Source organism: Ralstonia mojiangensis (assembly GCF_023955645.1).
GTDB classification, from domain to species: domain Bacteria; phylum Pseudomonadota; class Gammaproteobacteria; order Burkholderiales; family Burkholderiaceae; genus Ralstonia; species Ralstonia mojiangensis.
The window spans coordinates 230,687-286,427 of record NZ_JAMXHU010000005.1; the positions used below are offsets into that span (position 1 = coordinate 230,687).

A 55,741-nucleotide genomic window follows, 5' to 3' on the forward strand; every position below is an offset into this window, starting at 1 on the left:
CGCATCGCGCAGGAAGCTGAGCGCCTGGTCGTTGAAATGGTTCTCCCAATGGCCCAGCGTGAGCGATGCTTCCAGGCTGTCGCTGAACACGTAGCCGAATCGCAGGGTCTCTTGCAGCTGCTGCGTGCGCTCGAGCATCTGCGGCCCGAGAATCATGCGGGGCTGGCCGTTGGGGCCAAGATCCTGCCGCGCACCCGTGACCGGCACGGGCGTGCCGCCCGCAGTGAACCTCGAGTTGGGCGTGGCGTATTGCATCGGCTGGCTGTCGTTCTCCAGCCGGTCGACCGACAGCGCATACCAGAACTTGCCGATCCGGTCGCCCAGCGACGCGCTCTCGTGATTGCCCGTGACGTTGCGCGAAAAGCCGTATGCATCGTTGTAGTGCTGGCTCATCACCTGCGTCTGCGCCGCGGCCTCGAACTTTTCGGGACGGCGCAACGTCATCGCGATGGTCGTGCCCATCGAGTTGCCGGGCAGCAGCGCCGAGAACGGCCCATACAAAATATCGACGCGCGCCAGGTCATCCGGCCCGACCATCGACCAGCGCGGCGGGTAGCTGTAGCTGGAACCCAGCAGGTTCGAGAGCAAGATGCCGTCGGCATACAGCAGGCCGCGTGCACTTTGAATCTCGTTGAAATCGCGGCCGGCGAAGATGGAGTTGCGGTCGCCAATGAAGCGGCGGCGCACCATCACGTTGGGCTGGTATTTGACCGCGTCTTCGGTGGTGACGACATTGCGGTCGGCCAGTTGATCTGCCGTCACGCTTTGCACGACCGCCGGCGTATTGCGGGCGAACGGCGTGGGGTTGGCGTTGGCCCGCACCACGGTGGGCGCGAGTTCCTGCGTGACAGGCACGGGCACGGGGGCCGCATCTTCAGCAGCAAAAGCGGACAGCGGTGCCGCCGCGCTCAGGGCGAGCGCAGCACGGCACACCAGCGTGCGCTTTGGGGCAGCAGCCCCAGCGCGCTTGTGGAATGACATCGGAAAGGTCTCCGGATTGCGATGGCGTTGGCCGCAACAAGGGCCAGACGCAAAGGCGCCACGGAGTTCACCCCCGCAGGCGCGTCAGATCGACAACGACGGAGACACGGGAGGCGCGCGAGACTCTGCCACGCGCAGCGCGCTGCGCGCGTACACGGGCGCCGGGCTGGCCGGCTGCCGCACGCGATAGACGAAATGGGCGGAAGGAACATCCAGCGCCGGAACCGAGGCCAGCGCCATCCCGGCTGCAAACCCCGGGCAATACAGGCAGTGCGCCACGCTGTGGTGGGCGGCCGAATCGTCGGCGGAGCCATCGCCTTGCAGATCGATGGCAACCTGCACGGTGCTGCCATGCGGTGCCGTTGCGCTGCACAGCTCGACGGCAAGGGTGCCCGTGGCCGCCGCACGGGCGGAAGCGAGCACCGGCGACAGTACGTTCAGTACGATCGCAAGCCAGACGAGGAAGAGCCAGCGGCGATGGAGCATGGGTGGACAACGTCAGAATGTGTGGAGTATAGCGCTGCACACAGTTCCTCGAATTGCCTGCGGCACAGTGCCGCGCAACGGCAAATCGACGGAGATCGACTGGCAATTCGATCGGAATTAGCCTTAATTATTGGATCAACTATAATTTATACCGATTTCCATAATCAGGTCTAAAACAGGGCTTTCCATGGATTCCCGAATCGACTCCGGCGACACCGCCCGCTTCAACTTCCACCGCCAGGACCTTGCCAACACGCTGTGCGACAGCCTGGAAGGCAAGGGTTTGGCCGACGCGCGGTCCGGGCTCTTCCTGGCGGCCCCCCGGCGCACAGGCAAAAGCACGTTCCTGCGCGAAGACCTGGTGCCCGAAGTCGAGCGCCGCAAGTGGATCGCCATCTACGTGGACTTATGGGCCGACCGCGCCCGGGACCCTGGCCTGCTGATCGCAGATGCCATCAAATCGAAGCTGGCGCAGTTCGACGGGCCGATCGCGAAGCTGGCCAAGCAGGCCGGCATGGAAAAGGTCGACGTGCTGCGCACCTTCACCTTCAACCTCGGCAAGATCGGGCTGCCGCCGGGCATCACCCTGGCCGACGCGCTCGATGTGCTCTACAAGGCGGTGCAGCGGCCTGTCGTGCTGATCATCGACGAGGCGCAACATGCGCTGTCCACCGAGGCCGGCACCAACGCCATGTTCGCGCTCAAGGCCGCGCGGGACCAGATGAACCAGGGCGTGGACGAACCCCGGCTCTTCCTCGTCTTTACGGGGTCGAACCGCGACAAGCTCGCCAACCTGCTGCTCAATCGCACGCAGCCGTTTTTCGGCTCGCGCGTGACGAACTTCCCGCTGCTGGGGCGGCCGTATGTATCGGCGTACACGGCGTGGGTCAACCAGCACCTGGCGCCGAATAACCAGTTCAAGGAAGACGACATGTTTGCCGCCTTCCAACTGGTCGGGCACCGGCCGGAGATGCTCAAAGGCATCGTCAGCGAGATCGCCCTGGAGCTGGGTGAAGCCGCCAGCCTGGGCGAGCTGCTCAAGCGCGGCGCACAGGGTTTTCGCGATCGCATCTGGGGCGAGATCGAAAGCGATTACAGCGCGCTGACGGAAATCCAGCGTGCCGTGCTGGCGGTGCTGATCGAGCGCGGGCAAAGCTATTCGCCGTTCTCTGAAGAGTCGATGAAGGCGTATGCGGCCAAGCTTGGCCACAGCGAGTTCTCCACCGCCACGGTGCAAGCCGCGCTTGACGCGCTGCGCGACAAGAACCTGATCTGGAAGGAGTCCCGCGGCGCCTACGCGCTGGAAGACGAAAGCCTGGCGCTGTGGTTTCGCGAGACGCGGGGCGCGCATGCCGTGCCGCCGCGGTTAAGCGAGTAGCGCACCAGATCGTCAAACAGCCGCCACCGGCACCGCCTGCGTGCGGCCGAGCAGGCCCCACACCACGACCGCCGACACCACGGATACGACGGCCAGCGCATGCGCAATCTGCGCAAACGCGGCAACGTAGGCCGAGATGAGCGTCGGCGCCGATCCGGCTGGCAGCAGCGCCAACGCTGCGGGCACGTTGCCCATGGCGGTGCGATGTGCGGCCTCCATCCAGGTCGCGACGTTCGAGCTGCCGGACGCGCCGGCCTGCGAAACGATAAGCGCCGTCAGCACCGCGCCCACCATGGCCAGCGCAATCGCCTCGCCAGCCACGCGCGTGGTGCTGAAGATGCCGGTGGCCATACCCGCGCGCTCCTTGGGCACCACGCTCACCGACAGGCCATCCATCAGCCCCCACGCGAAACCGGTGCCGAAGCCCGTGAGCAGCATCGGCAGAATCCACGCGGCGGCCGGCTGGCCCGGCGCGACATCGCCCAGCCACCAGAAGCCCATCGCCGCCACCAGCAGCCCGCCACACGTCAGCGCCGCAGCGGACCACCGATGCGCGAGTTGCACCGCCAGCAGCGGCACCACCAGCAACGGGAGCGACAAGGCAATCATCGTGATGCCTGCCTCGGTTTCGCCCTGCCCCTCGATGCCGATGAGGCGCGCGGGCAGCAGCACCAGCATCGCCACGTAGCACGCCGTGGCGAGCGGCAAGAACTGCACGCCGACAAAACGACGGAAGCGGAAGAGCGACAGATCCAGCATCGGCCTGACCACGCGCTGCTCGATGGCGACGAACACGGCCAGCCCAAGCGCTGACGCAGTGAACAACGCCAGCACCACGCCGTCGCCCCAGCCGCGCTCGGGCACTTCCATCAGCGCCCACGTGAGCAGGACAAGCGTGGCCGTAAAGCTTGCGGCGCCGGCCCAATCCACGCCGCGCGCATCGGGATCGCGTGTTTCCCGCATGCGCGGTACGCCAAACACAAAAGCCAGCGCGCCCACCGCCGCGCACAGCACGAAGATGGCGCGCCAGCCTTGCGTCTGTACCAGCGCGCCCGCAATCAACGGCCCGAAGGCCAAACCCACGCCAAAGGTCGTCCCCAGCAGGCTGAAGGCGCGAATGCGCGCATGCCCGTCAAACTCCTGTGCCAGCGCAGCCGAGCCCCCCGCCAGCGACATCGCCGCCGCCACGCCCTGCAGCGCGCGCAACCACCCGATGGCGTTCACGCTGGGCGCCAGCGCGACGCCAATCGATGCCAGCACGAACAGCGCGATCCCACTGGCGAACACGCGCTTGCGGCCATACGAATCGGCCATCGCTCCTGCCACCATCAAGCAACTGCCGAAGGCCAGCATGAAGCCATTGACCACCCAGTTGAGCGCCGTGGCACTGCCGCCCAACGCGCGGCCGATGGCCGGCGTGGCCACCGCCGCACCGGTGAAAGACAGCGGCAGGACCAGCCCCGCCATGCAAACCGCCGCCAGCACCAGCCAGCACCCGGCGTGTTGTGGGCGATGCGAAATCGTCGTATTCAAGGGAGCCTCTTATTTTTGTATCGATCGGTATACAAATTAACGAGGCGACACGACCGACGTCAAGGATTAATATATTGACCGGTACAGAAATAGGGATTTCAGGACTTCATCATGGCGACACGAGGACGCCCCCGCACCTTTGATCGCGACGAAGCCTTGCGCCAGGCCATGACCGTGTTCTGGGCGCGCGGCTACGAAGGCACCACGCTCGACGAACTCAAGCTGGCGATGGGCGGCATCACCGCGCCGAGCTTCTACGCGGCATTTGGTTCGAAAGAAGCGCTCTTTCGCGAGGCCGTCGCGCTGTATCGGCAGACGGCCGGCAGCACCACGGCCATCGCCCTGACCGAACCTGCTACCGCGCGCGAATCCATCGACGCGCTTTTGCGCAGCAACGCCCTTGCCTTCAGCCAGCCCGACGCGCCGCGCGGATGCATGGTGGTGCTCGGCGCGCTGCTGTGTTCGGCCCCCAATCGACAAGTGCAGGAGGACTTGCGCGCGATCCGGCTGGAAACCATCGAGGCCATCCGAACGCGCATCCGCCGCGGTATGGATGAAGGCGACGTGCCCGCCACGGCCAACGCCGATGCCCTGGCCGGCTACTACGCGACCGTGCTCAACGGCCTGTCGATCCAGGCGCGCGACGGCGCCTCGCGTGAAGCATTGATCGCGACCGTCGATTGCGCGATGGCCGCGTGGGACGCGATGGTCTGCGCCCGCTAAACTGCACAGACGACCACAACAATATTTCGGGGAGCAGCCAAATGGCACGCAATCGCACCACGTGGCGCGCGCTGGCGGCCGCGTTTTTTCTGCTGACGGGCGCGGGCGCCGCTGTGGCGCAAGACGCAACGCCCGCGCAGGCACAGGCACCAGCTGCGAACTGTCCGCCCCCGGCCTCCAGCTTCATCCCCAAGGACGGCTGGGCCGCCGCCGCGCAACGCGCGACCGACCACGGCCTGCTCTGGCGTATCGAAAAGAACGGTCACACGTCGTGGCTCTACGGGACGATCCATGTCGCACGAGCTGACTGGATGCTGCCCGGCCCGACCGTGCGCAGCGCGCTTCAGCAGGTTGACAGCATCGCGCTCGAACTCGACCTGCTCGACAAGGACGTCGACCGCAAACCGCTCACAGCACAAAACAGCGCAGAAGATCGCCGCCTGATGGCTGGCCGGCGCGGTGAGCGCTTCAACAAGCTGCTCTCGGCCGCGTGCCTGCCCGATACGGCCCTCACACAGATCCGCAAGTTTCAGCCGACCATGCAGTTGGCCTCGCTGGCGGTGCTGGGGGTGCGCACGGACGGGCTCTATCCCGATTTCGGCATCGACCTGTTTCTCACGACCTACGCCAAGAGCGTCCATCTGCCGATCGTGCCGCTCGAAACACTGGTGCAGCAGGTGCACGTGCTCAACGAGATCGTGCCGAAGAACGAGGTTGCACAGCAATTCGATACCGTGCTCGACGCGATTGAATCGGGCGAGGCGCGCACGCAGACGCTCACGCTCGCCAATGCCTGGGCCGACAGCGACATCAGCACGCTGGAGCACTATCCGCAGTGGTGCGATTGCCTGAAGACGGCGACGGATAAACGCGCCTTCCAACGCCTGGTGACGAACCGCAACCGCGCCATGGCTAACAACATTGCGCGCGTGCACAACAGCGGCCAACGCGTGTTTGCTGCCGTGGGCGCGTTGCACATGATCGGGCCCAAGGGGATTCCGGCGCTGCTGGCCGCGCGCGGATACAAGGTGACGCCGGTGTTGCCGGCGGCTGCACCGCGTTAGACCCTCAGCGCTTTTCCGGCGGCGTGGCTCCAACAGCCGCCGCCAGTTCGGCATGCGCGGCCAAGTCTGCGCGACGATGCTTGACCGTCGTGCTGGCCGGGTGCTTGCCCAGGAAATTGCCGTTTCTCCAATCTTTCGACGGGCGGATCGGCCGCGCCGTAAAGCCGCCACCGCAGTTCGGGCACACATTGCCGAACACGCCGTCTGCACAGGTCGCGCAGAACGTGCATTCGAATGAGCAGATGCGCGCGTTCGTCGCGTTGGGCGGCAGCGCCGTGTTGCAGTGTTCGCAAGTTGGGCGGAGTTCGAGCATTGCGTCCTCGGTGTGGTGATTTCAGTCCATTGCAGCCAGAATCCGCTGCGCGCACGCCTCGTCGGTCACAAGACCGGTCAGCCAGCCACCTCGCAATGCCGCCCCGATCGCGCCCGCCTTGGCCACACCGCCAGCAATGGCGATCACGGGGCGAGATGGCATCGGCTTGAGCGGCAAGCTGGTGATGCGGGTCTGCAGCGGCACATCCAGCAAGCGCCCCTGGGCGTCGATTGGCCGGCCGATCAACTCGCCTGCCGCGCCATGGGCGAGCAGATCTTCCACATCCTTCGCACTGATGAAGCCGTCGACCTGCAATGCGCAACCGGGGCCGATCGTGCCGACACCAATGAAGGTGACATCCGCCTGCGCAGCCAGATCGGCCACCACACCGTAGAGCCGGTGCTGGCACCACTGCCGGGTGTCTTCGGCGCTGTCGGCAACGAGCGGCGCAGGGAGCAGGTAATAGCGGCTGCGGGTTTTCTCTGCCGCGGCAAGCGCGACGTCGTAACGGTTGGACGAGCCATCCGCCGCAATCGCCCCGACCATCGAGACGATGCGATGCTGCGGCCGGTCAAGATCGGGAAGTTGGTCGATCGCGGCGCGCAGCGTGCGGCCCGAGCCGACGTTCACCACGCGCGGCGCATCGGGCAGCAGGTGGCGCTCCATGATTTCTGCGGCGGCCACGGCAATCATGCGTTGGGCAGCGTCTGCGTCGTCGGCACTGGCCGGCACTACATGGCAGGTCTCCAGCCGGAAACGGCTGCGCAGGTTCTCCGCCAACTCCAGACACGCTGACACCGGGTGCGTCACGCGCACCTTCACCAGCCCGTGCTCCACCGCATAGGCGATCAGCCGCTGCGCGATCTGGCGCGACACGCCTAACTGCTCGGCGATGTCGTGTTGCGTGTGGTTGCCCACGTAGTAAAGCCACGCCGCACGCGCGGCCTGGTCTCGTTTTTCCTGCTGCTTGGACACGCAGCGCCTCCTCTAGAACCTTGGCGATATGAGACGCATCGTAGCGTGCTTTTGCCCTTTTAACGAGCATTTGCTTGACAAGCGCAACATCGCATCCGATTATTTGCTCACAACACGGACAATTGCTCAAAACCCGAAGCAAGTCCAGGCGGTGCGCCCGCATCGCCACATTCCAAGAAAGGAGACGACTGCATGTTCCGCACGCTTCTGCGCGGGATGGCCCGCCCATCCCAACTACTCAAGCTGACCGCCCTCGCTGCCTTCCCCGCGCTCTGCGCTATCACTGCGCATGCCGCGGCCACCACGCTCACGATTGCCACGATCAACAACCCCGACATGATCGTGCTGCAGAAGCTGTCGAGCCAGTTCGAGCAGGCGCACCCCGACATCAAACTGCGCTGGGTCACGCTGGAAGAAGGTGTGCTGCGCCAGCGCGTGACCACCGACATCGCCACCGGCAGCGGCCAGTTCGACCTGATGACGATTGGCGGCTATGAAGCGCCGCTGTGGGCCAAGAAAGGCTGGCTCGCCCCGCTGGACATGCCCGCCAGCTACGACGCGGCCGACCTGCTGCCGACCGTGCGCGATGGGCTCTCGCTGGGCGGCAAGCTCTTCGCCGTACCGTTCTATGCCGAAAGCTCGATGACGTACTACCGGCGCGATCTGTTCAGCGCGGCGGGCCTGAAGATGCCCGAGCAGCCCACGTATGACGACATTGCCAAGTTCGCCGCCAAGCTGCACGACCCCGCCAAGGGTGTGTACGGTATCTGCCTGCGCGGCCGGGCGGGCTGGGGAGAAAACATGGCGCTGGTGTCGACCATGGTCAACACGTTCGGCGGCCGCTGGTTCGACGAGAAATGGCAACCGACCATCGACACGCCGCAGTGGAAACAGGCGGTCAACACGTATGTCGACCTGCTGAAGAAATACGGCCCGCCCGGCGCAAGCAGCAACGGCTTCAACGAAAACCTCGTGCTGTTCTCGGGCGGCAAGTGCGGCATGTGGATCGACGCGACCGTTGCCGCCGGCATGGTCAGCAGCACGAAGGATTCCAAGGTGGCCGACAAGGTGGGCTTTGCGAATGCGCCCATCGCCAGCACACCGAAGGGCTCGCACTGGCTGTGGATCTGGGCGCTCGCGGTGCCGAAGTCGTCGAAATCGCCGGAGGCTGCCAAGACGTTCGCGGCCTGGGCGACATCGAAGGACTACATCCGCGCCGTGGCCAAGGCCCAGGGCTGGGGCGAGGTGCCGCCAGGCACGCGTGCATCGACGTATGACGACCCGGCCTACCAGAAGGCTGCGCCGTTCTCGAGCTTCGTGCGCCACGCCATCGAGACTGCCAACCCGAACGATCCGTCTGCGCAGAAGGTGCCGTACACCGGCGTGCAGTTCGTGACGATTCCGGAGTTCCAGTCGCTGGGCACGGTGGTTGGCCAGGCGATTGCCGGCGCGCTCACAGGCAAGACGACTGTGGACGACGCGCTCCGTGTTTCGCAATCGCAGGCACTGCGGGCAATGCGCCAAGGCGGCTATCTGAAGTGATGCAGCCGCTGCTGCGCCAGGAGGTGTCATGGAACATGTATTGGAGTCGCGGGTGAACGGCATGGGTGGTACGCCGTCACCGGCCCAGCCACAGCGCGCGCGGCGCTGGCTGCCCACGCTGCTGGTGTCGCCATCGGTGCTGGTGCTGCTGTTGTGGATGACGGTGCCGCTGGCGATGACGCTGTATTTCTCCGTCAGCCGCTACAACCTGCTCAACCCGGATCAGACCGGCCTGGCGGGGCTCGACAACTACCGCTTCCTGGTCGAAGACCCCGCCTTCTGGCCGGCCATCGGCAACACGCTGGTGCTGATCGGCTCGGTGCTGCTGATCAGCGTCGTGGCGGGCACGCTGCTGGCCGTGCTGTTCGACCAGCCGTTTGCGGGGCGCGGTGTGGCGCGCATTCTGGTCATCAGCCCGTTCTTTGTCATGCCGACGGTGGCGGCGCTCATCTGGAAAAACATGATGCTGCACCCCGTGTACGGCTTGGCCGCCTGGGTGGCGCGCCTGTTCGGCGCTGAGCCGGTGGATTGGCTCGCCACGCAGCCAATGCTCTCCGTGATCATCATCGTTGCGTGGCAGTGGACGCCGTTTGCCTTCCTGATCCTGTTGACGGCGCTGCAATCGCTCGACCCCGAGCAGAAGGAAGCCGCACAGCTCGACGGCGCGAGCCCGGTGCGCATCTTCTGGCACATCGTGCTGCCACACTTGAAGCGCGCGATTGCCGTGGTGGTGATGATCGAGACCATCTTCCTGCTCTCGATCTTTGCCGAAATCCACACCACCACCGCGGGCGGCCCCGGTACGGCCACGACCAACCTCGCCTACTTCGTCTATAGCCTCGGCCTGCAGCAGTTCGACATCGGCATTGCGTCGGCGGGCGGCATCGTGGCGGTGGTGCTGGCAAACGTGGTGGCGTTCTTCCTCGTCCGCATGCTGGCCCGCAACCTGAAGGGAGTGCACGAGCAATGAGCGCCCTCACCGCAACCTGGCGCACGCGGCTTGCCGGCGTGCTGGCGTGGGCGATTGCCCTGGTGCTGTTCTTCCCGATCGCGTGGGCAGCGCTCACTGCCTTCAAGACCGAGCAGGAGGCCTATACGCCCACGCTGTGGTTCACGCCCACGCTCGACAGCTTCCGCGAGGTGCTGGAGCGCGCGCATTACCCGAGCTTTCTCGGCAACTCGCTGGCGGTGTCGATCCTCTCCACGCTGCTGGCGCTGGCGATTGCCATTCCGGCGGGCTATGCGATGGCGTTCTTCCCGAACAAGCGCACGCAGCAGGTGTTGCTGTGGATGCTGTCCACCAAGATGATGCCGGCCGTGGGCGTGCTGCTGCCGGTGTACCTGCTGGCAAAGACGGCGGGCCTGCTGGATTCCATCACCGCGCTCGTCATCGTCTACACGCTCGCCAACCTGCCGATTGCCGTGTGGATGGTCTTCACCTACTGCAACGACGTGCCGCGCGAGATTCTGGAAGCCGCACGCATGGACGGCGCCAACCTCTGGCAGGAACTCGTCTACGTATTGCTGCCGACGATGCTGCCGGGGCTGGCCTCCACGGCGCTGCTCCTGCTCATCCTGTCGTGGAACGAAGCCTTCTGGAGCCTGAACCTGACCAGCATCGATGCCGCACCGCTCACCGTGTTCATCGCGTCGTACTCCAACCCCGAGGGGCTGTTCTGGGCGAAGCTGTCGGCGGCTTCAGTACTGGCAATTGCGCCGATCCTCGTGCTCGGTTGGCTGGCACAACGGCAACTGGTGCGTGGCCTGACGTTCGGGGCCGTGAAATGACGCCACATGCCAACGAATATGCCAACGCGCGCGCCCCCGCCTACCTGATCTGCGATTGCGACGGCGTGCTGATCGACAGCGAATCGGTGGCACTGCGCGCGCTGATCCGCACGCTCGGTCCGCACGTGCCGCATCTTTCATCCGCCGCGCTGGAAGACATGCTCGAGCCGCGCCTGGGCATGAACACGATGGCACTGCTGACTGAGCTGCAGAGCAGCATCGGCTTTCATCTGTCCGACGCGCAACTAGCCAAGGTGCTGGCCGACGTCGAACACGACTGCGCCACGCAATCGCAGCCCGTGCCCGGCATTGCCAACCTGCTCGCCACGCTGCCGCAGCCCAAGGCCGTCGCCAGCAACAGCAGCCGCCCGCGCATTGAAGCGAGCCTGCGAAGGGCCGGCCTACTCGACGTATTTGGCCCGCACATCTACAGCGCCTACGAAACACCGCGGCCCAAGCCGGCACCTGACGTGTATCTCGCCGCGTGTGCGGGCCTGGGCGCCGGTCCCGCGCAATGCTTGGTGATTGAAGACAGCGACACCGGCGTGCGTGCCGCCCGAGCCGCCGGCCTGACCGTATTTGGCTTTGCCGGCGTGGCGCATATGCCGGCAGTCGCCACACAGCGCCTGCTGGCTGCCGGCGCACGCCACGTTTTTACCGACATGCGGGCACTGGCCGATGCGCTGACGTCGACGCTCGCCACGCCCGCCTGATCCGCACACAGAACACGCCCAAGGAGACCTCGCCATGGCCAGCCTGACCCTGCGCAATCTGCAGAAGCGTTACGAACAGAACACCGTCCTGCACGACATCAATCTCGACATTGCCGATGGCGAATTCGTTGTCTTTGTCGGCCCTTCGGGCTGTGGCAAATCGACATTGCTGCGCACGATTGCGGGTCTGGAAGGCATCGATGGCGGCGACCTGCTGATCGGTGACACGCGTGTGAACGACGTGGTGCCCGCCAAGCGCGGCATTGCGATGGTGTTCCAGTCGTACGCGCTGTATCCGCACATGAGCGTGTACGACAACATGGCCTTTGGCTTGAAGCTCTCGGGCATGAAGCGCGAGGCTATCGACGCTGCCGTGCGCCGTGCCGCCGAAGTGCTGCACATCGACGCGCTGCTCGATCGCAAGCCGCGCCAACTCTCCGGCGGCCAACGCCAGCGCGTGGCCATCGGTCGCGCCATCACCCGCGAGCCAAAGGTCTTCCTGTTTGACGAGCCGCTCTCCAACCTCGATGCCGCGCTGCGCGTGAAGATGCGCCTGGAGTTTGCCCGCCTGCACGACGCGCTCAAGACCACCATGATCTACGTCACGCACGATCAGGTGGAAGCCATGACGCTGGCCGACAAGATCGTCGTGCTACGTGACGGACGCATCGAGCAGGTCGGCTCTCCGCAAACGCTGTATCACCACCCGGCCAGCCAGTTTGTGGCGGGCTTCATCGGCTCGCCTAAGATGAACTTCCTGCGTGGCGTCGTTGATCGTGCCGATGCGTCGGGCGTCTCCGTGGCGCTCGCGGGCGGCCAACAGCCGGTGGCCGTATCGCCCGGTGAGCTGCGTGCGGGGGATGCCGTCACGCTCGGCATCCGCCCGGAGCATCTGCATCTGGACGCGGCCGGCACCCTGAAGGGCACCGTCACGCATATCGAGTCCCTGGGCGACGTGGCCTATCTGCATGCCGACTGCGAAGCCGCACCCGACGGCCTGGTGCTGCGCGTGCCGGAATCGACCCGGCTCGCCCACGGCAGCGCCATCACGTTGTCTGCCGACGCCGCGCACTGCCACCTGTTCGACGCCGAAGGCCGTGCGCTGGCGCGCCTGCAGGCGCCCCAGGCCCAACAGGCCGCCTGAGGTTCACACCGCCCAACGTTGCACACGATCATGCCTTCCCCGACCTCCTCCACCTGGCTGCACCTGGGTGCCGGCTCCTTCCATCGCGCGCACCAGGCGTGGTATCTGCATCGCCTTCGCGAGACCGGCGACACATCGTGGCGCCTGGCGCTTGCCAATATCCGCGACGATGCCGGCACGCTGCTGCATGACCTCGCTGCCCAGCACGGCGCTTACACGCTGGAGACCGTCGACACCGCCGGCCATCGCGCGTACACGCGCGTCCAATCCATCGATGCCGTCGTGCCATGGGATGCCGAACTCGCGGCGCTGTGCGGGATCGGGGCGGCGCCCGATACGCGCGTGATCTCCTTTACCGTGACGGAAGGCGGCTACTACCTCGACCAGCAGCACCAACTCGACGCGACGCAGCCAGACATCGCCGCTGACCTGCGCGGCGGTGCCTGCACGCTATACGGCGCGCTGGCCCGTCTGCTGCACCTGCGCTTGCAGCGTGGCGGCGCGCCACTCACGCTGCTCAATTGCGACAACCTGCGCCACAACGGCGAGCGCTTCCGCAGCGGCCTGCGCCAGTTCCTCACGCTGCGCGGCGAACCAGGCGACAGCGGCCTCGTTGCATGGCTCGACGCACATGCCAGCACGCCGAACACGATGGTCGATCGCATCACGCCACGCCCGACCGACACCTTGCGCGAACGCGTGGCCGCACAGACCGGCTGGCAAGACCGCTGCCCCGTGATGGCCGAAACCTTTGCGCAATGGGTGGTGGAAGACGATTTCCGTGCCGGGCGGCCAGCGCTCGAACGTGTGGGCGTCGAGTTCGTCCCTTCTGTGCTGCCGTACGAAGAAGCAAAGATTCGCGTGCTCAACGCCAGCCATAGCTGCATCGCCTGGGCCGGCACGCTGTTGGGGCTGCACACGATTGACGAAAGCGGTGCCGTGCCGTCCATCCACCGCATGGCGTACGACTACGTGACCGACGATGTCATCCCGTGCCTCACTGCCAATCAGCCCTGCCCCATCGACTTGGCCGCCTACCGCGACACCGTGCTCGACCGCTTCGCCAATCCGCACATCCGTGACACCAACCAGCGCGTGGCAGCAGACGGCTTTTCGAAAATCCCGGGGTTCATCACGCCCACACTGGCGGAGTCGTTCGCGCGCGGGCATGTGCCGCTTGCCACGGCGATGCTGCCGGCACTGTTCTTCGTCTTCCTGGAGCGCTGGCATGCGGGCACGCTGCCGTATGCCTATCAGGATGGCCAGTTCGATCCGGTTGCCGCGCAAGCCATGCTTGAGGCCGATGACCCGGTGGCGGTGTACTGCCGGAACGCCGCACTGTGGGGCAATCTCGCGGGCACAGAAGCACTCACGAGCCTTGTTCGCAACGCCATCGAGCGTGTGCGGGCGTGGCTGGCAGTCGAACAAGCCGCAACGGCCGGTTAGTTGCCAACCAACGTATCAGCAGATTCGCGCGACAATCCACGGTTCAAGCAACCGGACCCGGCGGCCCCATGTACCTCGGCATCGATCTCGGAACCTCGGAAGTCAAAGTACTGCTGCTCGATGCAGCGGGCGCCATCGTCGGCACGGCGGGCGAGCCGCTCACCGTATCGCGGCCGCATCCGGGTTGGGCAGAGCAGACGCCGGAAGACTGGTGGCAGGCCACCAGCGCCGCTATCGGCAAGCTGCGCGAGGCCGCACCGGAAGCCTTTGCCGCCACACGCGCGATCGGCCTGTCGGGCCAGATGCACGGCGCGGTGCTGCTCGACGCACGCAACCGCGTGCTGCGCCCCGCCATGCTCTGGAACGACACACGCAGCACCGCCGAGTGCCTTGAGCTCACCCGCCGCGTGCCTAACCTGCACACCGTCGCAGGCAACCTCGCGATGCCCGGTTTTACCGCGCCGAAGCTGCTGTGGAGCGCACGCCATGAGCGCGATGTGTTCAACGCCATTGATTGCGTGATGCTGCCCAAGGATTACCTGCGCCTTCGCCTGACGGGCGAGCGCGCATCCGACCCATCGGACGCCGGCGGCACGCTGTGGCTGGACGTGGCACAGCGCGCGTGGTCCGACGAACTGCTCGCCGCGACGGGCTTGTCACGCCGCCAGATGCCAAGCTTGGTGGAAGGCAGCGCGCCCAGCGGCACGCTGCTGCCCGAGGTGGCCGATGCATGGGGCCTCGCGCATGGCGTCGTCGTTGCCGGCGGCGGCGGCGATGGCGCGGCCAGCGCTGTGGGCATCGGCGCGACCCAGCCGGGCGATGGCTTTCTGTCGCTCGGCACGTCGGGCGTGATCTTTGTGGTCAACGACCGCTTCCGCCCGAATCCGGCTCAAGCCGTGCACGCGTTCTGCCATGCGCTGCCGGGGCGTTGGCACCAGATGAGCGTGATGCTGTCCGCGGCAAGCTGCCTGCGCTGGTTCTGCCGGCTGACGAGCGTGCCGGAAGCCACGCTGCTGCCTGAAATCGCTGCGCTGGCCGCCACGGAACAAACGGAACGCCAGTCAGCGCCGTTCTTCCTGCCCTACCTCTGCGGTGAGCGCACCCCGCACAACGACGCGTTTGCGCAAGGGCATTTCCACAATCTCACACACGCCAGCGACCGTGCCGCGCTCGGTTATGCCGTGATCGAGGGCGTCGCGTTCGGCATGGCGGATGGCCTGGACGCCTTGCGTGCAGCCGGCACGCAGGTGGCCTCGCTCTCGTTTGTGGGCGGCGGCTCGCGCAGTCCATTCTGGGCGCAGTTGCTGGCTGACACGCTCAACACCGAACTGACAACGCATGTCGGCAGCGAAGCCGGTGGCGCGCTCGGTGCCGCGCGCCTGGGCTGGATGGCCGACGGCGGCATCGAAGCAGCCGTCTGCGCCAAGCCGCCCGTACAAGCCACGTATCGGCCCGATGCCGCACGCCACGCGCGCCTTGCTGAACGGCTGTCGACATTCCGTGCGCTGTATCGGCGTGCTTCGCCGCTGCCGGTTACACCTTCCTCCCAAACGACTGACCTGCCCTTGCCCGCATGACCGACTTCCTGCCATTGCCCCGCCTCCTCGTCTTTGGTGAAGCGCTGACCGATTTCCTGCACCAGGGCAACGGCCAATGGCTCGCCCGACCGGGCGGCGCGTGCTGGAATGTGGCGCGCATGGCGGCGCGTCTGGGTGTGCCCACGGGCTATGCGGGCGCCATCAGCAACGACGTGTTCGGCGATGCGCTCTTCGCCGATTCTCAGGCGGCTGGCCTTGACCTGCGCTTTCTGCAGCGGGTCGACCGCTCACCGCTGCTGGCAATGGTCACATCCACCCAGCCCCCGCACTACTTCTTCGTGGGCGATGACAGCGCCGACCTGCATTTCGATGTGCAAGCCCTGCCAGCGGGCTGGCAAACGGCCGTGGAGATCGCCCACTTCGGCTGCATCAGCCTGGCGCGCGAGCCGCTGGGCAGCCGCCTCGTGACGTTGGCTGAAACGCTGGCCGCGCAAGGCACGCGCATCACCTTCGACCCGAACTGGCGCACGGCGATGGACGCACCGCACTACGCGCCGCTGCTGCTGCGCATGGCCGCCATCGCGTCTGTCATCAAGGTGTCCGATGAAGATCTGCGCCAGCTTTTCCCCAGTGATGCCGATCCGCTGAACACGCTGCGCACGCTCGCGCCGCAGGCCGACATCCTGCTCACGCTCGGGGCCGATGGCATGGAATGGTTGCCAGCAGGGCACCGAGGGCAAGACGATGCGCGCGTCGCACATCCGGCCTTTGCCGTGCCGGTGGCGGACACCGTCGGCTGCGGCGATGCCGCCATGGGAAGCTGGCTGGCGAGCCTGCTGCAATCGCCCGACGCGCCCGTGCAAGCGCACTTGCGCCAAGCCGCCGCCGCGGCCGCCCTCACTGCCACACGCGCCGGCGCGTATGCGGGCACGCAGGAGGAAGTCGATGCGCTGCTGCAGGCGCACGCCGCCTCGCACGCCTGAGACCAAGCGGCAGCGCAGCCCCGCATGCCAAAATCTGCCCCGTCGTTTTGATTGCCTCGAGGCCCGCTTTGGAACTGCTTCGCATTGCCGTGCTGTTTGCCGTCACCGCCGTGGCGGAAATCGTTGGTTGCTATCTGCCCTGGCTCGTGCTGCGGCAGGGCAAGCCGGTCTGGCTCTTACTGCCGGCAGCCGCCTCGCTGGCGCTGTTTGCATGGTTACTGACATTGCATCCGACCGCCGCAGGCCGCACCTATGCCGCATACGGCGGCATGTATATCGCCGTGGCGCTGGTGTGGCTGCGCCTGGTGGACGGCGTGACGCTCACGCGCTGGGACATCGGCGGTGCGGCCATCGCGTTGACGGGAATGGCCGTGATCGCCTTGCAACCGCCGGCCAATTGATCGGATTGCACCCGATATTTAGGTTTTCCTGAGCGAAACGGAACCCTAAGCCACCGCCAGGATCGGAGGGAGGATCATTGCTGCGGCCGTCGCGCTGCGCGCCGGTCATCTACCCACCCAACCGTTTTGCCCTGGAGGCCACGATGCCTGCCACCACCCTCAAACACCTTGTCGTGGCCGCGACGCTGATGTCGGCAGCAATGTCCGCTTCGGCCCTGACCACGTCGACCTTCACGTTCACCGATCAGGACCTGCAAGGGATGCTCGCCCACAGTCAGCCCCCGCAGCCGATCCAGGCGGCCAAAGCCGCCGAACCGGCGTCTACGGACACCCTCCGCATCGGGCTGAGCGATCCAGGCACGCAGCTCGTGCTGCCCTGGTTCTTGGCGGATCTGGTGGAGGCCGTCAACCGGCGGGCTACACCGCAGGATTTCGCGAAGAAGCTGCAGGACGGGATTTGATCCACTCTCCCATTCACCGTCCTCACTTTCCGAAAGCAGGCAGCACAGTGCTGTATATTCATACAGTTATTTTTTGTGACGCCATGCCGTGCTTACCGCCTCCTCCACCCCTGACACCGCCAATGCCCCGGCCAGCCCCGGCTACCTGGCCCAACTGAACGACCAGCAGCGCCAAGCGGTCGAGTTCGGTATTTCCGGGGCAGACGCGGCGGAAACCGGCCCGCTCCTCGTGCTGGCCGGCGCCGGGTCGGGCAAGACGCACACGCTGGGCTGGCGCGTGGCGCATCTGGTGGCCAACGGGGCCGATCCGCAGCGCATCCTGCTACTGACGTTTTCCCGCCGGGCGGCGAGCGAGCTGTCCAACCGCGCCGGCCACCTGCTGGCGCGTGCCATGCAGGGCGAGCGATCGAACAACGCCCTTAATTCGGCTGGCACTTCGTACAAAACCACCCTGCCTTGGGCCGGCACCTTCCACGGCATCGGCGCGCGCCTGCTGCGTGAGTACGCCGAGCGCGTCGGCCTCGCGCCCGATTTCACCATCCATGACCGCAGCGACTCGGCCGATCTGCTCAACGTCGTGCGCCATGAGCTGAACCTGTCGACCAAGGAACGCCGCTTCCCCCTCAAGCAGACGTGCATCGCGATCTACTCGCGCGCCATCAACGCCGAGAGCCCGCTGAACGCCGTGCTCAAACACCACTTCCCGTGGTGCGCGATGTGGGAAACGCAACTGCGCACGCTGTTCGATGCATATGTCGAAGCCAAGCAGGCGCAGCACGTGCTCGACTACGACGACCTGCTGCTCTACTGGCACGCGATGGTGTCTGACGCAGAACTGGCGGCCGAAATTGGCGCGCGCTTCGACCACATCCTCGTCGACGAATACCAGGATACGAACCGGCTGCAGTCATCCATCCTGCGCGCACTGCGCCCGGACGGCCGCGGCGTCACCGTGGTGGGCGACGACGCGCAATCGATCTACGCATTTCGCGCGGCGACGGTGCGCAATATCCTCGATTTTCCGCGCCACTTTTCGCGGCCGGCGCACACGGTGCTGCTGGAGCGCAATTACCGTTCGACGCAACCGATTCTGGATGCCTCCAACGGCGTGATGCGCTTCGCAACGGAGCGCTTTGCCAAAACGTTGTGGACGGACCGCGCATCGACGCATCGCCCGCGTTTGATTTCGGTGCGTGACGAAGCCGAGCAGGCGCGTTGCGTGGCCGAGCAGGTGCTGCATCACCGGGAAGGTGGGCTGACGCTGAAATCGCAGGCAGTGCTGTTTCGCACCGCGAGCCACAGCGCGCCGCTGGAGATCGAACTCACGCGCCGCAACATCCCGTTCGTGAAATACGGCGGCCTCAAGTTTCTGGAAGCCGCGCATGTGAAGGATGTGCTTTCGGTACTGCGCTGGGCCGAGAACCCGCGCAACCGCATCGCCGGGTTTCGCGTGATCCAGCTGCTGCCGGGTGCGGGCCCTGCCACGGCGGCGCGCGTGCTCGACGCCATGGCGGAGGCGGCGGACCCGATTGCCGCGCTGCTCGCCTACGAACCACCGGCACGGCTGGCCGGTGACTGGTCCGCGCTGATGGCACTCATGCAAGCCCTGCGCACGCCCAAAGACAGCCTGGAATGGGCTGGCGAACTCGAAGCCGTAGGCGCCTGGTACTCGCCGCACATGGAGCGTCTGCACGACGACGCGGCCGTGCGCCAGGGCGATCTGGACCAGCTCGCCCGCATGGCAGCCACGTACGCCACGCGCGAGCGCTTCCTGACCGAAATGACGCTCGACCCGCCCGAGCTGACCAGCGATGAATCGGGCGACCCGTATCGCGATGAGGACTACCTGATCCTCTCGACAATCCATTCATCGAAAGGCCAGGAATGGAAGGCGGTGTATGTGCTGAACGCCGTGGACGGCTGCATGCCGGCCGATCTGGGCGCCGGTTCGCATGAAGAGCTGGAGGAAGAGCGCCGGCTGCTCTACGTTGCGATGACGCGTGCGCGCGAGCACCTGGATATCCTTGTGCCCCAGCGCTTCTACGTCACGCAGCAAACACCCAATGGCGATCGGCACATCTACGCGTCGCGCACGCGGTTCATTCCGCCTGCGCTGCTGCCGATGTTCGAAGCGTGTGCTTGGCCGGAACCGGAGCCCGGTGCGGACCCCGCGGCCGAAGCGCGTGCCGCCGCCAAGGTAGACCTGAGCCAGAAGATGCGCGGCTACTGGAAAAAGTAGCCAGCGCGGCAGCCAAAGCGCGCAATCAATGCACTTCCATCTCGGGCCGCTTGACGACGTGCGTTGACTCGAAGCGCGAGAGCTGCGCGAAGATCCACGCGGCCGCACAGGTCATGACGCCCACGCAGACAAACGTCTTGTGGAACGCCGCCAGCGTGTCGCGCCCTTCCGGCCCGGCCGTGAAATCGGTAAAGCCCGTGAGCAACGCGCCCGCTGCGGCCACGCCCAGACTCATCGACAGCATCATCACCATCGAGAGCATGCTGTTACCCGCACTGGCCAGCGGGCCGGTCAGATCCTTCAGCGTAAGCGTATTCATGGCCGTGAACTGCATCGAGTTGAACGTGCCGAAGACCGCCAATTGCACGATGCGCAGCCACACCGGCACGTTGGGCGTCATCACGGCAAAGCTGGCCATCATCAGGCCGACCATGACCGTGTTGACGGAGAGCATGCGGCGATAACCATAGCGCTTGATGGCCCAGGTGCCCAACGGCTTGGCGGCCATGCCGGCAGCGGCCACCGGCACCATCATCAGCCCGGCCTGCAGCGGCGTGTAGCCAAGGCTCACCTGCAGGAGCAGCGGAATGAGGAACGGCATCCCGCCGCTGCCGATGCGCGCAAACAGGTTGCCGAGCACACCAATGGAAAAGCTCGGAATGCCGAACAGCGTGCGCGGAAACAGCGGCCCGGCCACGCGCCCCGCGTGCAGCCAGTACGCCGTGAGCGCAGCCAGACCAAAGACCAGCAGCACCAGCACCGTCGCGTGCTGAAAGCCCAGCTCCGACAGCCCATCGAGCGAGAACGACACCGCCGCCATGCCGAAGGCCAGCATCAGATAGCCAGACCAGTCGAAGCGGTTGTCGTCTTCAGCGTGCACATCGGGCATCACCTTGAGCGTGACCAGCGCGCCGATCACGCCCACGGGAATGTTGATCAGGAAGATCCAGTGCCACGACACGGCCTCCACCAGCCAGCCTCCCAGCGTCGGGCCGATCAGTGGGCCAATCAGACCGGGGATGGTGACGAAACTCATGGCCGGCAAGAATTGCTCGCGCGGCACCACGCGCAGCACGGTCAACCGCCCCACGGGCATCAGCAGCGCGCCGCCCACGCCTTGCACCACGCGAGAGGCAATCAGCATGGTCAGGCTGCGGGACTCCGCGCAGAGCAAGGAACCGATGGTGAACAGGAAGATGGCGGCGAAGAACATCTTTCGCGTGCCGAAGCGATCGGCCAGCCAGCCTGAAGCCGGCATCAGCATGGCGGTCGTCAGCGTGTAGGCGATGATGACCGACTGCATCTTCAGCGGGCTTTCCGACAGGCTGCGCGCCATGGCCGGCAGCGCGGTGTTGACGATCGTGGAATCGAGCGTCTGCATGAACAGACCCATCGCCACCAGCCAGAGGAGCGGTTTCAGCGATTTGTCGAGCGAGGCGGAGGGCGTGGTGGGCATGGGGCGGGGGCAGAAGCGGCGGGGGGTGTGCGAGACAGCCGTCATTGTGGCGTGCCTCGCCCGAGCCCGCAAACGCTGTACCCAGCTCCGCAGACGTATCCGCCCTACCGCCAACAAGGGCACTGGGCTCTGCCTATACTGGAGCGTTCATCCCAGTCACCTCGTGCCTTCCTTCTGCCATGACCACCCGTACAGAACGCGACACCTTTGGCCCCATTGAAGTCCCAGCCGACCACCTGTGGGGCGCACAAACGCAGCGCTCGCTGCAGAACTTCGACATTGCCGGCGACCGCATGCCGCGTGAGCTGATCGACGCGCTCGCTCGCATCAAACGTGCCAGCGCCGTCGTCAACCATCGGCTCGGGCTGCTCTCCGCGGACAAGGCCAACGCCATCGTGGGTGCAGCCGATGAAGTCATCGCCGGCAATCACCCGAACGAATTTCCGCTGGTGGTTTGGCAAACGGGCTCGGGCACGCAGACCAACATGAACATGAACGAGGTGCTTGCCAACCGCGCCAGCGAACTGCTCGGCGGCGAGCGTGGCGAAGCGCGCCTCGTGCATCCGAACGATGACGTGAACCGCAGCCAGTCGTCCAACGATGTGTTCCCGACCGCGATGCACGTGGCAGCCGTGACGGCCATCACACGGCACCTGCTGCCCTCGCTGCGCACGCTGCGCGAGACACTCGCCAAGAAAGCCCAAGACTTCAACGACATCATCAAGATCGGCCGCACGCATCTGCAGGACGCGACGCCGCTCACGCTGGGCCAGGAGTTCTCCGGCTACGTTGCGCAGTTGCAGCACAACGAAACGCACCTGAACGCCGCCCTGCCACACCTGTGCGAACTGGCGCTGGGCGGCACGGCCGTCGGCACAGGTTTGAACGCCCCCAGCGGCTACGCCGAACAGGTGGCCGCAGAATTGGCGCAACTGACCGGCCTGCCCTTCATCACCTCGCCGAACAAGTTCGAGACCATGGCATCAGCGGATGGCCTCGTGCATGCGCACGGCGCGCTGAAAACGCTGGCCGCTAGCCTCACCAAGATTGCCAACGACATCCGGTGGCTGGCCAGCGGCCCGCGCAGCGGCCTGGGCGAAATCTCCATCCCCGAGAACGAGCCGGGCTCGTCCATCATGCCGGGCAAGGTCAACCCCACGCAGAGCGAAGCCGTGACGATGCTCTGCGCGCAGGTCTTCGGCAACGACGTTGCAGTGAATGTGGGCGGTGCGTCGGGCAACTTCGAGCTGAACGTGTTCCGCCCGATGATCGCCTACAACTTCCTGCACAGCGTGCGCCTGCTGGCCGACGGCATGCGCAGCTTCAACGATCATTGCGCCGTGGGCATCGAGCCCAATCGTGACCGTATCGCCGAGTTGGTACAGCGCTCGCTGATGCTGGTGACGGCGCTCAACCCGCATATCGGCTACGACAAATCGGCGCAGATTGCCAAGAAGGCGCACAAGGAAGGCACGAGCCTGCGCGAAGCCGCCCTGGCGCTGGGCTATGTCACGCCCGAGCAGTTCGATGCGTGGGTGCGGCCGGAGAACATGGTCGGCCGCTAACGTGATGTGTCGCGGGCCCGCGGCTTGCTACGCGTGGGCTATCCCTCTCCCATTGCCCGTTTCAAGCGCGCCGGCCCGACCGGCGCCCCCTGCGCATGAAACCCGCCCCCATTCCGGATAACGAAGCACAACGTCTGGCCTCCCTTCAGGACATGCTGTTGCTGTCCACGCCGGATGAGGAACTGTTCGACCGCGTCACGCGCACGACCAAGCGGGTGTTTGAAGCCCCCATCGTGCTCGTGTCGCTCATCGACGCCCAGCGCCAGTGGTTCAAATCGTGCATCGGTCTGAGCGTGCGCGAGACCCCGCGCGACATCTCGTTCTGCGGGCATGCCGTGGCCGAAGACCAGATGCTGGTCATTCCCGACACCATGGCCGACCCGCGCTTTGCCGATAACCCGCTCGTTACCGGCGCGCCGCACATCCGCTTCTATGCCGGGCGGCCCCTCAGGAACCTCGCGGGCTACGCCGTCGGCACGCTCTGCGTGATCGACCAGAAGCCGCGCGCGTTCGACCAGGCCGAACAAGAGCTACTGGACGACCTGGCCAGTTGGGTGGAATCGGGTTTTCGCGAACGTGAACTGAGCGAAACGCAGCGCTCCATCCTGACCGAACTGCAGGTGGCGCGCCACGAGAGCCTGACCGACCCGATGCTGAGCATCTGGAACCGGCGCGCTGCGATGGAACTGCTCACGCGCGAATGCGGCCACGCGATGCTGTATGGGCGCCCGCTTTCACTGCTTGTGGTTGACGTCGACCACTTCAAGCGCGTGAACGATACCTACGGCCACCCCGTGGGCGACACGGTATTGGTTGAAATTGCCCGCACGCTGCGCGTGAATTCGCGCCCCGTCGATGCGGTAGGCCGCTACGGCGGCGAGGAATTTCTGGTGGTGCTACCCGATACGACCACCCTGCAGGCCGCCAGCATTGCCGAGCGCTTACGCAGCGCGGTGGAGGCCCTGGAGATTGCCACGCCCGAGGCCGACATTCGCTGCACTATCAGCCTGGGCCTGGCGAGCTGCGAGCCGGGGCGCAACCTGTGCACGCCCACAGACCTCATCATGCGCGCCGATGCCGCGCTGCTCGCTGCCAAACGGCTGGGGCGCAATCGCGTGATATTCGACGGCCAGCCGGTGTAGGTCAGTCCGGCGCAGGCTCGCCGCCGCGGCGGGCAACGCGCACGTCAATGCGTTGCGGTGCCAGTGCCTGCTCGAACACCGCGCGCGCGGCATGCGTCGTACCGGTGCCGCACATGAACGCATCGATGGCGGCAAACCCATGCTCGGGCCACGTGTGAATGGAAAGATGCGATTCCGCAAGTAGCAATACGCCAGTCACGCCGCCCTGCTCGCCAGCGGGCAACCCCGTGCGCACGGAATCGAAACGATGCAGATGTGCATGCAGGATGGTGGCGCCCAGTGCGTTGGCAGCATCGCGCAGCGCGGTTTCCAGTGCAGCGGCATCGCGCAGCAGCGCAGGCGCCACGCCGTACAGATCGAGCAGAAGATGCTCGCCCACGGCAGCGGACGCTTCTTGCGCAGAAAGCGCTGCGTCAGTGCGCGTCACTTGTGGCCCCCGCTGAAACCGCCGCCATAACCGCTGCCGCCCGATGAACCGCCCCAGTAAGACGATCCGCCCGTGCTGCTGCCGTATGACGGCGTGCGCGGCGCGGCAAAGCCGGCCTTCCAGTCCATATAGGTCGCGCCAATCACCACCGCCACGGCATAGAGAACGAACCAGTTCTTCATTCCCCGCCCCCAATCTTGGCAACCAGCCACGCGGGCACCAGCAACAGCAGCGCCGCAAAGAACGTGATACCAAACACCGAGCCTGGCGCCATGAAGAACGGTACGAGGTTCAGCAGACCGAGCAGCACGCAGGCCACCACCGCCACCGTCATGTAGTTCGACGACGATGCCTTGGCCGGCTCCGCCACCACCTTGCCGAACCACGCCTTGATCTGCGCGGCACTCACCGGCGTGCTTTTAGACCACGTCAGTTCATGCGCGTCGCTCTCCGCCGCGAGGCTTTCCTCGCCTGCGGTGTATTCCACAACGCGCGTCTGGTCGCCCGATTGGACACGCCAGTTGAAGGCGCCAGCGGCGTAGGTCACGCGCGAGGTGTAATCCTCGTCGCGGGCGTAGATCTTGCCGTCGAGCACCGCGGTGCGCCCGTCCCGCTGGGTGGGCCAGCGGTCGAGCACGTTGGCGCGGAACCAGCCGTCATCGGTTTCGACCATCCAGCTGAAGCCGCGCTTTGGCGTGTACAGCAGATATTCAAACCATTCGCCGCCGCCATCGACCACCGCGCGGCGCATCACGCCGATCACCTGCCACTGCAGGCCGTCGATGAGCGCCTTGTCGCCCAGCTCCAACGTGGTGACCACCTGCGGCACCGACCGCGCGCGCGCAATGATGTCGCCGCGCGGCGTGGCCGCATCGATGGTCGCACCGCAGCCGGGGCACAGCACGTGGCCCGTCAGGCCGGGGCTGAACGGAATCGACGTGCCGCACTGCGGGCAGTCGAGATTCGTGAGCTTGCCCGGAACGCGGCCGGCGGTTTCCTTGATCTCGGCGTCGGTGCGCAAAAGCTGGCACTTGAGCACGTCGAGCGTGGTGGCTTCGCCCACGTAGAGCGTGGGGGCCGTGCCGTCGGAGTAATCCAGCGTGATGAAAGCGTCTTCGCGGCGGCCGTCGGCCACGCGCGCATGCCAGCCCTCGCCCACGCGGAACGGCAATTCGCCCTGGCCGCCTGTGCAATCGGCCTCGCGCACGTCGGACAGCGTGAATTGCGTGCCCTCGGCGTCGTAAAGCTGGCCGGGGCGCAGCGCCTCGAACGCCACCGCATTGGCCGGCGTGCCGCGGGCGAACGTCATCGTGACTTGCCCGGACGCTTCTGCAAGCCAGCCATCGGTGCCGTCGTCAAACAGCACGTACCACTCGTTCCAGAAACCCGCGTCGTAGCGCAACTGGATGCGCCCGACGACTGTGAACGCCTTGCTCTTGTAGCGCCCGGTGGTGCCGATCTGCACACGCGCGTAGTCCTCCAGCACGGCGGACATCTTGCCGATATCGGAGAGTGTCTCGCCGTCGCGCAGCAGCGTGCTTTTGCAGAAGCTGCACACCGCCATGACGGCAGCCGCAGACTTCAGTTCCACCGGCGCGCCACACGCCGGGCAGTTGGCATGAAACATGGTCAGGTCGTTCGATTGCGCGAAAATTTGCGCAGAAAAACGGGCGGCTTGCGGTGCCGCCCGGTCATCCGATCAGCGGGGCCGAAGCTCAGCCTCCGGTCAATGCCTTGAGCACGGCAGCCTTGCCGGCGTCAAAGTCAGCTTGCGTGATGAGGCCCTTGTCGAGCAGTTCCTTGAGCTTGGCAAGGCGTGCGGTCGGATCGTCCGCTGCCGGAGCGGCAGGTGCCGCAGCCGCGGGTTGAGCCGCCGGAGCAGCCGCCCCGCCAGCGTTGCCTTGCACCGCCGTGCGCAGGCTGTCGGCCATCGCCTGGCCCATCGCCAGCCCGGCCGCCAAACCCGCGCCCGTACCGGCGATGCCGCCCTCGTTGCGCGCGGCCAGCGGCAGCGATTCGGCCGTCTGGTATTGCGTGAAGCGCTGCATGTCGCCGGTCATGTCCATGCTGATGCGGCGGTCCAGCGCGGCCTGCAGCTCGTCCGGCAGCGTGACACTGGAAACCTGGAAGCTGTCGAGCGCCAGGCCGTACTGCGTGAACTGCGGCAGCAGCGCCTCGCGCACCTTGTTCGACATCAGCATCTGGTTGGCGGCCAGGTCCAGGAACGGCACGCCGGATTCGCCAAACGCGGTGGCCATCGCCCCCATGATGACGGGGCCAAGCTGCGCCTCGACTTCATCCACGGTGTAGATGTCGCGCGTGCCGCTCACCTGCTGGTAGAACAGCTTCGGATCGGCCACGTGGTAGGCATACACGCCAAAGGCGCGCAGGCGCACCATGCCGAAATCCTTGTCTCGCACCGTCACCGGCTGCGGCGTGCCCCAGCGGCGGCCGAGCTGCTGGCGCGTGCTGAAGTAATAGACATCGGACTTGAAGGGGGACTCGAACAGCTTGTCCCAGTTCTTCAGGTACGTGAGAACGGGCAGCGTTTGCGTGGTCAGCTTGAAGGTGCCGGCGCTGAACACGTCGGCGATCTGGCCTTCGTTGACGAACATCGCCATCTGCGAGTCGCGCACGACCAGGGTGCCGCCGTTCTGGATTTCCATGTCCTGCATTGGATAGCGCCAGGCAAGCACGCCGTCTTCGCTTTCCGTCCATTGCAGGATGTCGATGAACTGCTTCTTGATGAAACTGGACAGGCTCACAGCAAACTCCTTCGCGATGATTCGCGGGGCAGGAACAATCAGGACAAGGTCAGGACAAGCACGCCGCGTTGATCACGCCCACGGCCAGCGCGCTCACGCCAAACAGCATACCGGCGGCGATGTTGTTGTGCTCGATCTGCAGGCGGTAATCCGGCATCAGCCGCGTGAGCACCAGGAAGACAATCAGCTGCACCACCGACGCCATCACCGCCCAGAACAGGAACGGCACCAGGCCATCGGCATGCGTGATACTCGACGCAATGGTCAGCACGAAGCCAAGCAGCGCACCGGACAGCGACAGCGCTGCCGCAATATTGCCTTCACGGATCAGCTTGAACTCGTCATACGGCGTCAGGCGCAGGTAGACGAAAAAGAAGCCGGAGAACACCATGGCGCCGGCCAGCAGGTGCGAAGCGTAGGCGATCACGGAAGCGGTCATGTCGGGCATGGGAAGGCCGTGCAGTACATAGGTGGCGCCACTATAGCGGCTGATGCGCCGCTTGCGTACCCCCCGATGCGGCCATGCAGCCGCCGGCTCGCCGGGAGGGAAAAAAGGCGGCACAATCGCGCTCGCCTTGGCATCCGCCGTTTGTTAACGTCCCTTCATTTTCCACCTTCGCAGCATGTCGACGCCGCAGCCTGACGCCACATACGAACCCACGCAGCCTGCGGGCCGCGGCAATGCCTTGCTGGTCCTCGCCGTCTTCGTGGTTGCCTCGTGCGGGCTCGCTTACGAATTGATTGCCGGGGCATTGGCCTCGTATCTGCTGGGCGATTCCATCCTGCAGTTCTCTTCCATCATTGGCGCCTATCTCTTTGCCATGGGCATCGGCTCGTGGCTCTCGCGTTACGTGGCCGATGACGCGCTACTCGCCCGCTTTGTCGATCTGGAATTGCTGGTCGGGCTATTCGGCGGCGTATCCGCTGCGGCGCTGTTTGCGTTGTTTGCGCTGGAATCGGCGCCGTTCCGGCTGGTGCTGTACGCGCTGGTCACGGTGATCGGCGTGCTGGTCGGCATGGAGATCCCGCTGGTGATGCGCATGCTGCATCGGCGGCAGGCCAAGTTTTCCGATCTCGTCAGCCGCGTGTTGACGTTCGATTACCTGGGCGCGCTGGCGGTGTCGCTGCTGTTTCCGCTGGTGCTGGCGCCGCGCCTGGGGCTGGTGCGCACCGGCTTCCTGTTCGGCCTGTTCAATACGGCGATTGCGGTCTGGACGCTCTGGCACTTCCGCACCGAGCTGGCGCTCACTGCCCGCATGCGCACGGCGATGGCGTGGCGCGCCGGCGCAGTGGCAGCGGCATTGCTCGCCGGCTTTGGCGCATCGGACAAGCTCACGCATTGGTCGGAGCGCGCGCTTTTTGGCGACGAGATCATCCATGCGATTTCCTCGCCGTATCAGCGGCTGGTGGTGACGCGCTGGAAAGACGACCTGCGCCTGTATATCAACGGCAACCTGCAGTTTTCCTCGCGCGACGAATACCGCTATCACGAGGCGCTGGTGCTGCCTACGCTCGAAGCCGTGCGCGGTGCACGCCGCGTGCTGGTGCTGGGCGGCGGCGACGGCCTCGCGCTGCGCCAGATCCTGAAATACCCGCAGATCGAGCACGTCACGCTGGTCGATCTGGACCCGCGCATGACCAACCTGTTCTCGCACGCCGAGGCACTGGTCGCGCTCAATCAGCATGCGTTCAGCGACCCGCGCGTGACGGTTGTCAACGCCGATGCGGCGCAATGGATGCAGACCGCCACCGACATGTTCGACGTGGCCATCGTGGATTTTCCCGACCCGTCGAACTTCAGCATCGGCAAGCTGTATTCGGTGCCGTTCTATCGGCTGCTGTCGCGCCATGTGGCGGATACGGGCCTGGTCGTCATTCAGGCCACGTCACCGTATTTCGCGCCGCGTTCGTACTGGTGTGTGGATGCGACCTTGAAGGAAGCCGGCTATCGCACGTGGCCCTATCACGCGCTGGTGCCGTCCTTTGGCGAATGGGGCTTCATCCTGGCCGCACCGGGCCGCGCCGATTTCCAGCCGCCCACGTCATACCACGTGCCGACACGCTTCCTGGATGCCGACACCACGCACCAGATGTTCAGCTTCGCGCCCGACATGCCGCGCCCGCAGGTGGAGCCCAACCGGCTGAACAACCAATCGCTGGTGCGGTATTTCGAAGAAGACTGGCACGGCGTGCTGCGCTGATGACCGGCACATCATGAACAGCAGACGCAGCTTTCTGGTGGGCGCAGCAGCGGCCGGCGTGGCCGCGGCGGGTGCGGCTTCGTGGGCGGGCTTTCGGGCCTTTACAGAAATCACGCCTAACGTGCGCATGCCCGGCCAAGCTGCCGGCCACCAATTGCGCGATCTGCGCGCGGTGCCGGCACCATCGGAAACGCGGCGCGTGGGCGTTGCCATTTGCGGCAGCGGCGTCGGCGGGTTGAGCTGCGCATGGCGCCTTGTCAAGAGCGGCCGGCGCGATGTCGTTGTCGTCGAGGGACCGGAGCGCTATGGCAATGCCGCGAGCGGTGCGTTCGGCACGCAGCGCTTCCCGACCGGTGCGCATTATCTGCCGCTGCCGTCGATGGAATCGACGCACGTGCGCGAGATGCTGGCCGACTTTGGCGTGATCGAGCGCAACCCATTTGCGTTGCGTCCGACGTACGACGAACGCGTGCTCGTTCACGCGCCCGATGAACGCCTGTGGCTCGGCAACCGCTGGCAAGACGGCTTCGTGCCGCATGAAGGCATTACCGAAGCGGAACGCGCCGAGCACACCCGCTTCTTCGCCCAGATCGACAGCCTGCGCCAAACCAAGGGCGCCGACGGCCGCCGCATCTTTGCCGTGCCGACGGCGCTCTCGTCCGCAGACCCGGCATGGCGCGCGCTCGATGCGTTCACATTCCGCGACTGGCTGCACCGCGAGGGCTACCGCGCCGCCACGCTGCACTGGTACGCCGATTACTGCTGCCGCGACGATTACGGCGCCACGGCAGATCACGTTTCCGCCTGGGCCGGCATTGCGTACTTCGCCAGCCGCGGCGGCATGGCGAGCAACGCCGAACAAGGCACCGTGCTCACCTGGGCGGAAGGCCTGGACTGGATGGCCGAGCGGCTGTTCAAAGCCGCCGGATTGAACGAACCGGGCCGTTTGCTACCGGGCAGCGCCGCGCGCATCGGCATGACGAACGAGGCCGGCGCACGCGTCTTCGCCGATGTACTGCAGGCAGACGGCAGCGTCGTGCGCCTGCTGGCCGATCACGTGGTCAGCGCGATGCCGCTGCACGTTGCCAAACACATCGTCGAGGGCTTTGATGTGCCCGCCGCCGAGTTGCCCGAAGCCGCGCCATGGCTGCTGGCGAACCTGCTCATTGATGGCTTTCCGCCCGAACACGACGACACGCCGCTGGCGTGGGACAACGTGGTCTATCGCGGCACGGGCCTGGGTTATGTGGTCGCCAATCACCAGGACATTCGCGTCGGGCCGCCCGCGCAGAGCGTGTTCACGGCCTACGTGGCGCTGTCGGACATGTCGCCCAAGGCCGCGCGTGAATGGCTGCTGAAGGCATCGCCGCAAGCGCTGCTCGATCGCGCGCTGGCCGATCTGGATACGGTGTACGGCATTCGCCTGCGCACGCAGATTCGCCGGGCCGACCTGACGCTGCGCGGCCACGCGATGGCGATTCCCACACCGGGCTTTCTGTCCCGACCCGGCATTGCGCGCCTGCGTGAGAGCGCCGGGCCGATCCACTACGCGCATGCGGACCTGTCCGGCTACTCCGTGTTCGAAGAAGCGGCGTGGTGGGGAGATCGGGCGGCGCGGCGCATCCTCGGTGGCTGATTGTTAGCGCCGCCGCAGGGCATCTAGCGCAACCGCTCAATCTCGGCCATCAGTTCCCACGTGGCCGGATCGATATCGCTGCGCTCAAGCGCCAGCGATAGATACGCTCCGATCATGTCGACAAACCCGCGCGCAAATGCGGGGGGATATGCGCTGCCCGTGTACTGCATCAGTTGCTGCCGCAGGAGGCGCGGCCGGTGCTGCCCGAACTCGCGCACGTAGGCCTGCGTTCGGCAGAGGAATGTTCGCGCTTCCAGCGCACCGTCAAGGTAGACGCGGCGTTTGGTGAGGGTCATTGGCGGCTCCCGCATCGCAACGAAACGTGGCACAGCCAAGGTGGAGAAGGAAAAGACGCGGGGCGACGCCCGCTGAACACAACAGTCATGGAGCCTCCTACGGATAGCAAAAGGCCCGACATTTCGCTGCGAACGAGGGTGGCGGGCCCGACGACAGGGTTCGCAGACCGGCCCGTAGGACGCCGGCAGACCTTTCGGTCTCCCTGCCCGGCCCGCCATGGTGCAGGCGTGCGCGAGCGCGGACGTGAAAAAGCCGCGCAAGGCGGCCGTCCGGCCATACGGAAAAGGATAGGCTGCGAAACCCAGCTGCCGTTGGTGCAGCAGCGCCGTGAATTATAGCGGCGGCAACGGCACAGCCCACGTGCCAGTTTGCAGCATTTCGTGATCGCGCCTTACCGCCAAACCCGCCGTCCTGTGTGGGCTTACCAGAGCGTGCGGCCGAAGAACGTCAGCGCGCGGTCCCACGCATGTTCGGCCCACACCGGGTCGTACTGTGTGATGGCGATGCGGTTTTCGCCCACGGCCGTTTCATTGGCGAAGGCGTGGTGCGCGAGATAGCGGTGGAAGTCCACGTCGACGCCGGCATCGACGAGCTTCTTTTCCAGCGCATCGACGCCCTCGATCTTGAAGGCGGTGTCCTGCGTACCCCAGTGGCCCTGCACCGGCACCTTGATCTTCGAGGCGTCGATGTATTCCAGCGGAGGGTAGCCGTACCACACCACGCCGGCATCCGCTTCCGGCACGTTGCTCAGCGTCAGGAGCGTCAGCGCGCCGCCCATGCAGTAACCCGTCACGCCCACGCGGGCGCAGGTCTGCTTGAGGTATTGGACGGCGCCGCGCACGTCCTGCGTGGCCGCGTCGCCAAAATTCAGGTTGGTCATCAGGTGGTGGGCTTCCTCTTCCTCTACCGTCATCTTGCCGCGGTAGAGATCGGGCACCAGCGCCACGTAACCCGCGCGCGCGAGGCGGTCGGCCACGCCGCGAATCTGGTCATTCAGCCCCCACCACTCCTGGATGACGACGATGCCGGGGGCGCCTTCCGCCTTGGCGGGCTTGGCCAGATAGCCCTGGACATCCTGCCCGTCCGGGCGCTTGAACGAGATCATGGATCCTTGGGTTGCGGTCATGCGATGGCTCCTCTGCCTGGAACGAAAGCGCACAGGATAGTCCTGACGGATGAAATTTGCAGCCAGCGCTTCGGCGGCAATGAGCCTTTGTGCGCCGTTGCCCTGCCGATACCCCTCCATCAGAGGTGCCGATACGCAGCCCAAAGTCTCTATCATGGCGGCACGTTCACATCCGATTGCCTCCCATGATCAAAACCCTCGGTCTCATCGCTTACCTGCTCGTATTGCTGATTCACGTCTATATCGTTGTGCTCGAAATGGTGCTCTGGAAGACGCGCGGGCCCAAGGTCTTCGGCATGACGCCCGAGAAAGCCGCTGAAACCGCAGCCATGGCGTCCAACCAGGGCCTGTACAACGGCTTTCTGGTGGCTGCGCTGGTGATTGGGCTGGTGGCGCCAGACCCGACCGTCAACGCGTCGTTCGCGCTGTTCGGGCTGATCTGCGTGGCGGTGGCCGGCATCTGGGGCGCCATTACCGTCAACAAGCGGATTCTTTTCGTGCAGACCGTGCCGGCTGTGGCGGCGTTGGTGCTGGGGTGGTTCGCCTAAAGGCGTGGGGCGTTGAGCGCTGAAGCGACGGCTGCAATGCTTGTCTGCCTCGCCGCTGCGCACTAGCTTGAAAGAAGTCAGGAGCGCATTAGATGCGCTCTCGCCAACCGGGTCCTGCATATGCCGCCTGCAGATTGTCGGACGCTCCGAATACTGGGCCGGGCGCTGCTGCTGGCAACCCTGGTGTGGGGCCCTCCCGTCTCCGCTCAAGTGAGGAACGCCATGACGCTCACCTTGACCTCTCCGGCCTTTGCCGCCGGCGGCGAAATCCCCAGCCGCCTCACATGTGAAGGCGCGGATACATCGCCTCCGCTCGCATGGGCCGGCGCTCCGGCCGGCACACGCAGCCTGGCATTGATTGTCGATGACCCCGACGCCCCCGACCCCGCCGCACCAAAGATGACGTGGGTCCACTGGGTGCTCTACAACATCCCGCCCGCCACGACTTCGCTGTCGGAAGACGCGTCGCGCAAGGGGCTGCCTCCCGGCGCACGCCCCGGCAACAACGACTGGAAGCGCACCGCATACGGCGGCCCCTGCCCGCCCATCGGGCGCCATCGCTACTACCACAAGCTCTACGCGCTGAATGTGGAACTGCCGGAGCTTGGCGCACCTACCAAGGCCGAGCTGGAGCGGGCCATGCGCGGCCATGTGCTGGCTGAAGCCGAACTTGTCGGCACGTATCAGAAGCACGACCACTGAGCCGATTCGTCGGAAGTTGAGGCAGGCTGCCTCTCAAGGCTTGGCAACCGCGCCCTGGCGAAACAGCGCATACGGCACGCCCCGCTCCGGGTGTGCCGTTGTCTGGTTGATGAAGCGTTCGACATCGGGCACGTCATGTAGGGCGGTCATGAACGGCGCCAGCGCATAACTCGGCGCCACGCAGCCCTGCACCAGCATCCACCGCTCCCATATCGTCACCCACAGCGTGGTGTTCTGCTTCCATCCCGGCACATGGATCGACATCCATTGCAGGCGCCGCTTCGCAGTCTCGGCAATCTCATCGTCGTACGCGAAGGAGTTGAACTGGCGGCAGCGCCCTTCCAGCCAACAATGGTTGCCGTGCTCGATGCGGTGGTGCGAATCGCGCTTCCATTCCGCCTCGGTGATGCGCGGGCCGGCCGGCTCAGGGCAGTTGGCTACGCCTGACGATATCTGGAAGAACGGGTCGTGACCGCGGTTCTGCAGGTCGTCTTCAGCGTGGGTGGCCGGCGCAGCCAGCAGCAGCGCCAGAACAAGACAGCGTGCGGAAATCATCACGGTGGCCTCCTCGCCCGCACGGGGGCGTCGGCTTGAGCAATGCAGCGAAGGATAGGCGCAAAGCGGCGGACCATCCAGACGCCCCGGACGACTCCCCAAACTATCTCGACTGCACGTGCGCCGCGAGCATCGAGGCAAACACATCGTGCAGCTCGGTCTTGCCGAAACGCTGCTCCGACACGCCCTTCTCCACGTCGATCTGCCCCGCGTTGACCGCGTCGTACAGTTCGGTGATGAGCTGTACATGGTTCGTGCTCAGACCGGCGCGTTGCAGCATCGGCGCCCAAGCGGTGCGCGGCACGGCGTCGGCAACAATCTCTCGGCCGATAACGGCGCTGAATGTGCGCGCGACGTCGGTCAGGCTCACGCGACGCGGGCCCTCCACGCTGACGATGCGCGGCGTTTTGGCCGATGGCGCCTCCAGCAACAATTCGGCGGCCAGCGCACCAACGTCTTGCGTGGCGACAGTCGCAAACGCGCGGTCCAGCGGCTGGTGCAGGCTCGGCAGCCGTCCCGTTGCCAGCATGACGGGCAGCATCGCCGCCCAGTTCTGCGCGTGCTCTGCTGAACGCAGCAACGTCAGGTGCGTCGCCAGCGGCTTCAGCCGCGCTTCCAGCAGATGAAACAGCCGCGTCAGGCCGGTGCCCCGGTCCAGTTCTGCGCCGTAATCGGACAAGGCCAGGACAGCCGACGGCGGGTTGGCGCGCAGCGCATCGGCGGCCACGTCGATCATGCGCTCCATGGTCGACGCCGGGTCTGCATCACGCACCGGCACCGGACACAGAATCTGCACGCCCGTGGCGCCCTTGATGGCCGATGCGACGGAGGCCGGATCTGTCAGGTCGGCAATCGCAATGTCGCAGCCGAGCTTGGCCAGCGCCTCGCCTTGCCGGGCATGGCGCATCACCGCGCGCACTGGCCGGCCCGCGTTGCGTAGTGCCGTGGCGGTGGCGTGGCCAACTTTGCCCGACGCCCCAAAGATGACAAACATGTTCGCGCCCCTCTCAAGTGGGAGGCACGAGCTTAGAGCGGCCCCGCAAACCCGACTTGCAGGAACGGAGGAATCTGGCAGATTCGGAGGATTGGCTACCCGGCCAGCGTGTCCACAGAAGCAGCCGCAGCCTTGCCCGCGCGCGCGATGTCACGCGGGCCCACACCGAGCAACCGTTGCATCCACTGCGTCATGTGGCTCTGGTGCGCGAAGCCGACCTCGAGCGCGACCTGCGACGCGCTGCAGCGGCCTTCCAACAGCAGCGCTTTCGCGCGTTCCACGCGGCGCTGCACGACATAGCGATGCACCGGAACACCCAGCGTTGCGCGAAACAGCACGTTGAAATGCGGCACGCTCATGCCGGCCTGCGCCGCCAGTTCGGCCAGCGTCAGGCGCTGATGCAGATGGGCTTCAATGTAGTCGATCACGCGTGCCGCCACGCGGGGCGCCAGCGTGCGAGGGCTGTTGACCGCCCCGGCAGCCACATCCCGACTGCTGTTCAGCAGACGAACGACCAGCGCTGTGCACAGGCTTTCCGCATACAACGCATCGGAGGTGTCTTCCGCCTCCAGTTCGGCCCCCAGCGCAGCGGCAAGATGATGGACGCGCGCATCGCGCCATTGCAGTCGCGGCGGCATGTCTACCGGTGCGCCCATCTGTTCGCCGATGCTGCGTACAAACGTGTCGGTGATGGCGATGCGCAGAATCCGGCAGTCGGCATCGTCCGTCCACATGCCAGGCAGGCCGGCGGGAATCACGTTCGCATCGCCGTGGGCCTGGATGCCCGAATAACGGCGGCCGTCGCATACGCAGTTCGTCCGCACGGGTGCGCCGACATGCACGGTGACGCGGTGATGCGCCATGGCGGGCACGCGATACGTGCCGGGGCGGATACCGAGCAGCGTTGCGGCAAAGCCGTCCCAACCGAGCCCCTCGCTGGAGCGCAGGCTGACGGAAGCGGGTTCAAGCAAGGCGGCGGGCGTGAAGGCGTTCATGGCAGGGGCGGAGGTTCGGTGGCGCCTCGACATTCTGCGCCCATACGGCGCCCTATGGAGACACGCCGATGGATCGCGACGCATTCGTCAGCGCGCTAAGAGCGGAGGGCTTTACCGAACTTGTCCTCGTTACGCGAGACGCGGGCGAGCTGGGCACGCACCCGTTCGAAGCGAAAGCGCTCATCCTGGCATGAAAATTCATATCTGCGCAGACGGCGCCGAGCCCGTCCGCCGGCCCGGCGACACATTCCACCTGGCAGCCGACGCACCGCACACCGAGCGCTACGGCCCGCAAGTTGTGCAGCACCTGGTGGCGCGGCGCTAACGCCGGCGGCTCAGGCGCGCGCCGGATACTGCGCGAGCACCTTGTCGCGAATCGACGGTTTGATGTTCGCCAGCGACATGTTGCCTTTGTAATGCGCCACCACGCGCGGGTTCATCATGCGAAACCACAGCGGCGGCACATAGGCGATCAGGATCATTGCGGCATAACCGGCAGGCAGCTGAGGCGAATGCTCAAAATGCCGCAGCGCCTGGAATGACCGCGTTGGGTTGGCGTGGTGATCGGCATGCCGCTGCAATTGATACAGGAACAGGTTCGTCACCACGTGGTTGCTATTCCATGAATGCTGCGGCGTGCATCGCTCGTAGCGGCCGCTGGGCAATTGCTGGCGGCAGAGGCCGTAGTGCTCCAGGTAGTTCACCACCTCCAGCAACGACGCGCCGTAGATGGCCTGGATGATCAGGAACGGCACCGCCTTCAGCCCGACAAACGCGATGCACACGCCCCACAGCACCACCGTCATCGCCCAGGCATTGAGCACATCGTTGCGCCAGGACCAAACCGAGTGGCCATGCTGTTCCAGCCGGCGCTTCTCCAATGCCCACGCCGATTTGACGCTACCTACCACCGTTCGCGGCAAAAATTCCCAGAACGACTCGCCATAGCGCGCACTTGCCGGATCGGCCGGTGTGGCCACGCGCACGTGGTGGCCGCGGTTGTGCTCCACATAGAAGTGCCCGTAGGCCACTGGGGCCAGCGTGATCTTCGCGAGCCACCGCTCGAAACGGTCTGTCTTGTGACCAAGCTCATGCGCGGTGTTGATCGAGATGCCCGTCACCACGCCCACCGAAAACGCGAACGCAATGTAGTCGTACCAGGCCAGGTCATACGTGCGCAGCACCCACATCGCCACCGCAAAACTCACGTAGAGCACGGTGGTCGCCAGGTAGACGATGCGGCGGTAGTAACGCTGTTTTTCCAGCGTCGGGACGACGTCTTCGGGCGGGTTGTCGCGGTCGTCGCCAATCAGGAAATCGAGCAGCGGGATGATCGTGAACACGATGAACGGCCCCGCCCACCAGAGCGGATGCCAGCCCGTCGCAAGCGCCGAAACGGCTGCGATGATGGGTAGCGTGATGGTCAGCGCGCCGAGCATCCAGAGATAGCGCTTGCCGTCGGTCCATTCCACGGACGCGACCATGCCGGGTGTTGCCATTGTCTTCCTCCTGTTTTGCCCCGCTGGGTGGCTTGGCTTGTGTACGCACATGCGTGCGCCGCCGGGGTCGTGCCCGACGCTTGCGTTATAGGCGCAGCAGGAGAAGAGACCAACGCCAGAAACTAGGCGCGAAACTCCAAACAAAGCGGCCGCCGCGCGGCCCTCTGGAGGCGAGAAAAAAGCAGGTGATTGAAACGGACGATTTAAAAACGGTCGTTCGATTTTGGTGCGACGCACCTGAACACAGACTCACAACAACCGTTTATGCCAGCCCCCGAAGGCGCCGGCGGGCAATGCGGATCAGGCGAATGTGGGGAGGAACGTGTTGACCGCTTCGAGCACAGTGGCCTCCTGCTCCCGATGCGGCACGTGCCCGCAACGCTGCACGAGTTTGAGCGTGGCGGGCGCACCGGCCAGCGTGACGATGCGCTCGGGCTGCGCAGTCGAGCCGTATTCGTCTTCGGTGCCGTGCAGCGCCAGCACGGGGCTGCGCACAGCGAGCAGCGCGTCGTCAAGGCACCACTGCGCAAACGCCGGAGACAACCACGTGTTGACCCACGCATCCAGCACCCATTGCGCCTTGCTGCCGTGATAGCGCTCCAGCCGGCCCATCTGACCAGGCTCGGCAAACTGTGCCTGGGCAACGCGGATGCCCTCGCGCGTTTGCTCTTCCACAAACGCCTGCGCCGACTCCGTAATCAACCCCGCGCAGCGGCCCGGATACGCCGCCGCAATCGACACGGCCATCCCACCGCCAACGCTGTGGCCGAAGACGATGAAGCGGTCTACGCCAAGCTGCTCGATCAGCGCGGCAAAGCCACCGTACGCTTCCTGCTGGATGAAGCCCGGATCGAGCTGGCCCGGAAAGGCGTCGGATCGGCCGAAGCCGAGCCGGTCGTAGGCGATGACCGCATGCCCGGTCGACTGCGCCAGCCGCTGCGGAAAATCACGCCACAGCGCTACACAGCCGAGCGAATCGTGCAGTAGCACGATGGGCGGTTTGGCGGCATCGTCTAACGGGCCGCCCCACTGCCTGGCATGGAGACGGCCATCGGGTGTGGTGATCCATGCCTCGGCGCCATCCGCCGAAACCGCAGAAAGCGACTCAGCCATCCCGGTCTCAGAACAGGCGGTCGAGCCAGCCGTGCGGGTCCGGTGCGCGGCCGTTCTGCAGATCGACCAGCGCCGCCTTCAGCTTGGTCGTCAGCTCGCCTGCCTTGCCATCGCCGATGGTGAAGTTGTGCTTGTGGCCCTTGACCTTGCCGATGGGCGTGACAACCGCGGCGGTGCCGCAGGCAAAGGCTTCACGCAGGCGGCCGCTTTGGGCGTCGGCCTGCCATTGGTCGATGGAGTACGGCTCTTCACGCACGGTCAGGCCCATGCCGCGCGCCAGCGTGATCAGCGAATCGCGCGTGATGCCGGGCAGGATCGTGCCGGTCAGCGGCGGCGTCTGCAGCAAACCGTCATCGAAGACGAAGAAGACGTTCATGCCGCCCAGCTCTTCAATCCACTTGCGCTCCACCGCATCGAGGAAGACGACCTGGTCGCAGCCCTCGCGGGTGGCTTCCGCCTGGGCGACCAGGCTGGCGGCGTAGTTGCCACCGCACTTGGCCTCGCCCGTGCCGCCGGGCGCGGCGCGCGTGTAATTGTCCGACACCCAGATCGTGACGCCTGACGATGCGTCGCCCTTGAAGTACGCGCCCACCGGGCAGGCAATCACGCAGAATAGGTATTCGGCCGACGGCTTCACGCCCAGCACCACTTCGGTGGCGATCATGAAGGGGCGCAGGTACAGCGACGAGCCCTGGCCCGACGGAATCCAGTCACGATCGAGCTTGACCAGCTCGCGCACGGCCTGCAGGAAGAGATCTTCCGGCAGCGCGGGCATTGCCAGGCGCTTGGCGGAGTTCTGGAACCGGCGCGCGTTCGCCTCCGGGCGGAACAGCGCACCGCCGCCGTCCGGGAGGCGGTAGGCCTTCATGCCCTCGAAGATTTCTTGTGCGTAGTGCAGCACCAGCGTGGACGGATCGCACTGGATCGGGCCATGCGCGCCGATTTTGGCGTCGTGCCAGCCCTTGCCTTCGGTGTAGCGAATGGTGGCCATGTGATCCGTGAAGACGCGGCCGAAAGCTGGGTTTTCCAGCAGGCGCGCCCGCTCTTCCGCCGGAACAGGGTTCGGGCGCTTCTCGATCGAAATAGCCGATTCGACAACGTTGTTCATACCGTCTCCAAGAGTGCGAGGGGGCACAAAAATGCCCAAACCGCTATTTTGCGCCAACGGCGATGCAATTTGGTTGCGTATTCACGCACATACGGTATTGCAGGCGCCGGAAAAACAAGGCGGTTGGACGGGCGCCCAGGGGCATCAAGCGCCGTAGCTCCATGGCCGAGACGCCGCCTGACTGAGGAGGAATACCGCACCGGAATAGCGCCGTCGCCCGGGCATTCGCGCGCCGGCCGGAACGGGCGCCAGAAGGCTTGATGGGCGGGCATCACCCCTGCGGGACTTGAAACCCTATGGTACGGTTGACGGAATGAATGTCATGACTCGCCATCCCCTGCTGGTACACGGCGGCACAACGGTGCCGCCAGGGAGCGTTGCGCACCATGAGTGATGCGAAACGCGATTCGCGTCGCCAGATCCACGCCGAAAAAATTGCCGCCAGCCGAGCATTGCGCCTGAGCGTGCCGGCGGAGGCTCGGCCCGCGCCAGTGAGCCGGAAAGACTGGCTCCGGCAACGGAAGGAGCAACTGCAGGCCGCCCGCGTTGCCGCCAAACAGCGACGTGATCAACTCAAGGCAGAAATCCTCTCGGCCGCGCAAGAAGTTGCCCGCGAAGAACGGGTAGCCGCACGACTGGAAGCGGAACGCGTCAAGGCAGAAACTAAGTCAGCCAGCGTGCATGCCAAGGAAGACGCACGTGCTGCGGCCAAGTTCGAACGCAGCAAGCCAGGCCGATCAACGTCAAAGCGCAAGACGCTCGGAGCGGGGAAGCGCAAATTAGTCTCTTACGCCGATCTTCTGCGCATGCGCGGATGAGCCCGGCCTACGCTGACCCTGCAATCCTTAGCGCGCCTGCACAGCCTCGGCTTCTACGTTCTTGGCACGAACCGGCATGGGCTTGCCGTCGAGCTTGCGAAAAATCCACGCAGAAAACACGGTCACGACGCCCATGGTGAAGAACGCCAGCCGATAAGCCGGCGCGGCCACACCAAGCTTGACCGAGAAAAGGCTGACAAGCCCGCCCCCGATCGATACGCCCAGGCCGATTGCGAGCATCTGCACCATCGAGAACAAGCTGTTGCCGCTGCCCGCATCCTGATGCGACAAGCCTTTGAGCGTGATGCTGTTCATGGCCGCGAACTGCATCGAATTGGCCCATCCGAACACCGACAGTTGCACGATCGATAGCACCAGCGGCCAGCCCGGCGACATGGCCGCAAACGAGGCAATCGAGACACCGACGACCCACGTGTTGACCTGGAGAAACACGTCGTATCCGAACCGGTTCACAAGCGGGACGACCCAGCGCTTGGCGAGCATGCCGGCAACGGCAATCGGCAATAGCAGCAACCCGGAATAGAACGGCGAATACCCAAGCTGCAACTGGAACAGCAGCGGCAACAGGAATGGCACGGCGCCGGAACCGATGCGGCAGAACAGGTTGCCGATCAGCCCAATGCTGAAGTTCGGCTCGCGAAAGAGCGCAAGCTGGAACAGCGGTGCCACACGCCGCCTTGCGTGCGGAACATAAAGAAGCGCGCTGACGATGCTCACGGCGATTAGCGCCACCCTCCACGGGCTACGCGCACCGTTTTCGAGCGCTAGCGAGAACGCCACCATGCACAACGACAGCAGCCCGCAGCCAAGCCAATCGAATGGCGCCACGGCGCGCACGGCGTCCTGCGGCAGATAGCGCCGTACCGCAAACAGTCCGACGAAACCCACCGGCACGTTGATCAGGAAAATCCAGTGCCACGAGACATCCTGCACAAGCCAACCGCCCAGGGCGGGCCCCAGGAGCGGACCAACCTGCCCCGCCACCGACACGAAGGCCAACGCTGCGATGTACTGCTCGCCCGGAATATTGCGCAGCACCGCCAGCCGGCCGATCGGCAACAGCATCGATCCGCCAATCCCCTGCAGCACGCGTGCGATCACCAGTTGCGGCAGCGTGTGTGCCATCGTGCAGAACACCGAACCGAGAACAAAGATCAGGATCGCGCTGAAATAAACGCGCCGCGTGCCGAACTTGTCTGCCAGCCACCCTGATGCTGGCGTCAGCATGGCCATGGTGAGCGTGTAGGCCACCACCACCGATTTCAGGTCGAGGGGCTTTTCACCCAGGCTGCGCGCCATGGATGGCAGGGCGGTATTGACGATGGTTGTGTCCAGCGCCTGCATGAAGAAGCCGGCAAAGACGATCCACAGCATGGCCTTGTGGGAGGCGTTCTGCGGGGCGGCGGGAGTTGAAGCGGTCTGCATGTGAATCCTGGAATACCTGCCCGGAAAGCGCCGGACATCCACCCGCAATGCTACCGACGGACGGCCAATCGGGAACCCCTCTAGAGACGTTGACTGTTATCGGAAAACCCGATAACAATGCCCGCATGCTCAATCCCGTCTGGATTCAAACCTTCGCCGCGGTGGCCGCCGCCCATAGCTTTACGGAGGCCGGGCGGCAGCTTGACCTGTCGCAATCGTCGGTCAGCGATCACATCCGCCGGCTTGAGCAAAGCGTGAACCGGCGGTTATTTGTGCGCGACACCCATTCGGTGTCGCTTACGCCCGACGGGGAGGCGTTACTCGTTCACGCGAAGCTGATCCTCGAATCCCTGGCGCGCGCCGAGCTGCAGTTCAGTGCGCCCCGGCTGCAGGGCCGCGTTCGGCTGGGCTCTTCGGAAGACTTGGCGCAGGGGCCGCTGCCCAATCTGCTTGCCGCTTTCCGAGCCACGCATCCGGATGTCGAGCTTGAGATCACGATGGGGATGACCAGCAAGCTGTACGAAGGCATCGAAGACGGCTCGCTCGATCTGATTGTCGGCAAACGCCGCGAAGGCGGCCGACGTGGTGTCCCGCTATTCCGAGGGCAGCTCGAATGGCTGGCGCGGCCCGGTACCGTGGTCGACGTGAGTCAGCCGCTGCCGCTCATCCTCGTCAACGAGCCGAGCGTGACCCGCGCCATCGTGCTGGACACGCTGGCCGCGGCGGGTTGGCTGTGGCGCGTGGTCTGCACCAGCAGCAGTCATTCCGGGTGTATTGCCGCGGCGCGCGGCGGGCTGGGGATTACCGTGCGCGCGCAGAACCTCGCGGGCGGCGGGCTGGTACCGCCCGTGAATGGCGATGTTTTGCCGCCGCTGCCGGCAATCGAATTCATCACGTTGTCTGCGCGGCGGCTGAGCAAGCCTGCGGAGACGCTCTTACAGCTCATCCGCAAAAGCGACCTGCGCGCCGGGCGGACGGACTGAACAACGTTTACCGTTACGAGAGCACGGCCTCATCGACTTGCTGGGCAATCTGCGCAACTTCAAGCCGATTGCCGCCCAGCGATTTGGCACGGTAGAGCGCCTTGTCTGCCGAAGCCAGGCCATCCGCCAGCGACGGCAGATCGGCGTTGAACTCTGCCATGCCAATGCTGACTGTCGCCAGAATGCCGGCGCTGTCGCTGCGGCGTTGAACCGCTTCTGCAAAGCACTTGGCCACGGCCTCGCCCCGCGTTCTTGCGTGGCGCGCGTCATCACCCAACAGCAGCGCGGCGAATTCCTCGCCGCCAATGCGCGCAAGCATTACGCCGGGGCCAAGCACACCCTGCGCGATTTCCGCAAACACCTTGAGAACGGTGTCGCCAGCCTGGTGTCCGTAGCGGTCGTTGATGGCCTTGAAGCGGTCCAGATCGAACACGAGCGTAGCGACTGGGCCGTTGCTGCGGACGCCTTCGATCAGACGTGTGCCCTGCTCAAAGAACCAACGGCGATTGCCAAGGCGGGTCAGGTAGTCCGTCTGCGATTCGCTCAGAAGCTGGCCGTGTGCCTCGTCCCGAATGAGCTTCAGCAACGTCATCGGCAAGACCATCGCGTACAAGACGCCCTCGATCATCGTCAACTTGCTGGCCAATGGCTGCATGGCTGGCCCGAATGCCGACACCAGGCCGGGCAGCGCGATCCCGCGGGCAAGGTAGAGCACGGCATGCAACGTCGTCACAACCACCACCAGTTGGCGCGGGCGCAGCGGCTTCATCACCTCGCATCGCCACATTTCGCGGGCCGTCATCGCGCTGATCAACGCAATCGGAATCGCGCTGACGTAGTTCCACAGGAGGTCTTGCCACTGCGCACCCCAGATCGCCCAGACCAGGGCCATGCCGATAAGCACGCCCGCTGCGCCGCCGCGATACTCCCGCCCGTTCAGCGCCGCCACGCCGGACAGCACCAGCAAATAGCCGCACAGCATGATGAGGTTGCAGAGTGCAGCCCCCATCGCGCCAGGCACTGCATGGCGGAACAGCACGGCCGTGCAGCCGAGCGCGAGCGTCGCAAACCCGGCCGCCAGCAGGCGCAACGCCTTGCTGCGGCGGGGGTTGGTCCGATGCTCCCAGAACAGCATTCCAGCGCTGGCGAGCAGGATGCCGACGGCAAGGAGATAAAGGGTAAGAAGATCGACGTACATCCGGATATCAAGACAGGGCGCCGAGCATGGCGGCGCGCGCTCCGGATTTTACGTGGGAATGTCGTCGCGCATCGGGCGCGGCGCCCCCTCCCTACGGGGGTGAATGCGTTATCACTCGCAGCGAAAAACGCTGGAAATGGCGTCAAAAACCCGTGTGCCTGCCGTTGCGTGCGTCCCCGTCAAACACGTACGAGGACGACGCCAACGACCCACCCGGCGCCGCCAGCAATTCGCGGCAAGCCGCCCGGATGCTGCGGGATACCCAACAGCACGCGCTATCTGCTCGCGTTCAGCCTCGAGACAAGCAGCGCATATTTTTCCGGCGAGGTATCAACCAACGCGGCTTCGCGCGTGGAAGGCGAGTCGTCATACGGCACCGGCTCGGCAAACTGGCTCACGGTCAGATCCCACGCCTTACCGTCGATCCGGTTGTAGAAGTGCGTGCCGCCTGGCGTCTGCGTGGTGAGGATGTCACCGCCAAAATAATCCTGCACGACAAGCGAAGTCACGCTGCAGTGATTCTGCGCAGGATTCGACGGCGACCAAGCGTTGGTCGGACTCGACGTGTCTCCAGACCAGACGCGCGAGATGGTTCGGTATAGATCGAGAGGCGTTGCGAAGGGGTTCGATACGGGTGGCATCTGATCTTCCTGGTTCATCGATAGGAAAGCGGCGGTTGATTCGAGGTTGGGTACCCGGTTACTGCGACAACGCATGGAACGCGCAAAAACAAAAAGCCCCGTCGTGGTCGGCGGGGCTTCGGTGCGCATGGTGTTGCAGACTGCTAATGCGTGCACGCCCCCAGAGGCCGTCCCCAATGGGCATGCGCGTGATGCTGGATCGCAATGGTGAGGGACGTGTGGGCTTGCATGGGGACGAGTGTGCCTTCCGGCGTGAGTCGCGTCAACGAATGTCGGTTGACCTTCGACGCCGGCGTGCACATCCTTGGGACGCAACGTGGCGAGGCAGTTTTCCATTGTTTAGCGCGGCGACGGTAGAGCCGTATTTCGCCCCCCACGTACTGAAAAACCAACCGCAGGTGCCACGGCTTCCATGGGTGGCGCCAGGCACGCATCGGAGCGCATGAATGATCCCCACCATTACCGCTTTTGAACGCTCGCCCGATGGCGGCAAAGGACTGGCGCGCGACACAAGGGTTCGCTGGGCGCTAGAAGAAGCGGGCCAGCCCTATGACGTCCGGCTGGTTTCGTTCCAGGCGATGAAGGAGCCAGCGCATCTGCGCCTGCATCCGTTCGGCCAGATCCCGACCTACGAGGAAGGCGACGTGGCCTTGTTCGAAACAGGCGCGATCGTCTTCCATATCGCCGAGCAGCACACGGCTTTATTACCAAACGATAACAATGCCCGCGCACGGGCGATCACGTGGATGTTTGCGGCGCTCAACACCGTCGAACCGCCGATTCTGGAACTCACCACCGCCAAGTTCCAGGAAGGCGACAAGCCGTGGACCGCTGAGCGCCTGCCGCTGATCATGGACCGCATCCGCCGTCGGCTCGATCAACTTTCTGCGCGCCTGGGCGATGCGGATTGGCTCGATGGCACATTCAGCGCGGGGGACTTGCTGATGGTGTCCGTACTGCTCCGGCTGCGGCCGTCGGGCCTTCTGGACGAATTCCCGAGCCTGGCCGCCTATGTCGCGCGCGGTGAAGCACGGCCCGCTTACCAGCGCGCGTTCGAGGCACAGCTGGCGGTGTTCACCGGCAGACCGCCAGCCGCCTGATGAAGCTCAGGCCGCTTTGGCCTGTTGCATGGCGTCGAGCTGATCGCCGCCAAGACTGTCGACCAAGTCGGTCAGCATCCGCGCCAACTCGCCGGTCATCAGTGCGACATCGGAGTCGAAGCGTTCGTCGTCGTTCTGGGCGGTGGGGTCTTCGGCTTCCTTGATCACGTCGAGCGGCGTCACGCGCTTGATCAGGAGCGACGGCGTCAGCACGAAGGAGACCCGGTCGTCCCAGGTCATGGCAAGGCGCATGCATTGTTTGCCGGCTTCGATATGCCGGCGCATGTCTTCCGCCTCCAGCGCGTGGCCGACGTATCGCACCGTGGCGCCGCCCTCACCCGTCGAGCGCAACTCGGCGTCCTGGTCTACGGTAAAGCCGCCGGGCGCCTCTCCGGACAGCAGCCACTCCGTCATCGCGGCAACCGGCGAATGCGCCACGTGCACGTTCGTGAGCGGCAACTGATCGATCGACTTCACGAGCAGGCCGCGCACGTCGTCGGCAACCGCCTGCGACGCCGCATCGATCACGAGCCAGCCGTTTGCGGTATCGATCCACACACGGGTATCGCGCCGAATGCTGAACGCGCGCGGCAGCAGTTCGTCAGTCACCTGCTCCTTGAGTTCGCGCAGTTGCTTTCGGCCGGGCTTGAAGCCCTGCTGCTCCTCCAGCTCAAGCGCCCGGGCCTTGGTCACCTGATTGATGACGGACGCCGGCAGCAGCTTCTTTTCGGCGCGAAAGACCAGCAGCATCTGCCCGTTGTTCGAATACACGAGCGCGCCGTCATCGCGCGGCGATGCCCAGCCGGAGGTTTGCTTTTCTACGCTGTTGCCCGGTTGAAACGCGTGGGGCGCCAGCCACTTTTCAAGCTGGTCAGGGGTAACGGCCCAAGGTGCCGGCAGGCGATGAAGCTGAAGGTTTTTGAACCACATGGGAGTACGGGCAAAGTGCGCGATTCTAAATGATGGCGGCACCCCTCCTCCCAATGGCCGATGTCTGGCCCGGCGCGCGCGGCACGTTCGGCTGGCCCCGGTACTAATATGCAGGTCTTGACGCCGGCATCCATTGATGACCGTTCGGGCGTCGCATTCGAGCAGGGGACAAACGATGACACGCGTTCGCGTTGCGGGCTTCACCATCTCGCTTGACGGATACGGCGCAGGCCCGGATCAGGACATCAACAATCCGCTCGGCATTGGCGGGACAGAACTGCACACGTGGCTAGTCACGACGCGCACATTCCAGCACACCCTGCTCGGCAAGGACGGCGGCACAACCGGTGTTGACAATGATTTTGCCGCCCGCAGTTTTCAGGACGTTGGGGCGTGGATTCTCGGGCGAAACATGTTCGGCCCCATTCGCGGGGATTGGCCCGACGACAACTGGAAAGGCTGGTGGGGTGACAACCCGCCGTATCACGTTCCTGTTTTCGTGTTGACCCACTACGCGCGTGCACCCATCGAGATGGAGGGCGGCACGACCTTCCACTTCATCACAGGCGGCGCTCAAGAAGCACTCGACCGTGCTTGCGAGGCCGCCGGCGGGAAAGATGTACGCATCGGCGGTGGGGCAGGCACCATCCGGCAGTACCTTCGCGAGGGCCTCATCGATGAACTGCACATTGCGATCTCGCCGATCTTGCTTGGCCGTGGAGAACCCCTGTTCGAAGGCATTGATTTGCGAGCGCAGGGCTATACGTGTGTTGAATCCGTAGCGTCGGAAAACGCAACGCATGTTGTTCTGCGGCGCCCGTCCCGCACGAACATTTAAACGGACGACACAGGACGAACCATGACTGAGCACGACGCAAAACTGCACGGTAGCTGGCGCTTGGTGTCTTTCGAGACCGAGATGCAAGAGACAAAGGAGCGCACGCAGCCCTGGGGCGCTGATCCCAGAGGGTCGCTGATCTTCGGTGCGGATGGACGCATCATGGTGCTTCTCACCGCAAAGGTGCGGGAGCCCGGGAATACAGACGAAAAGCTGCTGGCGCTATTCCGCACGGTGATGGCCTACACGGGGCGGTATCGGGTCGACGGGGACCGGTTCATCACAAAGGTGGATGCGTCCTGGAATGAAGCCTGGACCGGCACGGAGCAGGAACGGTTCTACACGCTTGACGGGGACGAGCTCGAGGTTCGCACGGCGTGGATGCCGAACCCGTTGGCATCCGGAAACCCAATGGGAAGAGGTGTTCTCCGTTTCAAGCGCGAGTAATCTCCCCTGCCAGCTTGACGATGAGTGGCCTAGAAAGATGCATAACGAACAACTTACGTTCACCAGTCAGGAAGCCTGGGAAGCCTGGCTCGAAACCCACGCAGAGGCGGTGACCGGTGTCTGGCTCCGCATCGCAAAGCGGTCGGCCGACCAATCGACTGTGTCTTACGCCCAGGCACTGGAGAGTGCCCTCTGCTACGGCTGGATCGACGGCCAAAAAAAGGCTGAGAGCGAGCACTACTGGCTACAGCGATTTACGCCGAGAACCGCCAAAAGCATTTGGTCGAAGATCAACAAAACCAAGGCTGAAGCGTTGATCTCCGACGGGAAGATGCGCCCAAGCGGGCTTCGCGCAATCGATCTGGCCAAGCGCGACGGGCGTTGGGAGGCTGCCTATGCATCTGCGAGTACGTCAACGGTGCCCGATGACCTGCAGCAGGCTCTCGACGCCAACCCGAAGGCCAGGCAATTCTTCTCGACCCTGAATAGTCAGAACCGCTATGCGATTCTGTTCAGAATCCAAAACGTGAAGAAGGCTGAGACGCGCGCAAGGAAGATCGCTCAGTTCATCGACATGCTGAACAAGGGCGAGAAGCTTCATCCATAACATTTGCCCGCCCGCTAAGCTGGATCGAGTGCCGAGACCGCAGCCCTCAGGGCCAGAAGGTAACTCTGTACTCCGAACCCACAGATCTGCCCGGTGACGATGTCTGCAAACACCGAGTGATGCCGGAACGGCTCGCGTGCGTGGATATTGGACATATGCAATTCCACCACCGGACACGTCAGGATCGCCAGTGCATCGCGAATGCCGTAGCTGTAATGCGTCCACGCGCCCGCGTTGATCAGCACGGCGTCCTGGCCTTCTTCAAATGCTCGGTGGATGCGCTCGCACATCGCCGCTTCGCTGTTTGTTTGGAAGGACTCCACCTGCACGCCAAGTTCGGCGCCCAACGCCTGCAATCTGGCGTCGATCTCGGCCAGCGTGATCGTCCCGTATTGCACAGGATCGCGCTTGCCGAACATGTTGTGATTGACGCCGTGCAGCATCAAGATGCGCTTCAGCTTCATTCGGGCCTCCGTGCTGGGCTCAATCAAGGGGAACGGTGAGCCGATCGATCACCGGCCCTGTCTCTGGACGCACGCCGCGCCACCATGCGAACGCTTCAGCGGCCTGTTCGACCAGCATGCCAACACCGTCTGCGATGTTGCGCACACCCGCGTTGCGGGCGAGCCGCAGGAACGGCGTCAACCCCTTGCCGTAGGCCAGTTCATAGGCCATCCCTTCAGGGCGGAAGATGCTCGGTGGAACAGGTGGCAGGTCGCCCGTGAGACTGGCTGATGTGGCATTGACCACCAGATCGAAGCGCCCCATCGCTACCAGCTCGGCATACCCGCACGCGACGACCGGGCCGCGCTCTGCAACCTGTGCAGCCAGCGCCTGCGCTTTTGCGACGTCGCGGTTCGCGATGACCAGCTCCGCCGGCTTGGCCTCCAGGAACGGCAGCAGAGCGCCACGCGCCGCACCGCCGGCACCGAGCATCAGCACGCGCTTGCCAGACATCGGGAGCCCCAGGTTGGCTTCAATGTCGCGAACCAGCCCAATGCCGTCGAAGTTGTCGGCCAGGATGCGGCCATCCTCAAACTTCAGTGCGTTCGCCGCGCCGGCCAACGTTGCACGCTCGCTGCGCTCGTCGGCCATCGCAAAGGCCTTGAGCTTGAACGGCGCCGTGACATTCATGCCCTTGCCCCCGCCTGCGGCGAACCTGCGAACGACATCCGCGAACGCCGCCTCCGGTTCGACCGGCCCCTCGATGGCCGTGTACTGCATGTCCTGTCGCGTCTCCTGCGCAAATAGCCCGTGAATGAGCGGCGATTTGGTATGAGAGATCGGATTGCCGATCACCGCATAGTGGTCAGTCATCATTGAGCTCGCTTCGAATAGAGGACGCTATCAACCTGCATCGCGTGAATCTCGTCTGAGTCGAAACCCAGGGCGCGCGCCACTTCGGCGTTGTGCTCGCCCAGGTCGGGCGCGACATCGCGGACCGTCGTATCGCAATCGGAGAACTTGAACGGCAGGTTCGGCAGGCGCAACGTGCCATAGCGTGGGTGCTGTTGCTCGACCACCATCCCCCGCGCTTGAATTTGCGGATCGGCCAGCACCTCGTCAATGCGCTGCACCTTGGCGCATGGCACATCGATGCCATCCAGCAGCTCCAGCACCGATGCCACCGAACGCGCCGCCACCCAGGGCTCGACCACAGAGAGGATTTCCGTGCGGCACGCGTTGCGCCCAGCGCCCGCATGAAACCGCGTGTCGGTGCCGAAGCCCGCCGGGCCACCATTCGACTCGACCAGCGCAGCGAAGCGCTTCCAGGCGTCGTCCACCTGCGCGGCGATCACCAGATCGCCGTCAGCCGCGCGGAAGACGCCATAGAGGGTGGAGGTCGGCATGTCATGTCCAGTCTGCTCGGGCAGTACGCCCTGCAGGGTGTAGCACTGCACCGCGTATTCGTGCATCGACACCAGCGTGTCGTACAGCGCCATGTCGATGTGTTGCCCTCGCTGGCTCTTCACGCGTCCCAACAAGGCCGCGTTGATGGCAGCGACGGCGTGTATGCCCGTATACATGTCACCGAGCGAGATGCGCAGCAACGGCGGCCGCTCACCCGGCGTGCCGACCATTTGCATGATGCCGCTCTTGGCTTCGGCAATCAGTCCGAAACCGGCGCGATGTGCGTCCGGCCCGGTATGTCCGTAAGCCGAGATGGAGCAATAGACCAGGCCCGGATTGCGCGCCGCCAACTCGGCATAGCCCAGTCCCAGCTTGTCCAGTGCACCGGGCCGGTAGTTTTCGATGAACACGTCTGCCGAATCGCACAGCCGCTGCATGAACGCCTTGCCGCGCGGGTCCTTCATGTTGACGCTCACACCGCGCTTGCCCATGTTGAGCTGCAGGAAATAGCCGCTTTGCTCATCGTCGAGCACGGTGGCGTGCTGGCGGCCGGCGTCGCCGGTGCCGGGGCGCTCGACCTTGATCACTTCGGCGCCGAGCGCGGCCAGGCATCGACCGACGTAAGGGCCTGCAAGGAAGTGGCTGTAGTCGACAACGCGGATACCTTCAAGAGGGCGAGCTTGCATCAGAACGCTCCCGGCCGGCGCGGCACCATCAGACGATGCTCGCCGCGTTGCACCACCTGACCTTCCTGGTTGATCAGCTCCGATGGCAACACGACGATGCCCCAGCCCGGCCGGCTCTTGCTTGCCCGCATCTCCCCGACGCGGAACTTCACGTGCAGCACGTCGTTGACCTTGATCGGCAGCAGGAAATCCCAGGTCCAGCCGAGCGACATGCCTGGCAGGAAGCGGTAGTCGCTCTGCGTTTTCAGGCCATCGGCAATCGACAGCCCAAACAGCCCATGCGCGACGATGCAACCGAAATGACTGGCATTGGCATAGGCCTCATCAACATGCACCGGTGTGTGGTCACCGGTGAGGTCGGCGTAAGCGAGGATGCGTTCCTTCGTTACCGTGTAACTCGGGCTCACACAGGCGTCGCCTTCGCGTGCGTCATCCCAATATTTTTCGACGATGGTCATATTTATGCCTGCGCACGTGGGTTGATCGCCAGCGCCTGCGCTACGCAAGACGCAGGCTTGGCCTGGATGAGTTCGACCGCCAGACCATCCGGCAAGCGCAGCCAATTGCGGCCCTGCGGCATTTCGCTGACGCCGAAACCGTGTGCCAGGGACAGCGCGGCTTCGAGGTCTTCGCACATCACCCCAAGATGAGCGAGTCGGCCCTCAGGGCCCTCGAACTCCGGGGCATGGATGAACTGCAGTCCGCCGAGGGTCCAGTACTGCCGAGGCGCTTCACGCGTGCCATCGATCTCGCGCAGCGTCATGCCGAGCACCTCTTCGAAGAAACGGATGTGCCAATGGATGTCTTTCACCCAGATGGCGACGTGTTCCAGATAGGCCTTGGGGGCGCTCATGCGGTGGTCTCCTCGCGTTGACGGTCAGCCATCTCGCGCTCGATGCCTTTGATGCAGGCGACCAGCGTGGCATTGACCGGTGTCGGCACGCCGTGCTGCTGCCCGCAGCGCACAACTGAACCGTTGATGAAATCGATCTCGGTGATCGACCCTTTCTCCAGGCTTTGCAGCATCGATGTCTTGAACGCCGCAGGAAGGCCCTCGGCGGCAAGGTTCCAAGCCTGCTCTGGATCCGTCATCGAGAGCGTTACGCCCGCCGCTTGCGCCGCCGCAATCGCCTCGGCCACCGCCGCAAGCGATGTGGCCTTGAGCAGCGCATCGTCATAGAGCTGACCGTAGGTCAGGCGTGTGATGCCGGTCAGCGCGCCGGTGGCGACGTTCACCAGGAGCTTGTCCCACATCGTGCCGACAATGTTGTCGCTGACGGTGGTCGCCAGCCCCACTGCGTTGAATGCGTCTGCGATGGCCTGCACACGCGGTGTCACGCGGCCGTCGAGTTCGCCGATGTACGTTGCCTTGCCAACCACGCCGGACTGAATATGGCCGGGGCCACGCAACACCCCGCCCACGTAGGTCTTGCCTGCCAGCACCCGTTCGCGGCCGACGATGTTCGCCAGGATCTCTTCATGCCCCAAGCCGTTCTGCAACGACAGCACCAGCGTATCGGGCCCAACTAAAGCGGCCGCGCCGCGCATGGCCGCGTCGGTCTGGAAGGATTTGACGAGCACGATCACCAGTTCTGCTATGCCGACCTCTGCAGCCTGTGTCGCCGCCAGCACCTGGATGCGGCGGGTGCCCTGCGCGTCGTCAACCCGCAGGCCCTCGCTGCGCATGGCGTTGACGTGGGCCGGTGAGCGGCTGATCAGCCAGGTCTCATGGCCGCCTTCCGTGAGCGCGGCACCGATGGCGCAGCCCAGCGCGCCGGCGCCCAGAATCGCAATCTTCAATGGCGTCTCCTTGTCGTGTGGTTGCACGATAGAAGGCCGCACTTATACTGACAATACAATGATCCAAATACCGTTATTGCCATGGACAATAGTGCGGCGACGCTGGCCGATCTGCCCGACCTGAAGCTTCTGCAGCTGTTCGACCTCCTCTACGACGTGCGCAACGTCAGCCGGGTTGCCGAACAGCTCGGACAGAGCCAGCCGACCGTCAGCATCTGGCTCGGGCGCCTGCGGGACTACGTGCGGGATCCCCTGTTCATCCGCACGCCAGGCGGCATGGCACCGACGCCACAGGCCGACGCGCTGATCGGGCCGTGTCGGGAAATTCTCGAATCGCTGAGGCGCTTTACTGCATGGGAGATTGCGTTCGACCCAGCAACGGCGCAACGGCGCTTTCGTATCTGCATGACCGATGCGAGCCACATCACCCTGCTGCCGCGCCTGCTGGCACACGTTCGCGCGCAGGCGCCCGGTGTTCGCCTGGAAGCTGCTCGAATTGACGGCAATACGGAGCGCACGCTCGAATCCGGCGAAGCCGACCTTGCAATCGGCTACGTGCCCTGGCTGAGCGGCGGCATCTACCAGCAGCAACTGTATGAGCAGGACTGGGTATGCCTGGCCAACCGCCATCACCCCAGGATCCGCACCCGGTTTGGAGTCAAGCAATACTGTGCGGAGGGGCACATCGCCGTCACAGCAGGCACGGGGGCGCAACTCCTCCAGCAAGCACTGACGCGCGAGCGCATCGAGCGCCAGGTCGTGCTGGAACTACCGGGGTTCCTCGGGCTGGGCGCGATTGTCCAAACGACGGACTTGATTACCACGTTGCCCCGCCACATCGGCGAAACCCTCGCGCAGGCCAATGACCTTGCCGTGCGCGCGTGTCCGTTCCCCGTGGAGGGTTTTGCCGTTCGGCAGCATTGGCATGCCCGGTATCACCACGAAGCCGGCAACCGCTGGTTGCGCGGTGTGGTCAGTCAACTCTTTGGTGGTTCGCGCTAGCTGAAGGCGCCAGTACAAGCTTGGGCATTGGGGCTGGCAATGCGCCCTCGTGCGCGAGGCCTTGAAGCTCAGCTTGGGCGGTGTGGCAGCCGGGCGGGAAGAGCTTATTCGCCGCTTCTCTGATTCGGAGGAGGACGACAACTATCCGCGGCCCGGCTCAGTCGTGAAGCGTCAACGCCGATCGTAGAGCTGCACCCGCCGCGTGCTGCCGCCGCCACGAAACGTCAATGCATCCAGCGAAGTTGCTGGGCCAAAGAGGAGTTGGAACCGCTCCCCCGCACCTCGAACGGAAGCCAATCGACTCGTCCAAAATGCCTAATCCCCGCTAGGCTTCACGCAACTACCTGCCCAGGCAGCGTGCACTGCTGCAGCGTTTCCTCCTCGTACGGGACTGGGATGACTCCCGTCCATGACGCTCGCGTTCGTCGGCCCAATTTTCAAGATTGCTCACATAGAGAGGATTACCCCCACTTGGTCGCTACAGCATCAGGTTTCCTTGCCGTTGCAAGTTTCGAGCAGCGTCATCGGGGCCTGCCACCAACAAACGGCGCGGTAAAAAGGCCGAACGGGGAAATCACAATGAGCATCAACAATTTGACGGTGCGCGCCAAGCTCACCGTGGCGTTTGGCTTTCTGGCGGGGCTGGTGTTGCTGGTGTCTGCGCTTGCAGTGCAGGCGCTGAGCGAGTCAAACGGGCGTTTTTCCAAGTACGTGAACGACATCAACGCGCGCGCCACGCTGGCTGAGGAAGTACGCACGGCAGTGGACCGCCGAGCCATAGCGGCACGCAACCTCGTACTGGTCACTAAGCCGTCCGATATCGACCTGGAAAAAGCCGCCGTTACGCAAGCGCATGAAGATGTGCAGAGCCGCCTTTCCAAGCTCAAGGAGCTGATCGCGCAGGTGCGCGATGCAGACGACCGCGCGCGGGGTCTTGTGGCCGATATCGACCGCGTTGAGGCCAAGTACGGCCCAGTGGCGCTTGCCATCGTCAACGCTGCGCTGACTGGCAAGCACGAAGAGTCCATCACGATGATGAACGAGCAGTGCCGCCCGCTGCTGGCCGCACTCATCAAGGCCACCAATGCCTACAGCGATTACACGCGCGAGCGAGCGCACGAGATGGAGCAGCAGTCGGCCGAGCGCTACGCATTCCAGCGCACGCTGCTCATCGGCATTTGCCTTGCCACCGTGCTGGGCGCCTTGGCTGCCGGCATTCTCATCACCCGTGGGTTGACCCGGGCGCTGGGTGCGGAGCCTGATGCGCTGAGCGACATCACGCGCCGCGTAGCCTCCGGAGACCTGAGCCCCGTGCTCGGCGGCGCAGCCGCACCGCGCGGCAGCATCCTCGCCTCCATGTCGGAAATGCAGGCCAGCCTTGTGAAGCTGATCGACCAGGTTCGCCAAGCCGCGCACGGCATTGCCAGCGATGTGGGTCAGATTGCCAGTGGCAACCAGGATCTCTCATCTCGCACCGAGCAGCAGGCGTCGTCGCTGCAAGAGACGGCCTCTAGCATGGAAGAGCTGACCTCCACCGTGAAGCAGAACGCCGACAAC

General features: G+C 64.8%; 58 protein-coding genes and 1 pseudogene (2 of these 59 cut by a window edge). 30 read left to right on the forward strand and 29 right to left on the reverse strand.

Features of this window, described 5'->3' with window-relative positions; genetic code table 11:
* A protein-coding gene (locus tag NG898_RS21480) for a TonB-dependent receptor (RefSeq protein WP_252694332.1) crosses the window boundary here: on the reverse strand, positions 1-981 show its 5' end (the start). The gene continues 1,338 nt to the left of window position 1, outside the view; 981 of the gene's 2,319 nt are visible here — the first part of the coding sequence; it begins with the start codon at positions 979-981; its stop codon lies off the left edge, out of view.
* 84 nt (positions 982-1,065) lie between these two features.
* On the reverse strand, positions 1,066-1,467 hold the full coding sequence (locus tag NG898_RS21485; RefSeq protein WP_252694333.1) for a DUF2946 domain-containing protein: 402 nt from the start codon (positions 1,465-1,467) through the stop codon (positions 1,066-1,068).
* Between the two features lie 199 nt (positions 1,468-1,666).
* On the opposite strand from NG898_RS21485, the gene NG898_RS21490 reads away from it, so the two are divergent.
* On the forward strand, positions 1,667-2,845 hold the full coding sequence (locus NG898_RS21490; RefSeq protein ID WP_392397899.1) for an ATP-binding protein: 1,179 nt from the start codon (positions 1,667-1,669) through the stop codon (positions 2,843-2,845).
* A 12-nt stretch (positions 2,846-2,857) separates the two neighbouring features.
* Here NG898_RS21490 and NG898_RS21495 read toward each other — a convergent pair whose 3' ends face one another.
* Positions 2,858-4,378: an MFS transporter gene (locus NG898_RS21495; RefSeq protein WP_252694335.1), complete on the reverse strand. Its 1,521-nt coding sequence runs from the start codon at positions 4,376-4,378 to the stop codon at positions 2,858-2,860.
* A gap of 111 nt (positions 4,379-4,489) precedes the next feature.
* Between NG898_RS21495 and NG898_RS21500 the strand changes: the two genes are divergently transcribed.
* Positions 4,490-5,101, forward strand: coding sequence for a TetR/AcrR family transcriptional regulator (locus tag NG898_RS21500; protein ID WP_252694336.1), 612 nt, complete (start codon positions 4,490-4,492; stop codon positions 5,099-5,101).
* Between the two features lie 41 nt (positions 5,102-5,142).
* Positions 5,143-6,165 carry a TraB/GumN family protein gene (locus NG898_RS21505; protein ID WP_252694337.1) on the forward strand — a complete coding sequence of 341 codons (1,023 nt, stop codon included), beginning with the start codon at positions 5,143-5,145 and terminating at the stop codon, positions 6,163-6,165.
* 4 nt (positions 6,166-6,169) lie between these two features.
* On the opposite strand, the gene NG898_RS21510 is transcribed toward NG898_RS21505, so the two are convergent.
* Positions 6,170-6,478, reverse strand: a complete 309-nt coding sequence (locus NG898_RS21510) for a DUF1272 domain-containing protein (RefSeq protein ID WP_092972069.1) — start codon at positions 6,476-6,478, stop codon at positions 6,170-6,172.
* A 21-nt stretch (positions 6,479-6,499) separates the two neighbouring features.
* The gene (locus tag NG898_RS21515; protein WP_252694338.1) at positions 6,500-7,453 is read right to left on the reverse strand and encodes a sugar-binding transcriptional regulator; all 954 of its coding nucleotides are present in this window, start codon (positions 7,451-7,453) and stop codon (positions 6,500-6,502) included.
* Between the two features lie 336 nt (positions 7,454-7,789).
* Here NG898_RS21515 and NG898_RS21520 point away from each other — a divergent pair, with 336 nt between their 5' ends.
* The 11 genes from NG898_RS21520 to NG898_RS21570 all read left to right on the forward strand — a co-directional run bounded on the left by NG898_RS21520 (position 7,790) and on the right by NG898_RS21570 (position 19,708).
* Positions 7,790-8,995, forward strand: coding sequence for an ABC transporter substrate-binding protein (locus NG898_RS21520; protein ID WP_252694765.1), 1,206 nt, complete (start codon positions 7,790-7,792; stop codon positions 8,993-8,995).
* Positions 8,996-9,056: 61 nt separating this feature from the next.
* A complete protein-coding gene (locus NG898_RS21525) occupies positions 9,057-9,965 on the forward strand; it encodes a carbohydrate ABC transporter permease (RefSeq protein WP_252694766.1) in 909 nt (302 codons plus the stop codon).
* Positions 9,962-10,783 (forward strand): carbohydrate ABC transporter permease, encoded by an 822-nt coding sequence (locus NG898_RS21530; RefSeq protein ID WP_252694339.1) that lies wholly within the window; start codon positions 9,962-9,964, stop codon positions 10,781-10,783. Before NG898_RS21525 ends, NG898_RS21530 begins: the two co-directional genes overlap by 4 nt.
* Complete coding sequence (locus NG898_RS21535) at positions 10,780-11,496, forward strand: HAD family hydrolase (RefSeq protein ID WP_252694340.1); 717 nt, start codon at positions 10,780-10,782, stop codon at positions 11,494-11,496. Before NG898_RS21530 ends, NG898_RS21535 begins: the two co-directional genes overlap by 4 nt.
* A gap of 34 nt (positions 11,497-11,530) precedes the next feature.
* Positions 11,531-12,640 (forward strand): ABC transporter ATP-binding protein, encoded by a 1,110-nt coding sequence (locus NG898_RS21540; protein ID WP_252694341.1) that lies wholly within the window; start codon positions 11,531-11,533, stop codon positions 12,638-12,640.
* Positions 12,641-12,670: 30 nt separating this feature from the next.
* Entirely contained in the window at positions 12,671-14,086 is a 1,416-nt protein-coding gene (gene dalD, locus NG898_RS21545) for a D-arabinitol 4-dehydrogenase (protein ID WP_252694342.1), read from the forward strand.
* 68 nt (positions 14,087-14,154) lie between these two features.
* Positions 14,155-15,663 carry a xylulokinase gene (xylB, locus tag NG898_RS21550; RefSeq protein WP_252694343.1) on the forward strand — a complete coding sequence of 503 codons (1,509 nt, stop codon included), beginning with the start codon at positions 14,155-14,157 and terminating at the stop codon, positions 15,661-15,663.
* Positions 15,660-16,607 (forward strand): carbohydrate kinase family protein, encoded by a 948-nt coding sequence (locus NG898_RS21555; protein ID WP_252694344.1) that lies wholly within the window; start codon positions 15,660-15,662, stop codon positions 16,605-16,607. Before xylB ends, NG898_RS21555 begins: the two co-directional genes overlap by 4 nt.
* A 68-nt stretch (positions 16,608-16,675) precedes the next feature.
* The gene (locus NG898_RS21560) at positions 16,676-17,008 is read left to right on the forward strand and encodes a YnfA family protein (RefSeq protein WP_252694345.1); all 333 of its coding nucleotides are present in this window, start codon (positions 16,676-16,678) and stop codon (positions 17,006-17,008) included.
* Positions 17,009-17,151: 143 nt separating this feature from the next.
* Complete coding sequence (locus NG898_RS21565) at positions 17,152-17,469, forward strand: hypothetical protein (protein ID WP_252694346.1); 318 nt, start codon at positions 17,152-17,154, stop codon at positions 17,467-17,469.
* 88 nt (positions 17,470-17,557) lie between these two features.
* Positions 17,558-19,708 (forward strand): ATP-dependent helicase, encoded by a 2,151-nt coding sequence (locus NG898_RS21570; protein ID WP_252694347.1) that lies wholly within the window; start codon positions 17,558-17,560, stop codon positions 19,706-19,708.
* A gap of 25 nt (positions 19,709-19,733) precedes the next feature.
* On the opposite strand, the gene mdtD (NG898_RS21575) is transcribed toward NG898_RS21570, so the two are convergent.
* Positions 19,734-21,164 (reverse strand): multidrug transporter subunit MdtD, encoded by a 1,431-nt coding sequence (gene mdtD / locus NG898_RS21575; RefSeq protein WP_252694348.1) that lies wholly within the window; start codon positions 21,162-21,164, stop codon positions 19,734-19,736.
* Between the two features lie 179 nt (positions 21,165-21,343).
* Between mdtD (NG898_RS21575) and fumC the strand changes: the two genes are divergently transcribed.
* Together fumC and NG898_RS21585 are read left to right on the forward strand one after the other, a co-directional pair.
* Positions 21,344-22,729, forward strand: a complete 1,386-nt coding sequence (fumC, locus tag NG898_RS21580; protein WP_252694349.1) for a class II fumarate hydratase — start codon at positions 21,344-21,346, stop codon at positions 22,727-22,729.
* 95 nt (positions 22,730-22,824) lie between these two features.
* Complete coding sequence (locus NG898_RS21585; protein WP_252694350.1) at positions 22,825-23,871, forward strand: sensor domain-containing diguanylate cyclase; 1,047 nt, start codon at positions 22,825-22,827, stop codon at positions 23,869-23,871.
* A gap of 1 nt (position 23,872) precedes the next feature.
* On the opposite strand, the gene speD is transcribed toward NG898_RS21585, so the two are convergent.
* From speD to NG898_RS21610, 5 genes are all read right to left on the reverse strand, one after another.
* Positions 23,873-24,298 (reverse strand): adenosylmethionine decarboxylase, encoded by a 426-nt coding sequence (gene speD, locus NG898_RS21590; protein ID WP_252694351.1) that lies wholly within the window; start codon positions 24,296-24,298, stop codon positions 23,873-23,875.
* Complete coding sequence (locus NG898_RS21595; protein ID WP_039375299.1) at positions 24,295-24,480, reverse strand: hypothetical protein; 186 nt, start codon at positions 24,478-24,480, stop codon at positions 24,295-24,297. Before NG898_RS21595 ends, speD begins: the two co-directional genes overlap by 4 nt.
* Complete coding sequence (locus NG898_RS21600; RefSeq protein ID WP_252694352.1) at positions 24,477-25,925, reverse strand: DUF4178 domain-containing protein; 1,449 nt, start codon at positions 25,923-25,925, stop codon at positions 24,477-24,479. The genes NG898_RS21595 and NG898_RS21600 overlap by 4 nt, the downstream gene beginning before the upstream one ends.
* Before the next feature lie 88 nt (positions 25,926-26,013).
* The gene (locus tag NG898_RS21605) at positions 26,014-27,063 is read right to left on the reverse strand and encodes an SPFH domain-containing protein (protein WP_252694353.1); all 1,050 of its coding nucleotides are present in this window, start codon (positions 27,061-27,063) and stop codon (positions 26,014-26,016) included.
* 49 nt (positions 27,064-27,112) lie between these two features.
* Entirely contained in the window at positions 27,113-27,511 is a 399-nt protein-coding gene (locus tag NG898_RS21610) for a DUF350 domain-containing protein (RefSeq protein ID WP_252694354.1), read from the reverse strand.
* 175 nt (positions 27,512-27,686) lie between these two features.
* Here NG898_RS21610 and NG898_RS21615 point away from each other — a divergent pair, with 175 nt between their 5' ends.
* Both NG898_RS21615 and NG898_RS21620 read left to right on the forward strand, forming a co-directional pair.
* Positions 27,687-29,264 (forward strand): polyamine aminopropyltransferase, encoded by a 1,578-nt coding sequence (locus NG898_RS21615; RefSeq protein WP_252694355.1) that lies wholly within the window; start codon positions 27,687-27,689, stop codon positions 29,262-29,264.
* A gap of 13 nt (positions 29,265-29,277) precedes the next feature.
* On the forward strand, positions 29,278-30,900 hold the full coding sequence (locus NG898_RS21620) for an NAD(P)-binding protein (protein WP_252694356.1): 1,623 nt from the start codon (positions 29,278-29,280) through the stop codon (positions 30,898-30,900).
* A 23-nt stretch (positions 30,901-30,923) separates the two neighbouring features.
* Here the strand turns inward: NG898_RS21620 and NG898_RS21625 are convergent, their stop codons facing one another.
* Together NG898_RS21625 and NG898_RS21630 are read right to left on the reverse strand one after the other, a co-directional pair.
* Entirely contained in the window at positions 30,924-31,196 is a 273-nt protein-coding gene (locus NG898_RS21625; protein WP_024978502.1) for a hypothetical protein, read from the reverse strand.
* Between the two features lie 422 nt (positions 31,197-31,618).
* Positions 31,619-32,323, reverse strand: a complete 705-nt coding sequence (locus tag NG898_RS21630) for a dienelactone hydrolase family protein (protein ID WP_252694357.1) — start codon at positions 32,321-32,323, stop codon at positions 31,619-31,621.
* A 185-nt stretch (positions 32,324-32,508) separates the two neighbouring features.
* Here NG898_RS21630 and NG898_RS21635 point away from each other — a divergent pair, with 185 nt between their 5' ends.
* Together NG898_RS21635 and NG898_RS21640 are read left to right on the forward strand one after the other, a co-directional pair.
* Positions 32,509-32,871 (forward strand): DUF1304 domain-containing protein, encoded by a 363-nt coding sequence (locus NG898_RS21635; protein ID WP_024978500.1) that lies wholly within the window; start codon positions 32,509-32,511, stop codon positions 32,869-32,871.
* Positions 32,872-33,093: 222 nt separating this feature from the next.
* Positions 33,094-33,573, forward strand: coding sequence for a YbhB/YbcL family Raf kinase inhibitor-like protein (locus tag NG898_RS21640; RefSeq protein WP_252694358.1), 480 nt, complete (start codon positions 33,094-33,096; stop codon positions 33,571-33,573).
* A gap of 33 nt (positions 33,574-33,606) precedes the next feature.
* On the opposite strand, the gene NG898_RS21645 is transcribed toward NG898_RS21640, so the two are convergent.
* The 3 genes from NG898_RS21645 to NG898_RS21655 form a co-directional block, all read right to left on the reverse strand.
* On the reverse strand, positions 33,607-34,128 hold the full coding sequence (locus tag NG898_RS21645; protein ID WP_252694359.1) for a BON domain-containing protein: 522 nt from the start codon (positions 34,126-34,128) through the stop codon (positions 33,607-33,609).
* 103 nt (positions 34,129-34,231) lie between these two features.
* Positions 34,232-35,122, reverse strand: coding sequence for an NmrA family NAD(P)-binding protein (locus NG898_RS21650; RefSeq protein WP_252694360.1), 891 nt, complete (start codon positions 35,120-35,122; stop codon positions 34,232-34,234).
* A 95-nt stretch (positions 35,123-35,217) separates the two neighbouring features.
* Positions 35,218-36,117: a helix-turn-helix domain-containing protein gene (locus tag NG898_RS21655; RefSeq protein ID WP_252694361.1), complete on the reverse strand. Its 900-nt coding sequence runs from the start codon at positions 36,115-36,117 to the stop codon at positions 35,218-35,220.
* Positions 36,118-36,185: 68 nt separating this feature from the next.
* Between NG898_RS21655 and NG898_RS26260 the strand changes: the two genes are divergently transcribed.
* Positions 36,186-36,311 carry a hypothetical protein gene (locus tag NG898_RS26260; protein ID WP_392397940.1) on the forward strand — a complete coding sequence of 42 codons (126 nt, stop codon included), beginning with the start codon at positions 36,186-36,188 and terminating at the stop codon, positions 36,309-36,311.
* A complete protein-coding gene (locus NG898_RS26265; RefSeq protein ID WP_392397941.1) occupies positions 36,308-36,442 on the forward strand; it encodes a hypothetical protein in 135 nt (44 codons plus the stop codon). The genes NG898_RS26260 and NG898_RS26265 overlap by 4 nt, the downstream gene beginning before the upstream one ends.
* A 10-nt stretch (positions 36,443-36,452) precedes the next feature.
* Here NG898_RS26265 and NG898_RS21665 read toward each other — a convergent pair whose 3' ends face one another.
* From NG898_RS21665 to NG898_RS21675, 3 genes are all read right to left on the reverse strand, one after another.
* The gene (locus tag NG898_RS21665; RefSeq protein WP_252694362.1) at positions 36,453-37,616 is read right to left on the reverse strand and encodes an alkane 1-monooxygenase; all 1,164 of its coding nucleotides are present in this window, start codon (positions 37,614-37,616) and stop codon (positions 36,453-36,455) included.
* Positions 37,617-37,916: 300 nt separating this feature from the next.
* Positions 37,917-38,729: an alpha/beta fold hydrolase gene (locus NG898_RS21670; RefSeq protein ID WP_252694363.1), complete on the reverse strand. Its 813-nt coding sequence runs from the start codon at positions 38,727-38,729 to the stop codon at positions 37,917-37,919.
* 7 nt (positions 38,730-38,736) lie between these two features.
* Positions 38,737-39,837: a branched-chain amino acid aminotransferase gene (locus tag NG898_RS21675; protein WP_252694364.1), complete on the reverse strand. Its 1,101-nt coding sequence runs from the start codon at positions 39,835-39,837 to the stop codon at positions 38,737-38,739.
* A 386-nt stretch (positions 39,838-40,223) separates the two neighbouring features.
* Between NG898_RS21675 and NG898_RS21680 the strand changes: the two genes are divergently transcribed.
* Positions 40,224-40,655 carry a hypothetical protein gene (locus tag NG898_RS21680; protein WP_252694767.1) on the forward strand — a complete coding sequence of 144 codons (432 nt, stop codon included), beginning with the start codon at positions 40,224-40,226 and terminating at the stop codon, positions 40,653-40,655.
* A 27-nt stretch (positions 40,656-40,682) separates the two neighbouring features.
* On the opposite strand, the gene mdtD (NG898_RS21685) is transcribed toward NG898_RS21680, so the two are convergent.
* Positions 40,683-42,101, reverse strand: a complete 1,419-nt coding sequence (gene mdtD, locus NG898_RS21685) for a multidrug transporter subunit MdtD (protein WP_252694365.1) — start codon at positions 42,099-42,101, stop codon at positions 40,683-40,685.
* 125 nt (positions 42,102-42,226) lie between these two features.
* Between mdtD (NG898_RS21685) and NG898_RS21690 the strand changes: the two genes are divergently transcribed.
* Entirely contained in the window at positions 42,227-43,084 is an 858-nt protein-coding gene (locus tag NG898_RS21690) for a LysR family transcriptional regulator (RefSeq protein ID WP_252694768.1), read from the forward strand.
* 13 nt (positions 43,085-43,097) lie between these two features.
* Here the strand turns inward: NG898_RS21690 and NG898_RS21695 are convergent, their stop codons facing one another.
* Positions 43,098-44,282, reverse strand: a complete 1,185-nt coding sequence (locus tag NG898_RS21695; RefSeq protein WP_252694366.1) for a GGDEF domain-containing protein — start codon at positions 44,280-44,282, stop codon at positions 43,098-43,100.
* Positions 44,283-44,557: 275 nt separating this feature from the next.
* Positions 44,558-45,052, reverse strand: a complete 495-nt coding sequence (locus tag NG898_RS21700; RefSeq protein ID WP_252694367.1) for a YunG family protein — start codon at positions 45,050-45,052, stop codon at positions 44,558-44,560.
* Positions 45,053-45,369: 317 nt separating this feature from the next.
* Here NG898_RS21700 and NG898_RS21705 point away from each other — a divergent pair, with 317 nt between their 5' ends.
* On the forward strand, positions 45,370-46,023 hold the full coding sequence (locus NG898_RS21705; protein WP_252694368.1) for a glutathione S-transferase family protein: 654 nt from the start codon (positions 45,370-45,372) through the stop codon (positions 46,021-46,023).
* Positions 46,024-46,029: 6 nt separating this feature from the next.
* Here the strand turns inward: NG898_RS21705 and NG898_RS21710 are convergent, their stop codons facing one another.
* On the reverse strand, positions 46,030-46,953 hold the full coding sequence (locus NG898_RS21710; protein ID WP_252694369.1) for a recombination-associated protein RdgC: 924 nt from the start codon (positions 46,951-46,953) through the stop codon (positions 46,030-46,032).
* A 175-nt stretch (positions 46,954-47,128) separates the two neighbouring features.
* Here NG898_RS21710 and NG898_RS21715 point away from each other — a divergent pair, with 175 nt between their 5' ends.
* Genes NG898_RS21715 through NG898_RS21725 form a run of 3 tightly spaced genes read left to right on the forward strand, consistent with a single transcriptional unit; the run spans position 47,129 to position 48,845 of the window.
* Complete coding sequence (locus NG898_RS21715) at positions 47,129-47,791, forward strand: dihydrofolate reductase family protein (protein WP_252694370.1); 663 nt, start codon at positions 47,129-47,131, stop codon at positions 47,789-47,791.
* Between the two features lie 21 nt (positions 47,792-47,812).
* Positions 47,813-48,238, forward strand: coding sequence for a lipocalin-like domain-containing protein (locus NG898_RS21720; RefSeq protein WP_252694371.1), 426 nt, complete (start codon positions 47,813-47,815; stop codon positions 48,236-48,238).
* A gap of 37 nt (positions 48,239-48,275) precedes the next feature.
* The gene (locus tag NG898_RS21725) at positions 48,276-48,845 is read left to right on the forward strand and encodes a YdeI/OmpD-associated family protein (protein ID WP_252694372.1); all 570 of its coding nucleotides are present in this window, start codon (positions 48,276-48,278) and stop codon (positions 48,843-48,845) included.
* A 14-nt stretch (positions 48,846-48,859) separates the two neighbouring features.
* Here NG898_RS21725 and aroQ read toward each other — a convergent pair whose 3' ends face one another.
* The 6 genes from aroQ to NG898_RS21755 are packed head-to-tail and all read right to left on the reverse strand — an operon-like array spanning position 48,860 to position 53,182.
* The gene (aroQ, locus tag NG898_RS21730; RefSeq protein ID WP_252694769.1) at positions 48,860-49,303 is read right to left on the reverse strand and encodes a type II 3-dehydroquinate dehydratase; all 444 of its coding nucleotides are present in this window, start codon (positions 49,301-49,303) and stop codon (positions 48,860-48,862) included.
* Positions 49,304-49,328: 25 nt separating this feature from the next.
* Complete coding sequence (aroE, locus tag NG898_RS21735) at positions 49,329-50,162, reverse strand: shikimate dehydrogenase (protein ID WP_252694373.1); 834 nt, start codon at positions 50,160-50,162, stop codon at positions 49,329-49,331.
* A complete protein-coding gene (locus NG898_RS21740) occupies positions 50,162-51,382 on the reverse strand; it encodes a CaiB/BaiF CoA transferase family protein (protein ID WP_252694374.1) in 1,221 nt (406 codons plus the stop codon). Before NG898_RS21740 ends, aroE begins: the two co-directional genes overlap by 1 nt.
* Complete coding sequence (locus NG898_RS21745; protein WP_252694375.1) at positions 51,382-51,840, reverse strand: MaoC family dehydratase; 459 nt, start codon at positions 51,838-51,840, stop codon at positions 51,382-51,384. Before NG898_RS21745 ends, NG898_RS21740 begins: the two co-directional genes overlap by 1 nt.
* A 2-nt stretch (positions 51,841-51,842) precedes the next feature.
* Positions 51,843-52,235: a VOC family protein gene (locus NG898_RS21750; RefSeq protein WP_045201850.1), complete on the reverse strand. Its 393-nt coding sequence runs from the start codon at positions 52,233-52,235 to the stop codon at positions 51,843-51,845.
* Positions 52,232-53,182 carry a ketopantoate reductase family protein gene (locus NG898_RS21755; protein ID WP_252694376.1) on the reverse strand — a complete coding sequence of 317 codons (951 nt, stop codon included), beginning with the start codon at positions 53,180-53,182 and terminating at the stop codon, positions 52,232-52,234. The genes NG898_RS21750 and NG898_RS21755 overlap by 4 nt, the downstream gene beginning before the upstream one ends.
* A gap of 81 nt (positions 53,183-53,263) precedes the next feature.
* Here NG898_RS21755 and NG898_RS21760 point away from each other — a divergent pair, with 81 nt between their 5' ends.
* Positions 53,264-54,184 carry a LysR family transcriptional regulator gene (locus NG898_RS21760; protein ID WP_252694377.1) on the forward strand — a complete coding sequence of 307 codons (921 nt, stop codon included), beginning with the start codon at positions 53,264-53,266 and terminating at the stop codon, positions 54,182-54,184.
* A 579-nt stretch (positions 54,185-54,763) separates the two neighbouring features.
* Positions 54,764-55,741, forward strand: a pseudogene (locus NG898_RS21765) (methyl-accepting chemotaxis protein); its annotated part runs 582 nt beyond the window's last position; the annotation flags it as partial.

Bases quoted from the DNA above. Each gene is read 5' to 3' on its own strand.
- NG898_RS21595 (WP_039375299.1), bottom strand. From the start codon at position 24,480: ATGAAGAACTGGTTCGTTCTCTATGCCGTGGCGGTGGTGATTGGCGCG.
- NG898_RS21720 (WP_252694371.1), top strand. From the start codon at position 47,813: ATGACTGAGCACGACGCAAAACTGCACGGTAGCTGGCGCTTGGTGTCT.
- mdtD (WP_252694348.1), bottom strand. From the start codon at position 21,164: ATGCCCACCACGCCCTCCGCCTCGCTCGACAAATCGCTGAAACCGCTC.
- NG898_RS21760 (WP_252694377.1), top strand. From the start codon at position 53,264: ATGGACAATAGTGCGGCGACGCTGGCCGATCTGCCCGACCTGAAGCTT.
- mdtD (WP_252694365.1), bottom strand. From the start codon at position 42,101: ATGCAGACCGCTTCAACTCCCGCCGCCCCGCAGAACGCCTCCCACAAG.
- NG898_RS21630 (WP_252694357.1), bottom strand. From the start codon at position 32,323: ATGACCGCAACCCAAGGATCCATGATCTCGTTCAAGCGCCCGGACGGG.
- NG898_RS21525 (WP_252694766.1), top strand. From the start codon at position 9,057: ATGGGTGGTACGCCGTCACCGGCCCAGCCACAGCGCGCGCGGCGCTGG.
- dalD (WP_252694342.1), top strand. From the start codon at position 12,671: ATGCCTTCCCCGACCTCCTCCACCTGGCTGCACCTGGGTGCCGGCTCC.
- NG898_RS21645 (WP_252694359.1), bottom strand. From the start codon at position 34,128: ATGATTTCCGCACGCTGTCTTGTTCTGGCGCTGCTGCTGGCTGCGCCG.
- NG898_RS21675 (WP_252694364.1), bottom strand. From the start codon at position 39,837: ATGAACAACGTTGTCGAATCGGCTATTTCGATCGAGAAGCGCCCGAAC.
- NG898_RS21740 (WP_252694374.1), bottom strand. From the start codon at position 51,382: ATGCAAGCTCGCCCTCTTGAAGGTATCCGCGTTGTCGACTACAGCCAC.
- NG898_RS21520 (WP_252694765.1), top strand. From the start codon at position 7,790: ATGATCGTGCTGCAGAAGCTGTCGAGCCAGTTCGAGCAGGCGCACCCC.
- NG898_RS21710 (WP_252694369.1), bottom strand. From the start codon at position 46,953: ATGTGGTTCAAAAACCTTCAGCTTCATCGCCTGCCGGCACCTTGGGCC.
- NG898_RS21485 (WP_252694333.1), bottom strand. From the start codon at position 1,467: ATGCTCCATCGCCGCTGGCTCTTCCTCGTCTGGCTTGCGATCGTACTG.
- NG898_RS21620 (WP_252694356.1), top strand. From the start codon at position 29,278: ATGAACAGCAGACGCAGCTTTCTGGTGGGCGCAGCAGCGGCCGGCGTG.
- NG898_RS21510 (WP_092972069.1), bottom strand. From the start codon at position 6,478: ATGCTCGAACTCCGCCCAACTTGCGAACACTGCAACACGGCGCTGCCG.
- NG898_RS21530 (WP_252694339.1), top strand. From the start codon at position 9,962: ATGAGCGCCCTCACCGCAACCTGGCGCACGCGGCTTGCCGGCGTGCTG.
- NG898_RS21700 (WP_252694367.1), bottom strand. From the start codon at position 45,052: ATGCGCACCGAAGCCCCGCCGACCACGACGGGGCTTTTTGTTTTTGCG.
- NG898_RS21505 (WP_252694337.1), top strand. From the start codon at position 5,143: ATGGCACGCAATCGCACCACGTGGCGCGCGCTGGCGGCCGCGTTTTTT.
- NG898_RS21585 (WP_252694350.1), top strand. From the start codon at position 22,825: ATGAAACCCGCCCCCATTCCGGATAACGAAGCACAACGTCTGGCCTCC.
- NG898_RS21610 (WP_252694354.1), bottom strand. From the start codon at position 27,511: ATGCCCGACATGACCGCTTCCGTGATCGCCTACGCTTCGCACCTGCTG.
- NG898_RS21655 (WP_252694361.1), bottom strand. From the start codon at position 36,117: ATGAACGCCTTCACGCCCGCCGCCTTGCTTGAACCCGCTTCCGTCAGC.
- fumC (WP_252694349.1), top strand. From the start codon at position 21,344: ATGACCACCCGTACAGAACGCGACACCTTTGGCCCCATTGAAGTCCCA.
- NG898_RS21745 (WP_252694375.1), bottom strand. From the start codon at position 51,840: ATGACCATCGTCGAAAAATATTGGGATGACGCACGCGAAGGCGACGCC.
- NG898_RS21670 (WP_252694363.1), bottom strand. From the start codon at position 38,729: ATGGCTGAGTCGCTTTCTGCGGTTTCGGCGGATGGCGCCGAGGCATGG.
- NG898_RS21725 (WP_252694372.1), top strand. From the start codon at position 48,276: ATGCATAACGAACAACTTACGTTCACCAGTCAGGAAGCCTGGGAAGCC.
- NG898_RS21665 (WP_252694362.1), bottom strand. From the start codon at position 37,616: ATGGCAACACCCGGCATGGTCGCGTCCGTGGAATGGACCGACGGCAAG.
- NG898_RS21705 (WP_252694368.1), top strand. From the start codon at position 45,370: ATGATCCCCACCATTACCGCTTTTGAACGCTCGCCCGATGGCGGCAAA.
- NG898_RS26260 (WP_392397940.1), top strand. From the start codon at position 36,186: ATGGATCGCGACGCATTCGTCAGCGCGCTAAGAGCGGAGGGCTTTACC.
- NG898_RS21625 (WP_024978502.1), bottom strand. From the start codon at position 31,196: ATGACCCTCACCAAACGCCGCGTCTACCTTGACGGTGCGCTGGAAGCG.
- NG898_RS21715 (WP_252694370.1), top strand. From the start codon at position 47,129: ATGACACGCGTTCGCGTTGCGGGCTTCACCATCTCGCTTGACGGATAC.
- aroE (WP_252694373.1), bottom strand. From the start codon at position 50,162: ATGACTGACCACTATGCGGTGATCGGCAATCCGATCTCTCATACCAAA.
- NG898_RS21640 (WP_252694358.1), top strand. From the start codon at position 33,094: ATGACGCTCACCTTGACCTCTCCGGCCTTTGCCGCCGGCGGCGAAATC.
- xylB (WP_252694343.1), top strand. From the start codon at position 14,155: ATGTACCTCGGCATCGATCTCGGAACCTCGGAAGTCAAAGTACTGCTG.
- NG898_RS26265 (WP_392397941.1), top strand. From the start codon at position 36,308: ATGAAAATTCATATCTGCGCAGACGGCGCCGAGCCCGTCCGCCGGCCC.
- NG898_RS21500 (WP_252694336.1), top strand. From the start codon at position 4,490: ATGGCGACACGAGGACGCCCCCGCACCTTTGATCGCGACGAAGCCTTG.
- NG898_RS21535 (WP_252694340.1), top strand. From the start codon at position 10,780: ATGACGCCACATGCCAACGAATATGCCAACGCGCGCGCCCCCGCCTAC.
- NG898_RS21650 (WP_252694360.1), bottom strand. From the start codon at position 35,122: ATGTTTGTCATCTTTGGGGCGTCGGGCAAAGTTGGCCACGCCACCGCC.
- NG898_RS21600 (WP_252694352.1), bottom strand. From the start codon at position 25,925: ATGTTTCATGCCAACTGCCCGGCGTGTGGCGCGCCGGTGGAACTGAAG.
- NG898_RS21615 (WP_252694355.1), top strand. From the start codon at position 27,687: ATGTCGACGCCGCAGCCTGACGCCACATACGAACCCACGCAGCCTGCG.
- NG898_RS21750 (WP_045201850.1), bottom strand. From the start codon at position 52,235: ATGAGCGCCCCCAAGGCCTATCTGGAACACGTCGCCATCTGGGTGAAA.
- NG898_RS21565 (WP_252694346.1), top strand. From the start codon at position 17,152: ATGCCTGCCACCACCCTCAAACACCTTGTCGTGGCCGCGACGCTGATG.
- NG898_RS21635 (WP_024978500.1), top strand. From the start codon at position 32,509: ATGATCAAAACCCTCGGTCTCATCGCTTACCTGCTCGTATTGCTGATT.
- NG898_RS21690 (WP_252694768.1), top strand. From the start codon at position 42,227: ATGCTCAATCCCGTCTGGATTCAAACCTTCGCCGCGGTGGCCGCCGCC.
- NG898_RS21555 (WP_252694344.1), top strand. From the start codon at position 15,660: ATGACCGACTTCCTGCCATTGCCCCGCCTCCTCGTCTTTGGTGAAGCG.
- NG898_RS21540 (WP_252694341.1), top strand. From the start codon at position 11,531: ATGGCCAGCCTGACCCTGCGCAATCTGCAGAAGCGTTACGAACAGAAC.
- NG898_RS21680 (WP_252694767.1), top strand. From the start codon at position 40,224: ATGAGTGATGCGAAACGCGATTCGCGTCGCCAGATCCACGCCGAAAAA.
- NG898_RS21695 (WP_252694366.1), bottom strand. From the start codon at position 44,282: ATGTACGTCGATCTTCTTACCCTTTATCTCCTTGCCGTCGGCATCCTG.